This window comes from Streptomyces sp. NPDC057702 (genome assembly GCF_042799315.1).
Taxonomy (GTDB): Bacteria; Actinomycetota; Actinomycetes; order Streptomycetales; family Streptomycetaceae; genus Streptomyces.
Map to the genome: position 1 here is coordinate 1 of NZ_JBHVJC010000026.1, position 57,671 is coordinate 57,671.

A 57,671-nucleotide genomic window follows, 5' to 3' on the forward strand; every position below is an offset into this window, starting at 1 on the left:
TGGGCCGTCCTCTTCTCCGGCCTCCTCATCGCCATGATCCCCGTCCTGGCCGTCTACATCATCTTCCAACGCCAGGTCCAAGCCGGACTCACGGCGGGCACACTCAAATAGCCGCCCGCACCACGAGCACTGTTCCCCGAGGTGCCCCGATATCTTCCGGGGCCGTATCGCGTTCGCGAACGCGCGTGAGCCGCCGGGCGACAGCCCGACGGCTCACGGAAGACGTCCCGCCGATATTCCTAGTACTCCACCCAGTTGTGTTCCTGGGCCAGCTCGATGACGCGCTTGCGCGCCAACACCAACTGCGTTCCGGTGAGGGACGGAACGGCGTGCAACAGCGCCTCCGTCAACTCAAGCTGGAACTCGGCGGAGGTCAGCACGTCACAGGTGCCGTCCTCGGCCTCCGTCCGCACGCGCGGCCGCACGACGTCCCCGGACCCCGTGCCGGCCGGCGCGGAACGCTCGATCAGTCGCACGTCGGACGCCTTCAGCCCGCGCTGCCCGTCCTCGATGTCGAAAGCCACCCGCAATCCCGGGCGGAACAGAGACTTGTCGCTCCGCAGGTCGTTCGCGTGCATGAACACGTCCTCATCGCCGTCATCCGGCGTGATGAACCCATAGCCGCGGACTTCGTCAAACCGCAGAATTTTTCCCGTCGCCACCGCGAATACCCCACAACTCAGTTAATCGCTACCACAACCAGTGGCGTCATTCGCCAACGCCGCTCACAGCGTACAAGGAATCCCGTCCACGGGAAGGGCCGAGGGTCCTCGTCGTGGACCGTGCTCACCGATCCCGGCGTTGATCGTGGCGAACGCCCCCACAGGATCGGGGCGTGCTCGACGGTGCGCTCGGCGCGCCAGGCGGCAAACCGGGCGCGCTGCCCGTCGCCCGGGGCCCGGACGGCGTCCGCCTCCTCGGACGCTGACTCCCACAGACGAGCCGACGACACCCCGATCGGCCCCACCACCGCGACCAGGACGTCCCGGGCCGCTCCCACTCCCCGCCCCCGTCGCCAGCCACCCGCCGACCGGCCCCACCCCCGACGCGACGACCACCACGGCCCGACCCCGAGGGCGGGCCGACACCTCGGCGGCCGGGCACCCGGGGCGGGCGCCACGGTCGCCGCAGAGGGCCAGCGTCGGGTCGTCGCCGACGCGCCCACGGGCCTGGCGGACCAGGTGGCCGAGGCGACCTGGTCCGCGCGCGTCTCCGGGCTCACCGACGTGATGGCCCTGTGCGCGGCCGTCCGCGCACGCGGCGCGGTGATCGCCTTCGCCTTCGTCCGCCGCCGCGATCCGCACGAGAGCGCGCGGGAGAGCCGGCCGACCACCCCCACGGGCCGACTCGCCCCCTCCCGGCCGCCGGCACGACGACAACCCCGCCCCGGCCCCCGCCAGACCACCGTCCGACGCGGCGAGGACCCGGCACCGCGCACGCGGCGCCGGCGGGCCGGGACCGTGGGTGACCGAAGCACCGCTGGACCGGACACGGGCCCCCGTGTCACGTTCGAGGTCACGGACAACCAACGGGTGACGGGGGCCGAGCATGTTGGTGACGGAGTTCCGCACGGACGTCGTGCACGCCAGGGAGCGCTTCGCGCTGTGGGCGGAGTTCACAGCCCAGTCGCACATGCCCAACCGGCTGCGCAGCGACGAACAGGACGACTTCCGCGCCGCCGTGTGCGGCCTGGACCTGGGAGAGGTACGGGTGTCCGCGCTGGCCCACCCCCCTCTGGAGATCGTGCGGACCGCGAAGCTGGTCCGCCAGGCCGACCCCGAGGCGTACCAGCTCAACTACTTCCGCAGCGGGTCGGCGAACCTCTCCGTGGCCAGGGACGAGGCGTCGGCGCGCGCCGGCGATCTGGTGATGATGGACAGCAGCCGCCCCTACCGGGGCGACGTGCGCGGGGGGCCCGGCGAGTGGCCGCACATGACCGTGCAGTTCCCCCGTCGGATGCTGTCGCTGCCGGAGCGGACAGTGGCCTCCGTCCTCGCGACCCCCCTCGACGGGAGCCGAGGCATGGCCGGGGTGTTCACCCGCTGGCTGACCGACCTCCGGGCGCGCGCCGACGAGTTCACCCCGGCCGACGTTCCCACCCTGGCCGCGGTCACGCTGGACCTCCTGGCCTCGGTCATCGCCGGCCGCCTGGACGCCGAGCGGGAGCTGAGCCCCAGGGCCCGCCGGCGCGCCCTGCGGGCCCGGATCAACGCGTTCGTCGAACGACACCTGGCCGACCCCACCCTGACCCCCCAGGTGATCGCGGACGCCCACCACATCTCCCTGCGCCAGCTCCAGCAACTGCTGGCGGAGGACGGCACGTCGCCCGCGGCGTGGATACGTCGCCGTCGCCTGGAGCGCTGTCGCGAGGACCTGGCCCACCCCCGACTGGCCGCCCGCCCCGTCCAGGCCGTCGCCGCCCGCTGGGGCTTCACCAACCCGACGCACTTCAGCCGGCTCTTTCGGGCCACCTACGACATGGCGCCCCGGGAGTACCGGCAGTGGCGGCTCACCGCGTGCGCGAACCGGCAACAGCCGTGCGCGTAGGGACCAGTGCCGGCGACCCGGCCGACAGCACAGTGGACATCGCACGCCCGGGGCTCCCCAACGCCCACGGAGGACCGCGCCAGCCACGGAGCCGGCGGGCGCGGACCCGAAGCGGCACCGGCCGGGTCACTCCCGGCCGGCCGGGGCCACGGGCGCGCTTCGCACCATGTCCACCGCACACGTCGACGTGAAGAGGAACGATGCGCATGCGAGCCGCACTCGCTGGCGCCGCCTTGGGAGCCGCCCTGCTGACCGGTGGCACCACCGCCGTCGCGCAGGCCGCACCGGCCGCCACGCCCGCCGAATCGACCACGACCGTCACCCCGCGGGACACCCCCTTCAGCTGGGAACGCGTAGGCCGCTACCCCACGGAGGCGGCGTGCGTCGCCGACGGGAAGAACTCCGCCCACGCGAAGTGGGAGTGCACGCGAAACGGCAGCCGCTGGGAGCTCTGGGTGGAGACCAACTCGTGAACACCCGATAGCCGGAGCGCCGCCTGACCGGGCCGTCGCGAACGGGCCGTCGGGAACGAGGGGGGAGCGTTCCCAGACGGTCGACGGTGACACCGGCGGCACCGCCGGCTGAGCCCGCGGCGCGCCCGCTCCAGGGGTCCGGGAGTATCTCCCGGGCCCCTGGGGTGTTCCCACCCTCGGACCCCGAGCCGGCCCCGGGCCCCTCCCACCCGCCACAGCCCACCGACCGACCGACCGGCGCGCCGCGCCGACACCCGCCCGTCCACATCTGGCCACCACCCCGGCCCGTGGGCGGTGATCGGGACGCGTAAGACTCGTGGGGTCAAGCCGAGAACGAGTGACGAGGAGACCCACGATGCCCCCAGCGGCGCGAACCGAGGACGGCGTTCCCGCCGGGCCCCCACCGCCCGCCACGGGTGCGCGGCCCCGCCCCACCCACCACGGCAGTGTCACCTGCCCACGGCCGGTGTCGGACCCCACCCTGCGGCTGTTCCTCTTCCACCACGCGGGCGGCTCCCACCTCCTCTACCGAGGCTGGGCCGAGGAGTTCCCGGCCGACTGGGAGATCTGCCTGGTCAACGCCCCCGGACGGGGCAGCCTGCACGACGTGGGCCCGCTGCCCAGCAGCGCGGAACTGGTGGACTACCTCGTGGCCGACCTCGCGCCCCTGCTCGACGGGCCCTTCGCCCTCTTCGGGCACAGCATGGGTGGCCTCGTCGCGTACGAACTGACCCGCCGACTCGCCTCCGAGGGCCGACGCGTACCGCTGTGGCTGGGCGTGTCCGCCTGGGGAGCGCCCCGCGTTCCCGGCGCCGACGACGGCCGGCCGGAGGGAGCCGACGGGGCGCCGGGCGGCGGCGCGCGCCTCGCGCGGCACCTGATGCCGGACCCCGAACTGCGCGACTGGCTGCGCTCGGTCGGTGGCACCCCGGCGGAGCTGCTGGACAACGACGAGCTGTGGGCCCTGTTCGCGCCGACCTTCCGGAGCGACTTCGCGGTGGTGGACACCTGGCGCCCGACGCCCGGCGCCGTGCCACCGGAGGTGCCGCTCACCGTCTTCGGCGGCCGGTCGGACGCGGTCGTGCCACCCGCACGGCTCGCCGCCTGGGCCGACCACGCCCCGCGCTACGGGGGCCTGCACCTCCACGAGGGCGACCACTTCTACCTCCGCGACCACCAGACAGCGGTGGCGCGGCAGGTCACCGAGGCCCTCACCCCGCTCCTGCCCACCCGCACGGCAGGAGCGCGCTGACCACCCGCCCCCGCTCGGTACGCCTCAGGCCCCGACGCCCCACCCCACGCCAGCGACCCGACCCCCGCCCGACGCCCACGGTGTTGCGGCCGAGTGAACCCGGGTGAACGGCGATGAACACCCGATGCCGTCTCCACCCCCGCGACCCACCCACCCGACGCCCTCGCCGACCCCGCCCGCCGCTCCCACCACACCGGCCGGACCGCCCCGCCCGCACGCCGCGAAGCACCAGGTCAGCCTCGTGCGGTAACGGGCCGCGGGTGGGCCGGGGCAGGCGGTCGCGGGTCGCCGGGGCGGGTGTCGTGGCGCGGCGGCCGGGGGGCTCGGCCCCACCGGTGGGGTGTTGACGCGGCGCCCGGGCCGTTGTCACGCTCCCGCCCATGCCCGCCACCAGTCCGCAGCCGCCACGCCGCCCGTACGCCGTGTCGCGGGTCGCCCCCGACAGGTGTCCGTCCCGCCCGGCCACCCCTCGGCACTGACGGGCCTGGCACGGCCCGCCTCGTCACGCCACGGACCCGCGCCGGCCGGTCGCCGCCTGCCCCGTCCACGCGACGAGGCCGTCCCACCCGCCGGTCGGGCCTGTTCCGCCACCCCACACCGAAAGGGCACCGCCATGACCACCGCGCCGACCCCCGGGCTCACCGCGACCGGCCCGGTCGCGAACGAGGGCCCGCCGCGCGCCACCCGCCTCAACGGCCGTATCGGCGCCGTCATCGAGGGCGTACGGCTCGGCGGCGACCTGGACGCCGCCACGGTGGCCACCGTCCGGGCGCACATCCTGGCGCACAAGGTGGTCTTCTTCCGTGGCCAACACCACCTGGACGGGGCCGGGCACGAGGCGTTCGCCAGGTTGCTGGGCACGCCTGTCGCCCATCCCACCGTCCCCTCCGGCGACGGCCGCTACGCGCTGAGCATCGCCTCCGACCACGGCGGCCGGGCCAACCAGTGGCACACCGACGTCACCTTCGTCCCGGCCTACCCGGCCTTCTCCATCCTGCGCGCCGAGGTCATTCCGCCGTACGGGGGGAACACCCTGTGGTCCAACACCGCCGCCGCGTACGCCGAACTCGCCGCGCCGCTGCGCACCCTCGCCGACAGCCTGCGGGCCCTGCACTCCAACGAGTACGACTACGCCGCTGTCAGGCCCGACGCGAACGACGCCCAACTCGTCCAGTACCACGAGGTGTTCACGTCCACGACCTTCACCACCGAGCACCCGGTGGTGCGCGTGCACCCCGAGACGGGCGAACGCACCCTGCTGCTGGGCAACTTCGTCCAGCGGATCAAGGGGGTGTCCAGCAAGGACTCGCGCCTGCTCGTCGAGTTGCTCCAGCACCACGTCGAGCGCCCGGAGAACACCGTGCGGTGGCAGTGGCAGGCCGGTGACGTGGCCATCTGGGACAACCGCGCCACCCAGCACTACGGGGTGGACGACTCGGACGACCACCCGCGCGTGCTGCGGCGGATCACCGTCGACGGGGAGACCGCCGTCGGTGTGGACGGGCGGCCGAGCGTGCTGGTGAGCCCGGCGCGGGTGCCGAACCCGCCGTTCGGCATCGCCTCCGGGGCCAGCGCCGCCGTGGTCGGGTCGTCGGTCGCCGACTCGGCCGACTGAGCGCGGCCCGCTCGGGCCGGGTGCGCGGGCCGGGGGTCGACGCTGCCGGGCCAGGGTGGGACGGGCCACGGGCAGGGCCGGGCGCGGCGCGAGGCGCGGGCGGCCGGATGTCGGGGCGCCGGGGATCGGCCGGGGTGGCCGTGGGGGAGTGGGGCCGGAACGCGGGCGCTGCGCGCCGCCGCCCCCGTGCGGTCCCGTGGCCTGCGCCCGGGACCGGCCCGCGTCGCGGGCATCGTGCGGTGGCGCCGTTCAGGAGGCGGGGACCTCGGCCGCGCCGTCGGAGTGCGAGAGCGCGGCCGAGAGGCTGTCGTGGATCAGGAAGACCTCGGTCAGCCGGGTGGCGCGCAGCAGCTTGAGCGTGAACGAGTCGGCCACCACGATCCGCAGCAGCCGACCCCGGCGCCGCAGCCGGTTGGCGAGCTGGCACAGCACACCCAGACCGCTGCAGTCGATGAAGGTCACCCCCGTCAGGTCGACCACCACGTCGGGCTGCCGTTCCAGGTCCTGACCTGCGAGAAAGTCGCTGTTGGCGGCGGCGACGAGGATGTCTATCTCGCCGTGAAGCTCGATGATCAGGAACCTGTCAATGGTCCAACGCCTGATCGCGTAGGGGAGTTCGTACTGCTCGGACATGGGGCGCTCCCTCGCCAGTGAAGGCGGGTCGATGGTTACTCTGTGTTACTTTCCTCTGCCGTCCGGAACCCGGGGAGGTCTGTTCTCGTGTCGTTCACCCGCTGTATTCACGCCCGGGTTCGAGGCGGCTACCAGGGATGATGCCCAATTCGACGGTGATCTACCGTCGGAAGGGGAACTTCTTGTGCCGAATCCACATTCCGGCCGATGATTACTAGGAGTAGTGGGCTTCCGGGGTGAGTTTGGCGAAGTCTCACCCGCGTACGTACAGTTCGGGGGTTTGCTGGTAGCACGAGGCCGAGGGACGGTAGCGGCGATGACGGTGGCTGAGGAAAGCCCGGCCGAGGAGCAGGGGATCGACCCCGACCGACTCGCGGCCTGCCTGGGTGTGCTGGCGGAGCTCGACCGGCTGCCACTGGACCACCCCGACGCGATAGCCGTGCGACGGGCCACGGCCGGCATCTACCGGACGGTCAAGCAGCGTCGACGCCAGGAGCGGCGCGCGGCCAAGACCGCCCACGACAAGGCGGTCACCGAGGCCACCGCCACCGGCGCGGCCGACCGGATCGACGACGAGACGATGGGCATCCCGCTGGCCGCCACCGCGACCACCGAGATCGTGGGCGTGCTCCAGCGCCCCCGGTCCTGCTACATCTGCAAGACCCGGTACACCGAGGTGGACGCCTTCTATCACCAGATGTGCCAGCCGTGCGCCAAGGAGAACCGGGCCCGGCGCGACGCCCGTACCGACCTGAGCGGCCGGCGCGCGCTGCTCACCGGTGGCCGCGCCAAGATCGGCATGTACATCGCGCTGCGGCTGCTGCGGGACGGTGCGCACACCACCATCACCACGCGCTTCCCCCACGACGCCATCCGCCGCTTCAAGGCGATGCCCGACAGTCCGGAGTGGCTGCACCGGCTGAAGGTCGTCGGAATCGACCTGCGGGACCCGGCCCAGGTCGTCGCACTGGCCGACTCGGTCAGCGCCGAGGGCCCGCTGGACATCCTCATCAACAACGCCGCCCAGACCGTGCGGCGCACCCCGCGCGCCTACGCCGAGCTGATCACCGCCGAGGAGGCGCCGCTGCCGGCCGGTGAGCTGCCCGCCAAGGAGGTCTTCGGCCACTTCGGCAGCGGCAGCCACCACGAGCTGCCCGGTCAGGGCGAGCGCTCCGGCGACCTGACGCCGAACGCGATCACCGCCCTGGCGCTCACCGGCGGCTCGGCCTCGCTCGCCCGGATCGAGGCCGGCAACGCGATCGACGCCGGCGGCCTGGTGCCCGACCTGGACGCCAGCAACAGCTGGGTCCAGCGGGTGAACGAGGTGGACCCGCTCGAACTCCTCGAAGTCCAACTCTGCAACGTGACGGCGCCGTTCGTCCTGGTGAGCCGGTTGCGGCCGGCGATGGCCGCCGCCGCGGCCCGCCGCAAGTACGTGGTGAACGTCTCGGCGATGGAAGGGCAGTTCAGCCGCGGCTACAAGGGCGCCGGCCACCCGCACACCAACATGGCCAAGGCCGCCCTGAACATGCTCACCCGCACCAGCGCCCAGGAGATGCTGGAGACCGACGGCATCCTGATGTCGGCCGTCGACACCGGCTGGATCACCGACGAGCGGCCCCACCCCGACAAGGTCCGCCTCGCGGCCGAGGGCTTCCACGCCCCGCTCGACCTGGTGGACGGCGCGGCCCGGGTCTACGACCCCATCGTCCGTGGCGAACTCGGCGAGGACCTCTACGGCTGCTTCCTCAAGGACTACGCGCCCTCGTCCTGGTGACCCCGTCGGCGCGGCGGCCCGGCCGCCGCCTCACCCGGGAGCCACGGGCCGCCCGCCCGTGACCACCCGCCCCGGCCCCGAACACCTGGTGGCCCGCGCCGAGTCGGCGCGGGCCACGGGTCGTGCCAGCGGAAGAGCGGGACGTCAGCGCCCGCGGTGGTGTCAGGTGCCCGGCTTGCGACCGTAGACGAAGGTGTCGTCGCCGTTCCGGAGCAGGCTCCAGTACTTCTTGGCGTCGGCCGTGCGCATGTTGACGCAGCCGTGCGAGCCCGGCGCCGACCACACGTTGCCACCGATCGCGTGGAACGCCTGCCCGCCGTCGAAGAACTGGCTGTAGGGCATGCGCACGTGGTACAGCGTCGACCAGTGGTTGATGTTGCGGAAGTAGACCTTCTTGGAACCGGTGCGCGTCTCGTGTCCGTCGCGGCCGGTACGCACCGGCACCGGGCCGTACACGAGCTTCTTGCCGTCCTGTATCCAGCTCAGCTGTCGGCCGAGGTCCACACACGCGATACGGCCCCGGTTGGTCGGGCACTTCTTCGCCTTGTTGGGGTTCTTGCCCGCCGCCCGCTGCTTGCCGACCAGGTCCATCATGGAGCGGGTCACCGGCCCCGCGTAACCGATGTTGGGGGAGATGGCGTGTGCCGTCTGGAAGGAGCGGATGGCCCGACAGTCGGCGGCAGACTGCTTGCCGTCCACCGGGCGGCCGAGGAACCTCTCGGCCTGCTTCTGGTACGGGCCCGCCTTCGCCGTACAGGCGCTGGCCGCCTGCGCGCTGCCGCTGCCCAGCGCGACGCTCAACGGCACCGTCAGGCCGGCGATGCCCAGCAACACCCCCACCCGGCGGCCCACTGCCCGGCGCCTGCTCCCGCGCGGGCCCTGCTCGTTGCTCTCGTTCATTCTCATGCCTCATATGACTGTTCATATGACCTCTTGGTTGCCGGTGACGACGGCGAAATCTCGCGAGGTCCACCCCCGGTGTCCCGCCCGCCCGAACCCCTCCGCCCTCGCGGCCCGCACACCCACCACCGACCGCCCAACCCGCCGCCGGAAACGGTGTGTTCCCGCCCGGCGAAGCGGCCGGAGCGCCGAGGCGTACGCGATCTTCGACGGGCTCCCGAGCCGGTGCGGGCGACCCGGGGCGCGCCCCGCCCCCGCCGTGGGCCCCGCGCGCTGGCCCCGTCCGGCGCGGATCGCCGCCGGGCGCGGGGCGGCGCGTGAGAGCGTGGGGCGGGCGGGTGCCGGCGCGGGCCGGGACCGGCGAGCCGGACGACGACCCACGGGAGGTCACGCGATGGCGGCCAGCGCGGCAGAGCGACTCGACGCGGCGGTACGACGGCTGACGCCGCCGCCGGACGCCAACCGGCTGGTGCCGCTGGTCGCGGCGGGGACGGCGCCGCTGGGTGCCGTCGCCACCCTGGCCCTGGAGCAGTACCGCATCATCGACAGCGACCGGCGCGCCTTCCTCCACCTGGCCCAGCGCTCCGTCGACGAGCCGGCCATCAGCACCTTCTTCACCGCGATGGCGGACGGCGAGTACATCGCCATGACCCGGCTGCACGACCTGGCCGCCACCTGCCGGCTCGACGAGGCGACCGTACGCGGCTACCACCCCCGCTCCGGCTGCCAGGCGTATCCGGCGTACCTGGCGTGGCTGGCACTGAACGCCGAACCCGCCGACGTCGTCCTGGCCCTGGTCGCCAACTTCGCCGCCTGGGGCGCGTACTGCGCGGCGATGTCCGACGGGCTGCGCACCCACTACGGCTTCGACGCCCGGGCCTGTGGCTTCTTCGACTTCTTCGCCCAACCGGCGCCGGGCGACGCGGAGCGGGCGCTGGCGGCCGTGCGGGCCGGGCTCGACAGCGGCCGGCTCACCGAGGCCGCCGACCCGTACGGGGACCTCGTCCTGACCTACGAGCTGATGTTCTGGAACACGTTGGCCGACGTCGCGCCGGTCCGCCCGCCCCGCTGAGCGCCCGCACCCGGCCCCGCCCAGCCCCACCACCCGGCCCCACCACATGGCCCGCCGTAATCCGGACCGAGGGTGTCGGGTATGGGCGAGAGCATCGCGCCATGACGACGAGTTGGCACGACGTACGCCAGGCGGCCCCCGCGCTCGCGAGCCGGGTCGAGGCGAGCTTCGCGGCGCACCGACACCACGTCCTGGCGACCCTGCGCGCCGACGGGTCTCCTCGGGTGACCGGCCTTGAAGTGGCCTTTCTCGGCGGCGAGGTCTGGCTTGGCATGATCTGGCACTCCCGTAAGGCGCTGGACCTGCGGCGCGACGCGCGGCTGGCGGTACACGCCAACCCGGGGCCGGGAGCGGACCTGCTGGCGGGGGACGCGCGGTTCGGCGGGCGGGCGGTGGAGGTGACGGAGGGCCCCGCGCGAGCGGCGTACATCGCTGAGATCAAGCCACCGCAACCCTTCCACCTGTTTCGTATCGATGTGAGCGATGTGACCCACACACTGATCATCGACGGCGACCTCCGGCTGTGGACCTGGCGGCCGGGAGGGGGCCCACGGACCGTGTGGCCGCACGGGCGGGCGGCCTCGGGCGCGTCGGGCGGCTCCCGGGACACGGGCCAGGAGGCGGGGGAGGGGTGCTAACCGCCCTGGCCGTGCGTGGCTTGACCTGGGGCGTTGTCCGCGCGCTCGGGTGGGCGGGGCGAGGTGGGCCGGCCGGTTCGGCCCCGGCCGGCGCCGTGTCGCGCGGGGCGGGGGCGTGGGAGTAAATGGGAAGGGAAGGGGCAGCCGGTCGGTGACGGGCGGATTGTCCGTGCACGCGAACCACAGGAGTTTCCTCATGGCGTACGACATCACAGCGATGACGGTGCCGCCGATCTACCCGGAGCCCGTGCCACCCGGCACGCCCGACCCAGTCCCGCCGACGCCCACGCCACCCCCCGGTCCCGGTCCCGGCCCAGGTCCGGGGCCCGAGCCGGGCCCGGTGCCGCCTCTTCCGCCGGACCCGGTCCCCGCGCCGGGACCCACACCGGGGCCCGAGCCGACCCCACAGCCGGACCCGGTGTAGGGCAGGCGGGCCGGCCGGGCCGGCGCGCTGTCACGGTGCCGTCCGGGGCGCTCGCCCCGGGCGGCACCGCCATGCCCGGCGCCGGGCACCGAGCGATACCGGATATCCACCCGGAGCGGGCACACGCTGGATGAACCAAGGCGACAACGGGCTGAATTCATGGCTTTCCCAGGCCATGTGGCGGCCTAGGCTAAGGGCGGGGCATAGGGCGACGGCATGAGGGCGCGCGAGCGCGCGAAGCAGAACGGAGCATGACCTGCCATGCCCACATCGTCCGCGGATCTCTACCACGTGCCAGGCGAGCAGGCGGACTGGACGCCCGGCGTCGACCCCGTACCGCTGCACCGGCTCTCGGTGCCGGCCCCCAACATCCTGCCGTTCGCGATCGGCACCTTCGACAGCATCGGGCCGCTGTCCCGGGCCGCCTTCCCCCACCGGCACACCTTCTACGAGCTGCTCTACGTCACCTCCGGCACCGGCACGCACGTCATCGAGCAGGTCCCCTGGCGACTGCGCCCACCCCATCTGTGTGTGATCGCGCCCGGCCAGGTGCACTACTGGGCCGGGGTGCGCGACCTCCAGGGCTGGGTCGTCCTGTTCACCGACGACTTCCTGATCTCCCACCCGGAGGACCGGGCCGTGTTGCGGCGGCTGGCCGAGCGGCCCTGGCTGCACCCCGAGCCCGACACGGCGCCGGCGCTCGCGGCGCTGATATCCGACATGGGACGCGAGTTCCGGGAGCGTGAGGACGGCTTCATCACCGTGCTGCGTTCCTACCTGCATGTGCTGACCGTCCGCGCCCAGCGGCTGCCGGGCGCGCTGCCGCCCGAGGAGGAGGCCGTCGGCCGCTCCACGGCCGTGGCCCGACAGTTCGCACAGCTGCTGACCATGCACACACGCACCGGGGGCGCCGTGGAGCCACTCCGTACGGCCGGTGCCACCGCGGGACAGTCGGCCGTACGCGCCACCGTCGGCGCCTACGCCGTGCGCATCGGGGTCTCCGTGGGCTACCTCACCGAGGCCGTCAAGCGCACCACCGGGCGGACCCCGGGCCAGATGATCCGGGAGGCGGAGATCCGGGAGGCCAAACGACTTCTGGCGGCCACCGGACTGACGGTCAGTCAGGTAGCGCGCGAGGTGGGCTTCTCCGACCCGGCGTACTTCTGCCGCTTCTTCCGCCGCGAGACGGGCGTCAGCCCGGGGGACTTCCGCCGTCAGGCGGACCGCGATCCGGTGCCGCCGACGGCCGCCCGGCCTACCGGCGGGAATCACCACGTTCGCCGAATCGAGTCCATCGACCGGCCCTGAGCGCTCCGCATAAGTTCAGTCCCGCTCGTACGGCCAGCACGACTCACCCCCAAAAAATGACCGCGGGAGGAACACCGTGGAAGGCGAGAACACTCAAGACCCCCAGGCGCACGAGGTGTCGCGCAGAGGCATGACCCGCAAGACGCTGCTCAAGGCGGCGCTCGCGGCGGCCCCCCTGCCGATCGTGCTCGGTGGCGTCTCCTGGGCGAAGGACGACCGGACGCCCTCGGGGCAGCCGCTCGCGCCCACCCCGTACTGCGACGACAACGACGACCCGACGCCGCCGCAGATGGAGGGCCCGTACTTCAAGCCCAACTCGCCCCGTCGCACCTCGCTGATCGAGTCGGGGATCACGGGCACCAAGCTGACGCTGACCGGCTACGTCTTCGGCCTGTCGTGCCGGCCCATCGCCAACGCGCTGCTGGACTTCTGGCAGGCGGACGTGCGTGGGGCCTACGACAACCGTGGCTTCCGGCTGCGCGGTCACCAGTACACCGACGCCCAGGGCGCCTTCAAGCTGGAGACCATCGTCCCCGGCCTCTACCCGGGCCGCACCCGGCACATCCACGTCAAGGTGCAGGCCCCGAACCGGCCCATCCTCACCACCCAGCTCTACTTCCCGGGTGAGCCGGGCAACAACAGCGACCCGATCTTCCACCCGGCGCTGCTGATGGACGTCTCCAACGGTGGTGGCGGGAAGCTGGCGAAGTTCGACTTCCTGCTCAACGTGAACCAGCGCGCCGGTCGCTGACGCCCTGGTGAGCACCTGACCACCTGAGCCCACCGCTCGAACCGTCCGCTGCCCCTGCACCACTTCCCCACACGCCGCGCGGCGCGGCTGGTGCGCACGCGTCGCGCGGTCAGGGCACGGCATGGTGGAACGGGTACCGCCCCGCTCGCCTTCCTCGCAGGGCGAGCGGAGCGGCGCCGCGTCCGGCATCGTGGGACGGGCGAGCCTCCCCGCTCATCGCCCGCCCGCCCCCACGTCCCCGGAAGGTGGCACCGTGCCCGCTCCCCTGCCTCGCCCCCGCTCACCGCTGGCCAGGGACGCCGACCCGCTTGCGGGGCCCGGCCGGTGGGAGGCCGCCCGGTGATCCTCGCCCTCGTCCTCGACTGCGCCGACCCGTGTGCCCTGGCCCCGTTCTGGGAGCAGGCGCTCGGGTACCGCGTGGTGCGCCACAACCCGCCCTTCGTCGCCCTCGGCGATCCCGCCGGCGTCGGCCCCGAACTGCTGCTCCAGGGGGTGCCCGAACCCAAGCGCGCCAAGAACCGTATGCACCTCGACCTGCGCGTGCCCCACATGGAGCCCGAACTGGCCCGGCTGCGCGCGCTGGGCGCACGACAGGTGCGGGGCCCCTTCGTCGACAACGGCTGGCTGACGACCGTGTTGCGGGACCCGCAGGACAACGAGTTCTGCGTGCTGGTCGCGCCGTCGACGACCGACCCCACCACCGGGGCGGACCCCGGCGCCACCACGAGCCCGGACCCGGACACCGGGGTGTGACGGGGAACCGGCGGCCACCCAGGCTCCGACCCGGCGCCACCCGCGACGCCCCGCGGGCCGGTGCGGGCCGCGTCCCCGCCCGGACGCCCGGTCAGACCTGGTCGCCGCCGCCTCGCGGCGCGCGTCCCCGGCGGCGTATCCAGTACGCGGGCAGGAACCAACACCCGGTGAACCAGACCAGTACCGCCCCCACCAGCCAGCCCGCCGCCGCGTCCGAGACCACCACCCGCAGGATCAGCAGCAGCGCGGAGCCGATCGTGCACAGCAGCAGGCCCAGCCCGGTCAGCGTGCAGCGCGAGGCCCAGACGACCGTCTGCGGCTTGACGCCCCAGCCGGTGACGAACCGGTGGATGGAGACCGGGGCGATCAGCGCCCCGGTGGCGCCCGCCCCCAGCAACACGGTGACCACGTAGATCGTGCGGTTGGTGTCCGACAGGTCGGGGAAGCGCGGTGTGAAGGCGACCGTGAGCAGGAACGCCAGCAGGATCTGCACCCCGGTCTGCGCGACCCGTACCTCCTGGAGCAACTCGGCCCAGCGGCGGTCCGCGCGCTCCTCCCGGCTCTCGTCCCGCCCGTTACGGCCCGCCGGCGGGATGGGCGCGCTCCCGTGGGCCGTGGCTCCCCTCGGCCGGTCGGCCGACTCGCTCACGCCCATGACCAGTCCCGCACCTCGGGCAGGTCCTCCCCGTGCTCCCTGATGTACGCGTGGTGTTCGGTGCGCTTGTCCTTCATGCGCTGGCGCACCGCGATGGCCGTCAGCGCCAGGCCCGGCACCCGGTCGATGACGTCCATGACCAGCCGGTAGCGGTCCATGTCGTTGCGGACGACCATGTCGAACGGGGTGGTCGTGGTGCCCTCCTCCTTGTAGCCGCGCACGTGCAGGTTGGCGTGTCCGGTGCGCCGGTAGGTCATCCGGTGGATCAGCCACGGATAGCCGTGGTAGGCGAAGATGACCGGCGCGCCGGTGGTGAACACGGCGTCGAAACCGCTGTCCGGCAGGCCGTTCGGATGGTCCTCGGGCGGCAGCAGTCGCATCAGGTCCACGACGTTGACCACCCGCACCGCCAGCTGTGGCAGGTACGCCCGCAACAGGGACGCCGCGGCCATCACCTCCGTCGTCGGCACGTCACCGGCGGCGGCCAACACCACGTCCGGGGCGCGCCCGGTGTCGGTGCCCGCCCAGTCCCAGACGCTGACGCCCCGGTGGACGTGGTGGATCGCGTCCTCGACGGACAGCCAGTCGAAGGTGGGTTGCTTGCCCGCCGCGACGATGTTGATCCGGTCCCGGGTGTCCAGCGTCCGCGCGGCCACCGCGAGCAGCGTGTTGGTGTCCGGCGGCAGGTAGACCCGGATGGTGTGCGGGTCCTTGTTGACCATGTGGTCGATGAACCCCGGGTCCTGGTGCGAGAAACCGTTGTGGTCCTGGCGCCAGACGTGCGAGGTGAGCAGGTAGTTCAGTGAGGCGACCGGCATCCGCCAGGGCAGCTCGCGCGCGACCTTGAGCCACTTGGCGTGCTGGTTGGCCATCGAGGTGACGATGTGGATGAATGCCTCGTACGAGGAGAACAGCCCGTGTCGCCCGGTCAGCAGGTAACCCTCCAACCAACCCTGGCAGTTGTGCTCCGAGAGCATCTCCAGGACCCGTCCGTCGCGGGCCAGGTGTTCGTCGGTGGGCAGGATCTCGTCCTGCCACCCCTTGGCGCTGGCCTCGTACACGTCCTGGAGTCGGTTGGAGGCCGTCTCGTCCGGCCCGAAGAGCCGGAAGTCCCGCCGCTCGGCGGTGGCCCGCAGCACCTCGCGCAGCAACCCGCCCAGCGCGCGCGTCGGCTCGTGGAGCGTGGCGCCCGGCGTGCCCACCTCGACGGCGTGGTCGCGGATGTCGGGCAGCGGCAGCGAGCGCAGCAGCAGGCCGCCGTTGGCGTGCGGGTTGGAGCCAAGGCGTCGCGCGCCGCTGGGCACGTGGCCCAGCACCTCGGGGCGCGGGCGGCCCTTGGCGTCGAAAAGCTCCTCGGGGCGGTACGAGCGCAGCCACGCCTCCAACCGGGCCAGGTGTTCGGGGTGTTCGCGCACTTCGGACAACGGCACCTGGTGGGCGCGCCACGTGCCCTCGACCGGCTTCCCGTCCACCTCCCTGGGACCCGTCCAACCCTTGGGCGTACGCAGCACGATCATGGGCCAGCGGGGCCGGGCGGCCGTGGTCGTGTCACCGGCCCGGGCCCGTCTCTGGTAGGCGGCGATGCGGTCCAGACAGGTGTCGAGCGCGGCGGCCAACCGCTGGTGCACGGTGTGCGGGTCGCTTCCGCTGACGTGGATCGGGTCGTGCCCGTAGCCGCGCAGCAGGTCGTCCAGCTCCTCCCGGGGCAGCCGGGCCAGCACCGTCGGGTTGGCGATCTTGTAGCCGTTCAGGTGCAGGATGGGCAGCACCGCCCCGTCGTGCACGGGGTCGAGGAACTTGTTGCCGTGCCACCCGGTGGCCAGGGGTCCGGTCTCCGCCTCGCCGTCCCCGACGACGGCCGCCACCAGCAGGTCGGGGTTGTCGAAGGCGGCGCCGTAGGCGTGGCTGAGCGCGTAACCCAGCTCGCCACCCTCGTGGATCGAGCCGGGCGTCTCGGGCGCCACGTGGCTGGGCACCCCGCCGGGGAAGGAGAACTGGCGGAACAGGCGCGCCATCCCCGCCGCGTCGCGCGAGACGTCCCGGTAGACCTCCGAGTAGCTGCCGTCCAGCCAGCAGCAGGCCACGGTGGCCGGGCCGCCGTGGCCGGGCCCGGTGACGTGGATGGCGTTCAGGTCGCGGGCGCGGATGACGCGGTTGAGGTGGGCGTAGACCAGGTTGAGCCCCGGGCTCGTCCCCCAGTGACCGAGCAGTCTGGGTTTGATGTGCTCCGGGCTCAGCGGCTGGGTGAGCAGGGGGTTGTCCAGCAGGTAGATCTGCCCGACGGCCAGGTAGTTCGCGGCCCGCCAGTACCGGTCCACGGTGGCGAGGTCGTGATCGGACAGCGGTGGTGCGGGGGCTGTGGCCATGCCGCGGCCTTTCTTCTGTGGGGGGCGCCGACGCCTCACGTCTACCCACCCTCGCGCCGTCATGCCTGGCGCGCGAGCCCGGGCCCGTACGGGAGCGACGCCCGCCGGGGGCCACGGCGCGGGGGCGCGGACAGGGGGGCTGGGGAGCGCGTTTGCGGGGTACCCGGAGGGCCTGCATGGTCGAACGACGGGGTCGCGGCCCGCGCGCCACGCCCCGCGCCCGCCTGACGCGCGGCGCGGCCGACGGCGGCGGGCCGGCGCCCCCGGGCACCGCGAGCCAAGGAGGCACCCCCATGCCCATCGCCACCGTGAACCCGGCGACCGGCGAAACCCTCATGACCTTCGAAGCGCTGAGTCAGGAGGCGGTGCGCGAGCGGCTGGCGCTCGCGACGGCCGCCTTCGCCGACTACCGCACCACGAGCTTCGCGCACCGCGCCGAACTGCTCCACCGGGCCGCCGACCTGCTCGAAGCCGACCAGGAACCGGTCGCGCGGGTCGTCACCACCGAGATGGGCAAGACGCTGGCCGCCGCCCGCGCCGAGGCCGCCAAGTGCGTGAAGACGATGCGCTGGTACGCCCGCAACGCCGAGCACCTGCTCGCGGACGAGCAGCCGGCCCCCGACGACGTCGCCGACTCGGGCGCCGTCCGCGCCTTCGTGCGCTACCGCCCCGTCGGCCCGGTGCTCGCCGTCATGCCGTGGAACTTCCCCCTGTGGCAGGTCGTACGGTTCGCCGCGCCCGCCCTGATGGCCGGCAACGTGGGCCTGCTCAAACACGCCTCGAACGTGCCACAGACCGCGCTCTACCTGGAGGAGCTGTTCCGCAAGGCGGGCTTCCCGGTCGGTGTCTTCCAGACGCTGCTGGTCGGCTCGGGAGCCATCGAGGGCATCCTGCGCGATTCCCGGGTGGCCGCGGCGACCCTGACCGGCAGCGAGCCCGCCGGGCGGTCGGTGGCCGCGATCGCCGGCGACGAGGTCAAGAAGACCGTGTTGGAGCTGGGCGGCAGCGACCCGTACCTGGTGCTGCCCTCGGCCGACGTCCGGCGAGCGGCGCGCACGGCCGTCACCGCGCGGACCCAGAACGCGGGCCAGTCCTGCATCGCCGCCAAGCGCTTCATCGTGCACGAGCGGGTCTACGACGCCTTCACCGAGGAGTTCGTCGCGGGCATGCGAGCCCTGCGGGTGGGCGACCCGACGGACGAGGAGACCGACGTGGGGCCGCTGTCCAGTGAGTCGGCCCGCGAGACGTTGGAGGAGCTGGTCGACGACGCCCTGCGCCACGGGGCGAACGCCCTGTGCGGTGCCCGCCGCCCGCCGGACCAGCCGGCGGGCTGGTTCTACGAGCCGACCGTGCTCACCCGCCTGGGTCCCGAGGCGCGCATCCACCGCGAGGAGGCGTTCGGACCCGTCGCCTCGCTGTACCGGGTCGCTGACCTGGACGAGGCGATCGACCTGGCCAACGACACCTCCTTCGGGCTCAGCTCCAACGCGTGGACACGCGACGAGGCCGAGCAGGAGCGACTGATCCGCGACCTGGCGGCCGGTGGCGTCTTCTTCAACGGCATGACCGCCTCCCACCCGGCGCTCCCCTTCGGCGGCGCCAAGCGCTCCGGCTACGGGCGCGAGCTCGCCGGCCACGGCATCCGGGAGTTCTGCGAGGTCACCACGGTCTGGTACGGCCCCCCGAACGGGTGACCCGCAGCCGGCGGGAGGCCACTGGGGAGCGCCCCGGCGCGAGGCTCGCCGGGGCCGCGCGGTGAACCTCCCGCCGGGGCGGCCTCAGTCGGCCCCGGCCGCGCGCACCAGGACCCGCAGTGTGCGCAGGCCCTGGTCGGCGGCGTCCGGGACGCGCATCCCGGCGGCCACACCGGTACGCAGGTAGCGCAGCACCGGTGTGGTCAGCCGCTCGCCCGGCAGTGCGGCCGGAATGCCCGGCGGGTAGGGGGTGAGCATCTCCGCCGCGATCCGCCCGGCCGCCTCGTCCAGCGGCACGTCCTCGACCGTGCCGAAGTAGGCGTCCCGTGGCAGGCACACCTGCTCCAACCGCAGCTCCGCCGATGTGGGAACCGCCACCGCGGGCGCGTCCCGCAGCTCCGGCAGGTGCCGCACCAGGTCCCGCAGCGCCGCCAACAGCGGCTCCGTGGTCCGCTCGGAGTCGGCGTGGGTGAGCTGGGTGCTGATCCGCCGGTGGTCGACGAGGTGCGCGTCCACCCCGTGCCGCTCCCGCAGCCACCGCGCCGCCCGGTACCCGGTGGTGCCCGTCTCCGCGAGGTCGATCACCACGGGCAGCGGGTCCAGGTCCGCTGCGCGTCCAGGGCCGACGAAGTCGGCCCGGTCGCCCACGTGCAGCCCCGGCATCGCCTCGATCTCGGCCCGTACCCGGTGGGCCAGGTCGAGCGCGGCGCCGATGAGCCGGTGGCCGTGTTCGACCATCTGCCGGCGCCAGCCGTCCAGGCCGGCGTAGATGAGCACCGAGGGGCTGGTGGTGCCGAGCAGGTCGGCCCGGGAGGCGAGTGCGGCGGGGTCGATCAGGTCGCCACCCAGGTGGAAGACGGACCCCTGCTCCAGACCGCTGCCCATCTTGTGGATGCTGGTCACGCACACGTCGGCGCCGGCGTCCATGGCCCAGGTCGGCAGGTCGGGATGGAAGGGCAGGTGGGCGCCCCACGCCTCGTCCACGATCAGTGGCCGTCCGCGCCGGTGGCACACGTCCGCGAGAGCCGGCAGGTCAGCGCACGCACCGTAGGGGGTGGGGCTGGTCACCAGCGCGCCCCGGGCGTCCGGGTGCCGGGCGAACGCGGCCTCGTAGGCATCGGGCGCCGGCGGGTGGGCCAGCCGTCGCTCGGCGTCCCACTGCGGCTCCACCCACACCGGTCGTACCCCGGACAGGATCAGCCCCGCGACCACGGCCTTGTGCGCGTCCCGGCCCACCAGCAGCTTCTCCTGCGGGCCGGCCACCGCCAGCATGGCCGCCTTGACCGACAGGGAACTGCCGCAGGTGGAGAAGAACGTGAGCCGCGCGTGCACCGCCTCGGCCATCAGCTCCTCGGCCCGCGCCAGCACCCGGTGTGACTCCTGATGATCGTCGAGGCCGCCGATGGCCAGCACGTCCGAGGCGAAGGCGGCGTCCCCGAGCACCGCCCGCACCCGAGGGTCGGCGCCCCGTGCCTGTTTGTGTCCCGGGGGTGAGTACGACAGCTCGTCGCTGTTCCGGTAGCGGTCAAGGGCCCGCAGAATCGGCGCTTCGCTCTGGTCCATGGAGCGACGGGTTCCCCGTGAGCGCGAGACCTACCAGCGCCGTACGCCGACCGTGGCCGCCTCCCTACGCACCGTCCCGGGGCGGGGCGTCGAGCAGTGTCGCGCGGGCGATCTCGATGGCGTGATCTCTGCGCCCCAGGTGACATCAGAGACATGTGGGACCGGCCACTTCGATACGGTTCGCCCACACCCTCACCTCGTGGCGCCACTGGGAGATGCCCTGTCCGGAGCGCTCCACGGTAATTGGTCGCTGCATCAACTAACCCCGCAAAGTGTGCATTCACGACAGGCGCCATTCGGCCGATTTCCCGCATCAGCCGTTCGCTATCCGGGCACGAGCCATCCTCGTGGCGTCCTCTAGCGCATGTTGGTCTTGACCATTGGCGTCGCAGGTCACCCCAGGGGGCAGAAGTTACCCAGGGGCGCGGGCCGAGCACGCAAAGGTACGCCGGCGCGCGGTGGGGACCGGTCACAGAAGAGTAAGGACTGACGAATTCCGGATCGCTACCTGTCCGTACACCCGCGCGGTGCAACCGGCATGGCGCACTATGTGTGGGGCAGCCGAGGGGGTGCGATTCCCGCTCGGCTCGTGACGTGCTCACGACCGTGGCCCGCGGTGCTCTCAGGCGGCGTGTGTGTGGGGATGGGGAGCCCCGGACGCATCGCCTCCGCATTCGCTATCCATCACCTCGCGCCGCAGCGGCGTGCTCCGGCACGCCGTGGTGCGCGACTGCCCACGCGTCGGCGACCACACGGGCGTCGACCATCCCTGGGGGGATGACTTCATGGGTCATGTGACCCGGCTGGCCGTTGCCTGCGCGACGGCCGCCTTACTCGCTGTCGGCCTGCCGACATCCGGCGCCGGCGCCGCCCCGGCGCCGGCACCGAGAATCGATCTGCGCGTCCTGGTCGTCGACGACGGCGGGCCCGCCACCGCCGCGATCGCGGCCGAGCTCGACAGCGCGGGCACACCGCGCACCACCGTCTCGCTGAGTGACACCGGGCGGCCCCGCATCGACGCGGCCTTCCTCAGCGACACCGTGGATGGCCGACCCCGCGCCAAGTACCAGGCGGTCGTGCTGCCCAACGACAACCCCTTCGGCGCGGGTTCAGCGGAGATGTCCGCGATCGCCGCGTACGAGAAGCGGTTCGGCGTCCGCCAGGTCGACGCGTACACCTACGCACGCCCCGAGGTCGGGCTGAACTACGCGCAGAACCCCGGCTACATCGGGCCGTTGGACGGGCGCACCGCGAAGGTCACCACCGCTGGCGCGGCCGGACCGTTCGGCTACCTCGACGGCGACGTGCCCTTCGAGAACAACGACCCGGCCGTCACCGAGAGCTACGGCTTCCTGGCCGTGCCGCTCGCCCAGCAGCCGGGCGACGGGACGTTCACCAGCTACGTCGACGCCCCGTTGGAGGGCACCACCGCCAGGGGGACGCTGGTGGGCGAGTACGCCCACGACGGCCGCCGCGAACTGGTGGTCACCTTCGTCTACAACCAACACCAGCGGCAGTACCGCCTGTTGGCCCGGGGCATCGTGGAGTGGCTGACCCAGGGCATCCACCTGGGCGCCGACCGCAACTACCTCTCCGTGCACGTGGACGACGTCCTGGGCGCGGACGACCGGTGGGACAGCGAGCTCAACTGCACGCCCGGCGACGTGGACTGCGGCTCGGCCGGCAACGGCGCCGAGCCGGACCCCATCCGCATGACCGCCGAGGACGCGGACTACGCGCGCACCTGGTCCGCCGCGCACGGCTTCACCATCGACATGGCGTACAACGCCGGTGGCAGCGAGGCGCACCGGGAGGAGAACGGCGGCGAGGACCCGCTGGCCGACCAGTTCCTCGCCGACCAGCACTCCTTCCGCTGGGTCAACCACACCTACAACCACCTCTTCCTCGGTTGTGTGCAGGACGTCAGCGTCGTGCCGTGGAAGTGCGCCACCGACATCCTCGGACGGACGCGGTGGACCAGCGGCGCCACCATCGCCCAGCAGATCGAGGACAACCTGGACTGGGCCGGCCGCTACGGGCTGGCCGTGGACCGTGGCGAGCTGGTCACGGGCGAGCACTCCGGGCTGGCCACCCGCCCGCAGCAGCCGCAGGACAACCCGGAGCTCGCCCCCGAACTGCGCGAGAGCGAGATCTCCTGGCTGGCCAGCGACACCTCCCGCGAGTTCGGGCAGCGGGCCGTCGGCCCCTCCCTGACCGTGCCCCGCTACCCGATGAACATCTTCTACAACGCGGGCCGGGTCGCCGAGCAGGTGGACGAGTACAACTGGATCTACGCCCGCAAGGCCGACGGCGGCAGCGGCACCTGTGAGACCGCGCCCAACACCACCTGCCTGCCCGCGGCGCTCGACCCGGTGACGGGCTACGCCTCGTACATCGTGCCCCTGGAGTCCAACATCGGGCTCTCGCACGCCACGAGCAACGACCCGCGCCCGCACTTCATCCACCAGTCCAACCTGGCCGAGGACCGCATCGCCTACCCGGTGCTCGACCGCATCCTGCGCGAGTACGGCGCCCTGTACGCCGACAACACCCCGCTGGTCAACCCGCGCATGCGGGAGGCCGGAGCGGAGCTGCGACAGCGCGCGGCCTGGAAGAGCGCGCTGAGCTCCGGCAAGGTCACCGCCTACCGGATCGGCAACACCGTCACCATCAAGGCGCCCACCGGCACCGACGTGAGCGCCACGCTGCCCGCCGGCACCGAACAGCACACCGAGGAGGGCGGCGCCCCCTTCGGTTCGCCGTACGCCGGCCTGCGCTCGGGGTGGGCCTCGGCGGGCGAGGACGCCAGCGAGATCGTGCTGACGCTGACCGACGCCGGGACCCCGACCGACCCGCCGCAGCCCGACCCCACCGACCGGCTCGCGGCCCCGGCCAAGCGCCTCCCGGTGCCTGACGGAACCCGCCACCCGGTGCCGTACGGGCCCGGCGACACCAGGTTCTGAGCTCGGCCCGGCGCGGGTGAGCCACCCCGCGCCGGTCGGCGGTCCGCCACGGTGGGGACCGCGCGCGGTCCACGTCGCCACGTCGGCTGGCGGGCCTGGCACCACGGGCCCGCCAGCCGGCCGGACCCCGCCACGCGCACCACCGCCCCGACCGACGCGCCGCACGACACCCCGGCCCCACCCCACCGGCCAGCGACACCCGGCACCGCGTACACACCCCGGGCGCACGAGTCACCCAGCGCTCCGCGACACCCGGCCCGGCGACACACCCGGCCCGGCGACACACCCGGCTCGGCGACACACCCAGCTCGATGACACACCCGGGGCACGCGCCACCCCGCGCACCCGGCACCGAGGCACCACCGCGCACCACGGCACAGCCCGGATGCCGGGGAGAGTCACCCCGCACCACGGCCCCACCCGGCGCCAAGCCCCACCCCGCACACCGTGGCACCCGCACCCGGCACCACCCCGCACCAGGCAGCCTGACGCGGCGCCCCACACCCGCGCCGAGGCACACCCGCCCGCACCACCCCGCGTCACGCCACGCCCGCACCACGCGTGCCGGCCCGGTGCGTCGGGCCAGGCCGGTACACCGCCCCACCGGCACCCGCACCAGCACCACGCCCCACCCCGGGGTGAGCGAGACCGTCGCGGCCACCACCGCACGGCGGACCCCGGGGCCTGTGGCGCGCGAACCGGCCACCGGGCCCCGCCGCCACGGGACGCACCACCGACCGGCCCCACCCGGCCACCGCGCCACGGGCCGGCTACCGGCACGCCGCACGCCAGCACCACCGCACCCGGGCGGGCCCCACGCCCCACCCACACCGCCGCCCCCGCCGGCTCCGTGGCCGTCGTCGCGACATCCGGCCCGATACCGGGCTCGCACGGCGTCACGAGCGAAGACCCCGCACCGTCCCTCGGGAGTAAGAACGGCCATGCACGGACCACGCACCGCGCCCACCAGCGGCGAACCGCCGTCGGACGGCACCTCGGTGACCCTCCTCACCGAGGGCACCTATCCGCACAGCCACGGCGGAGTCAGCGTGTGGTGCGACCAGTTGATCAACGGCATGCCCGATGTGGACTTCCACATCATGGCGGTGACCGGCACCGGCCGCGAACCCCTGTCCTGGCAGCCACCCACCCACGTACGCGGCATCGAGAACCTGCCGCTGTGGGGCACCCCACCCACCTGCCCCCCACCCCGCGGCCGGGAACTGCGCCGCTTCCTCGGCGGATACGAGGACTTCCTCCACGCCCTGCTCGACCCCGCGCACGAGGACCACTTCTCCGGCGCCCTCTACCAACTGGCGGCCCTCGCGCCCAGCGGCACCCTCTCGGCCGCCCTGCGCACCGAGCGGGCCGCGCGCGTCCTGGCCCGGCTGTGGAACAGGCCCGCCCTGGCCACCGCCGCCGCCCGGCCCACCCTGCACGACGCGCTCAGCGCCACCGACCTGCTGGAGCACGCGCTGCGCCCGCTGGCCGGCCGGCCCGCCGCCACCACCTCCGTCACCCACGCCGTCAGCGGCGGGCTGGCCGCGCTGCCCGGCCTGGTCGCCCACCACGAACACGGCACGCCGTTCCTGCTCACCGAACACGGCGTCTACCTCCGCGAACGCTATCTCGGCTTTCGCGCCGAGCCCTACCGCTGGCCCGTCAAGGCCCTGATGCTCGGCTTCTTCCGCCTGCTGGCCAAGGAGAGCTACCGCACGGCGGCCCTGGTCACCCCCGGCAACCGGTACAACCGGCGCTGGGAGGAGCACGGCGGCACCCCGCCCGATCGCATACGCACCGTGTACAACGGCGTCGACCCCGCCGCCTTCCCGCCCGCCGGACCCGAACCGGAGACCCCCACCCTCAGTTGGGCCGGCCGGGTGGACCCGATCAAGGACCTGGAGACCCTCATCCGCGCCTTCGCCACCGTGCGCGAGAAGCTGCCCACGGCGCGGCTGCGACTCTTCGGCGGCACCCCGCGCGGCGCCGAGAAGTACCGCGAGGGCTGCGAGCGACTCGCCGCCGACCTGGGCATCGGCGAGGCCGTCACCTTCGAGGGCCGGGTCGAGGACATCAAGGACGCCTACGCGGCTGGCAACGTCGTCATGCTCTCCAGCGTCAGCGAGGGCTTCCCCTTCACCCTCATCGAGGCGATGTCCTGCGGGCGGGCCACCGTCTCCACCGACGTCGGCGGCGTCCGGGAGGCCGTCGGCGACGCCGGCCTGGTCGTCCCCCCACGTGACCCCGCCCGCATGGCCGAGGCCGCGCTACGCCTGCTCAACGAGCCCCAACTACGCGCCAGGATGGGCGAGGGCGCCCGCCTGCGCGTGATCGAACAGTTCACGCTGCGCCAGACCATCAGCACCTTCCGCGAGATCTACCAGAACCTGTCCGGGCACCGGCGGGACCAGCGACCCCAGCGCCCCACCGGCGCCCAGCGCCCCTCCTGGGCGCGCGCGGTCGCCGCCGGAGGTGCCGGATGAGCGGCCCGTTACGCCTGGTCCCCGGGCCCGACCCGACCCCCACCACCGGGCCCGACACCGACCCGGGCACACTCGCCGACCAGGGCACGGACACCCGCCGGCGTACCCCCCGCGCCACCCCGTCCTGGGCCGACGACCCGCTGGACGACCTGGCCGAACGGCTCGCCGACGTGTGCGCCGCGGCCGTCCACCCCGACGAGATCGCCGCCTTCCTCGAAGCCGACGGCCTGACGGGCGAGCAGATCACCGAACGCTACGGGCGCCGGGACGTCTTCGAGCTGGCCACCGAGCTCTACGGCCGCGTCCCGCGCGGCTTCCCCGAACCACCCGCGCGACCCGACCCCTGGCACGCGGCGCCGGGCCGGTTCCTGCTGCGCGGCGTGGTCTTCACCCTGCCCGGACTCGGCTACGTCCTGGCCGGGCCCTTCCTCGAAGGACCGGCCGAACTCTTCGGCCTCTCCGCCGGCACCGGCCCGCTGGCCGCCTCCGCGCTCGTCGGCTGGGCCTGGAACCAGGCCCTGGCCCACCGCGCCTACCGCTGGCTCGCGCTCGGCGGCAGCCCCGCCGCGGCCGCCTGCCTGCGGATCGGCGGCACCGTCGGCGCACTGCTGGCCTTCCTCGCCGCGCTGGCGCTGCCGGGACCCGGCGCGGCCACCGCCTTCGCCGCCGGCCAGTCCGTCTACCTCGCCGCCGCCACGGCCCTGCTGGTCCTGGGCAAGGAACGCGAACTGCTCTACAGCCTGCTGCCCACGGCCCTCGGTGCCACCGCCCTGCTCTGGATCGACCTGCCGGCCGCCGCCCGCGCCGCGCTGCCCGCCGCCACCGTGCTGGCCGCCCTGGGCTACGCCGCCCTGGCCGTCCAACAAGCCATCGCGGAACGGCCGAAGGCCACCGGCGAGACCGGCGGAGGCGGCGCGGCGGCGGGCGGACCACGCTGGTCCGAGTCAGTGCCCTACGGCCTGTTCGGGCTCGGTTGCGCGGTGCTCACCTCCGTCGCCGTCCTCGGTGACGTACTGCGTTACGGCGAGGGCGCCTCGCTCACCGGCCCCTCGGTCATCGCGCTCACCCTCAGCATGGGCATGGCCGAATGGTTGCTCTACCGCTGCCGCGGCCTGTCGCTCGCCGCGCTCGGCGAGTCCACCACGGCACGTGGCCTGCTGCTGCGCACCGGCTGGGTGCTGGCCCGCTGCATGGCCGGCTACCTCGCCGTCCTGGCCGTCCTGGTCTACGCCACCGCCGCCATCTGGCCCGACGGGCCACACCTGGGCGTCCAGCGACTGCTGGCCGTGGTCGCCCTGGGCGCCGTGATGTGGACCGGACTGCTCCTCCAGGCGTTCGGCACCGCCTGGGTACCCGCCCTGGGCACGCTGGCCGCCGCCGGAGTGGAGACCGTACCGCTCGCCCTGCACGTCTGGACCCCCACCTCCGTCCAGCTCGCCGCCTGTTGCTGCACCGCCGTCGCGCTGCTGGGCGCCGCCAACGCGCTGCTCGGCCGCATCACGGCACACCGCTGACCCACCCGTACACGCACCACCCACAACCGCACCACGCACACTCACGAGAATCGGAGTCCCCGCATGTCCCCGACCCCCGCGACCCCCGCCCACCCCGACGCCCAGCCGACGGGCGCCCCCGGCACGGCACCCGCCGCCCCCTCCACCACCGCCGGCGGGCCCCACCCCGGGCTCGTCGCCGTCACCGGGGCCGAAGGGTTCATCGGCTCCCACCTGGTCGAGACGCTGGTCGCGGCGGGACACCGGGTGCGGGCCATGGTGCAGTACAACTCCTTCTCCTCCTTCGGCTGGCTGGAGACGCTGCCGGCCGACGTGCTCGACCAGGTCGAGGTGGTGCTCGGCGACGTCCGCGACCCCGGCTCGGTCACCGGCCTGGTCTCCGGCACCGAGGCCGTCTACCACCTGGCCGCGCTCATCGCCATCCCGTACTCCTACCGCGCCCCGCACAGCTACGTGGAGACCAACGTCACCGGCACCCTGAACGTCCTGGAGGCCGTACGCCACCTGGAGATCCCGCGCCTGGTGCACACCTCGACCAGCGAGACCTACGGCACCGCGCAAACCGTGCCCATCACCGAGGACCACCCCATCAACACCCAGTCGCCCTACGCCGCGTCCAAGGCCGGCGGCGACCGACTGGCCGACAGCTACCACGCCAGCTTCGCCACCCCCGTGGTCACCCTGCGCCCCTTCAACACCTTCGGGCCCCGCCAGTCCATGCGCGCCGTGATCCCCACCGTCATCGGCCAGGTCGCCGCCGGCCAACGCGCCATCACCCTCGGCGACCTGCGCCCCACCCGCGACTTCAGCTACGTCAAGGACACCGCCGCCGCCTTCCACACCGTCGGCACCGCCCCCGCCGACCAGGTCGTGGGCCGCACCTTCAACGCGGGCACCGGCGGCGAGATCTCGGTCGGCGAACTCGTCAGCCTCATCGGCAAGCTGATGGACACCACCCTGGAGGTGCGGGAGGACGCCCAGCGCATCAGGCCCGCCGACTCCGAGGTGATGCGCCTGGTCTGCGACGCCTCCCGGCTGCGCGCCGCCACCGGCTGGGCCCCCGCCCACACCCTGGAGGACGGGCTCGGTCACACCATCGACTTCTTCCGCGACCCCGCCAACCTGGCCCGCTACAAGACCGACCTCTACAACGTCTGACCGCACCACCGGCCCCACCGGGCCCCCGCACCGGCCCGCCCGCACCCCACAACCCCTCGCGAGCCGGCGCACCACCCCGTCCGCACCCACCCGCGGACCCACCCGAAGAGGAGAACCGCCATGCACGCAGTCATCCTGGCCGGCGGCAAGGGCGTCCGGCTGCGCCCGTACACCACCGCGCTGCCCAAGCCGCTGGTGCCCATCGGCGACCGGCACGCCATCCTGGAGATCGTGATGCGCCAACTGGCCGCCGCCGGCTTCACGAGCTGCACCCTGGCCATCGGCCACCTCGGGCACATCATCCGCGCCTACGTCGGCAACGGCTCCCAGTGGGGCCTGCGCGTGGGCTACAGCACCGAGGACAGCCCACTGGGCACCATGGGGCCGCTGCTGACCATGCTCGACCGGTTACCCGAGCACTTCCTGGTGATGAACGGCGACATCCTCACCGACCTCGACTTCGGTGACGTACTGCGCTCCCACGAGTCCAGCGGCGCGCCGCTGACCATCGCCACCTACGCCCGCCAGGTCGACATCGACTTCGGCGTGCTGACCACCGAGTCGGACCGCGTCGTCGGCTTCACCGAGAAGCCCCGCATGGACTACCGCGTCTCCATGGGCGTCTACGGCGTCTCCCGCGACACCCTCAACCCGTACACGCCGGGCCTCCCGCTCGGCTTCGACGAACTCGTCCTGGACCTCCTCAAGGCACAGACCCCGCCCCACGCCTACGATTTCGACGGCTACTGGCTCGACATCGGACGGCCCGACGACTACGACCGTGCCAACGCGGAGTTCACCCAGCGCCGCGGCGTCCTCATCAAGGGAGCGTGACCCACCCCATGCGCATCCTCGTCCTGGGAGCCAGCGGCTTCCTCGGCGAGCACACCGCCCGACACCTGCGCGCCCTGCCCGGCGCGCAGGTGTTCACCGGCGGACGCTCGTCCACCGCCGACGCCCACATCGACCTCGCCACCATCGACGTGCCCCGCCTCGCCGACACCCTGGCCGCGCTGCGCCCGGACGCCGTCGTCAACTGCGCGGGCGCGGTCGGCGGCGGCTCCCTCGCCCTGGCCGCCACCAACGCCCGGGGCCCGGCCGCCCTGTGCGCGGCGCTCACCGAGGCCGCCCCCGACGCCCGCCTCGTCCACCTGGGCTCGGCCGCCGAGTACGGCACCTCCGGCGGCGATCTCGCGCTCACCGAGTCCAGCCCCACCTGCCCGTTCGGGGTGTACGGGGCCACCAAGCTGGCCGGCTCCCTCGCCGTCACCTCCGCCGGCCTGGACGCGGTGGTGCTGCGTGTCTTCAACCCGCTCGGCCCCGGCTCACCGGCCAGCAGCCTGCCCGGCCGGCTGGCCGCGCTGCTGCGCGAGGCCGAACCCGAGGGCGTGGTGCGGGTGGGCGCCCTCTCCGCGTACCGCGACTTCATCGACGCCCGCGACGTGGCCAGCGCCGTCGCCCGCGCCACCACCACGACCGCGCCCCTCCCACCGGTCCTCAACCTGGGCAGCGGCACCGCCCAACCGGTGCGGGCCGTGGCCACCGAACTCGCCCGACTCGCCGACTTCCGGGGCGAGATCGACGAGAGCGGCGCGGGCTCGGGCCGCTCGCCGGCCGCCTCCCGCGCCTGGGCCGACATCACCGCCACCACCGCCGCCCTGGACTGGCGACCCCGCTACTCCTTCGCCCAGTCGCTGGCCGACCTGTGGGCCGAGGCCACCGGCCAGCCCGTCGACGCGCTGCGGTGAACACCCCCGCCACGCCCCCGGGGCGCCTGCTGGTGCCGCTGTACGTCCACCCCACGGTGGACCCGGCGGCCTGGCAGGCGCTTCGCGGGCACGCCCGAGCGCTCTACGCCGTGGTGCTCAACGCGGCCGACGGCCCGGGCCGTCGGCGCGACCCGGCCTTCCAGAGCGCGGCCCGCGACCTGCGTGCGTCGGGGGTGCGGCTGCTGGGCTACGTCGACACCGCCTACGGGCGGCGGTCGCCGTACTCCGTACTCGCCGACATCCGCCGGCACCGCCGCTGGTACGACGTGGACGGCGTCTTCTACGACCAGGCGGCCTCCCGCGCCGCGCTGCTGCCCCGCTACCGGCGGCTGGTGCGCGCGGCCCGGCTGCTCGGCGCGCCCACCACCGTGCTCAACCCGGGCACCCACCCCGACCCCGGATACGCGGACATCGCCGACGTCCTGGTCACCTTCGAGGGCGACTGGGCCACCTACCAGCGGGCTCGCGTGCCCTCCTGGACCGCGCGTCACCCACCGCGACGCTTCTGCCACCTGGTGTACGCGGTCCCCGCTGACCAGCGGAAAAAGGTGGCAAATACATCGTATGATCGCGGCGCGGCACTGCACTGCGCGGTGCCGGGGGAGGGGAGCAACCCGTGGCGGTACCCCCCGTGAGGCACCGACAACGACATGGGAGACAACGGGTGAGGGCGCGTACCCCGCTTGCGGCACTGACGTGTGCGGCACTGCTGGCACTGGCCGGCTGTTCGAGCGACGACGGCGGTGACGACCGGGCGACGAAGACACCCCAGGCCAAGCCCACGAAGCGACCCGGGCACGAGCCGGGGAAGCAGGCGGCCGTGGCCTGGCAGCCGAAGCCCGGCACGACCTGGCAGTGGCAGCTCGACGGCCGCGTCGACACCGGCATCGACGTTCCCGTCTACGACATCGACGGCTTCGAGAACTCCGCGGCGACCGTGGACCGGCTGCACGACGACGGTCGCAAGGTGATCTGCTACATCAACGCCGGCGCCTGGGAGGACTGGCGGCCGGACGCGGACGCCTTCCCCAAGGCCGTGCGCGGTGCGAACAACGGCTGGGCGGGCGAGCGCTGGCTGGACGTCCGCGAACTGGACACGCTGTTGCCGCTGATGGCCAAGCGCATGGACATGTGCCGTGACAAGGGCTTCGACGCCGTCGAGCCGGACCTGATGGACGCCTACCGCAACCGCACCGGCTTCCCGCTGACCGCGGCCCACCAACTCGCCTACAACCGCGGGCTGGCCAAGCTGGCCCACGACCGTGGCCTGGCGGTGGGACTCAAGAACGACCTCGACCAGATCCCCGAACTCGTCGGGGACTTCGAGTTCGCCGTCAACGAGGAGTGCGCCGAGTTCGGCGAGTGCGACAAGCTGACGCCGTTCATCGAGGCGGACAAGGCGGTCTTCCACGTCGAGTACACACTCCCGACGAAGAAGTTCTGCGCCACCGCCAAGGACCTGGGCCTCAGTTCGATGCGCAAGCGCCTGGAGCTGGATCCCTGGCGCGACCCCTGCTGATCGCCGCCCGCCGGTCCGGCGTCGGCCAGCCCGACGCCGGCCGGCCCGGCACGCGCCGGGCCGGCGTACGACGGCCGGCCCGGCGTCCCCGGGAGCTTCCGGCGCCCCTGGCGGCGGCCCCTGAACGCCGCCCGCCCCACCCGTCTTAGCTACCCACCGCGAGGCGGTGACCCGCTCGCGCGAGGCGACTGGCGAGCGCCCCGGCCTGTGGCGCGCCTACAGCCGGACCAGGGTGATCTCCGTGGCCTTCACGCTCGTCCACACGGCGGCGCCCTCCGCGAGAGCCAGCTCCACGGCCGCCGCCGGGGTGATCTCGGCGACCAGGTCGGGCACCTGCTCCGAGCCGATCACCACGCGCAGCCGGCTGCCCACGGCCGTGATCTCCCGCACCCGCCCCGGCCACACGTTGCGCGGGCTCCCGGCCGGCCGCTCCCGGTGCACCGCCACCGCCTCCGGCCCGAAGACCGCCAGCGCCGCCCCGCCTCGGCCCGCGTCCCCGCCGTCATCTCCAGCGCCGTGCCCGGGGCCCGCCACCACGCCGGCCACGGGCAGCGGGTCGGCCACCACCAGCCGGCCGGGCCCCGGCAGCACCAGAGCGCCGTCCCCGGTGACGGCGCACCGCCAGGCGTTGTGTCCCAGCATGCGGGCCACCCACGGCGAGCGCGGATGCCGCGCCACCTCGGCCGGTGTCGCGTACTGCACGGCCCGCCCCCCCTCCAGCACCAGCACCCGGTCGGCGAGCGAGACGGCCTCCACCGGGTCGTGCGTGACGATCAGACAGACCCCGTCGAAGTCGGCCAGGTGCCGGCGTAGCGCGTGCCGCACCCGCGCGCGCGTGCTCTGGTCGAGCGCGGCGAGCGGCTCGTCCAGGAGCAGCAGCCGGGGCCGTACCGCCAGCGCCCGAGCCAGCGCGACGCGCTGCGCCTGCCCGCCGGAGAGCTGGGCGGGCCGGCGTCGCGCGAGGTGCTCGACCCCGAGCCGCTCCAGCCACGCGTACGCCCGCCGCCGCGCCTCGGCCGCGCCGACGCCCCGCGCCCGCAGCCCGTACGCCGTGTTGCGCAGTGCCGTCAGGTGCGGGAAGAGCGCACCGTCCTGCGGCACCCACGCCACACCCCGACGATGCGTCGGCAGCGCGCTCACCTCCTGGTCACCCAGCCACAGCGCGGCACGTGAGCGGTCGGTGAGCCCGAGCAGGGCGCGCAGCAGCGTGGTCTTGCCGGCGCCGTTGGGCCCGACCACGGCGATGGTGGTGCCCGGCGGCGCGTCGATGGCCAACTCGTCGAAGCCGGTCAGCTCGGCCCGCAGCGACCAGCCGGACGCCCGGTCCGGGGCCGGGCCACCAGCGCCCGGGGCCGCCGCCGGCCCGCCGGCCCCGGGCGGGCCGGACACCTGGGCGTCGTGCCTGGTCGGGCCCCCCGCGTCCGGGTCGTCGTCGACGTCCGGCCCGGCCGCGTCGTCCACCGGGTCGCCCGCCGCGTCGGGGCCGGCGTCCGGCGCGAGGTCGCGCCGGACGGGCGCGCGGGCGCCGCCGGTCCACCGGCCGCGCAGCGCCACCAGCACGGCCATGGCGATGGCCAGCAGCAACAGCGAGACCGAGGTGGCGGCCTCCGGGTCGGACTGCAACAGCAGATACACCTGGAGCGGCAGCGTCTGGGTGACGCCCGGCAGGTTGCCGGCGAAGGTGATCGTGGCCCCGAACTCGCCCAGCGCCCGCGCCCAGGTCAGCGCGGCGCCCGCGAGCAACCCCGGCGCCACCAGCGGCAGCGTCACGGTGCGCACCACCCGCCACGGGGAGGCACCCAGGGACGCCGCCGTCTCCTCGTACCGCCGATCCAACCCGGCCAGCGTCCCCTCCAGACTGATGACCAGGAACGGCATGGCCACGAACGTCGCCGCGACGACGGCGCCCGCGGTCGAGAACGGCAGCGTGAGACCGAACCCGTCCTCCAGCACCCCACCCAGCAGCCCCCGGCGACCGAAGCCCAGCAGCAGCGCCACGCCGCCCACCGTCGGCGGCAGCACCATCGGCAGCAGCACCAGCGAGCGCACCAGCGTCCGGCCGGGGACCACGCCACGGGCCAGCACCCAGGCCAGCGGCACCCCGAGCACCACGGACAGGCCCAGCGACCAGAACGAGACGGTCAACGACAGCCACAACGCCTCCCGCACCGGAGCGCTGCCCAGATGCGTACCGAGCTCTGACCAGGAGGTACGGGCCACCATGCCGGCCAGCGGCAGTGACAGGAAGGCCACCGCGAGCGCGGCGGGCAGGGCGAGCACCAGGGGCGTACGGGCGCGTGGGGCGCCCCGCCGTCCGCGCGCCGCGCCCGCCCGCCAGCTCTCGCGTCGGCCGCGCCCGGGTGTGCGCCCGGGGTCGCCGTCCTCGCCGCGTCTCATCCGTGCCCGATCCCTGCCGATACCGCTTCGACCGCCTGGTGTCACCGCTCGCCGCTCAGGGGCGCTGGAACCCGGCCGCACGCAGCATCTTCTGCGCCGTGGGCGAGGTCAGCCACCGCACGAAGGACGCCGCCTGCTCGGAGTGCCGGGAGGCGGTCAGCGGCGCCGCGGGGTAGGTGGCGACGGCGTTCTGCGCGTCGGGGATGGCGACCGTGTCCACCCGGTCGGGGGCGGTGGCCGCGTCGGTGACGTAGACCAGGCCCGCGTCGGCCTCGCCGAGCGTGACCTTGCTCAGCACGGCGCGCACGCTCGGCTCCTGCGAGACCGGCTTGACGTCAAGGTCCGCGGAGTCGAGTACGGCCTTGCTGTAGCGGCCCACCGGCACCTCGGGCGCGGCGAGCACCACCTTCAGATCCGGCTTCGTCAGGTCCCGCAACGTCTTGACGTGCTGCGGGTTGCCCTCGCCGACCGCGATGACCAGGCGGTTCCTGGCGATGACCGACAGTTCGCCGGTGTCGCCGCGCAGCCCGCGCATCGTCGGCAGGTCCGCCGTCACCAGCGCGTCGGCCGGCGCTCCCTGTCGCACCTGCGCGGCCAGATCCTGCGACCCGGCGAAGGAGAAGCGCACCCGTACCTTCGGGTGTTCCCTCTCGTACGCGGCGCCGACCTTGGCGAAGACGTCGGTGAGCGAGGCCGCGGCCAGCACGGTCAACTGGGTCCTGCCACCACCGTCGTCGCCGTCGGAGTCGCCACCGGAGCCGCACGCGGTCAGGGGCGACAGGGCGGCGAGGCACAGCGCGAGGGCGGCGACCCGCCGGCGCGGGAGGGCGAAGGGCATGGACGACTCCTTGAGGGGCCTGGGCGGGTGGCGGTGGTGGGCCGCCGCCCCGGGGGCGCCGGCCGCCGCGCGGGGACGGGTCAGAGGCGGTCGATGTGCACGCTGGTGGACTTCACCCGCGCGGTGGCGCGCACCCCCACCTCCAGGCCCAGTTCCTCCACGGCCTCGCGGGTGAGCAGCGAGACGAGCCGGTGCGGCCCCGCCTGGATCTCGACCTGGGCGGCGACGTCGCCGAGCTTGACCGCGGTGACGATGCCGGCGAAGGCGTTCCGCGCCGAGGTGTACGGCACCTCCTCGTCACCGTCGGCGGCCTGCGCCAACTCCACGGAGAACGCCGCGAGACGCCGCCCGTCGACCAGTCGCCGGCCCGCCTCGTCGCGATGCGTCTCGACCCGCCCCGCGTCGGCCCAGCGGCGCACGGTGTCAGCGCTGACGCCCAGCAACCGCGCGGCCTGGCCGATGGTGTAGGACTGCATGTGCGGCACAGTAAGCCAGCGTGAGCGGCACCTGCAAACCTCAGCCGGGATTACACCTCGCATCTGCCGCCGACGAGCTACCGCGCACCCGCGCGCTCGTGGCGCGCGATGTCACTGCGCACGCCACCCCGCTGCCCTCCGTGCGCCCGATACGCCTTCGCGCCCCCATACGCCGCGCGCCGGTCTCGCCCCGGCCCCACGACGCACCCCGGCGTGCGGACGCGAGCGCCGGAGGAATGGCGGCAAAACGCAAAGAAGAGGCGCTGCCCCGTGATGGGTCCGCGGTGGTGACGCACCGCGCCCCCCGGAGGCACGTCCGCCCCCGCCGTGTGTCGACACCGGCTGGCCGGATGGGGCCGGGTGTCGCGCGAAACGGCGGAGGCGGTGTGGGTGTGGGGCGGGGAGTGTCAGCGGGCGGCTGGGACGGTCGCCGGCGGCACCACGATCGCCGTGACCACGAAGCCGTCGTGGATCACCCAGCGGCCGTCGAACCCGGTGAGGGGGAACTCCTCGGGAATGTCCGCCGAGGGCAGCAGGCGGGCCCGGAAGGTGCCCTGGAGCGCGGGGCCCCCGGTGGCTGGCGCGGCCGGCGCGGGCTCCGCCTCGAAGGTCAACTCGGCGTCCGAGAAGTCGAGTTCACGGTGCGCCAGTGGATACCACGCCTTGAAGACGCTCTCCTTGGCGCTGAACAGTAGCCGGTCCCAGTGCACGGTGTCGGCCCCCCAGGCGCCGGCGGCGATCCGCTGGCCGCGCTCGCGCTCGGCCTCCAGCGACACGATGCCCAGCACGCCCTCCGGCAGCGGCGCGTGGGGCTCGGCGTCGATGCCGATCGAGCGCGCCGCCGTGCTGGGGGCCAGGGCCGCGGCACGGTACCCGTCGCAGTGGGTCATGCTGCCCACCACGCCCTGCGGCCAGCCGGGCTCGCCGCGCTTGCCGGGCAGGACGGGGGTGGGGGGGAGTCCGAGGCCGGCCATCGCCTCTCGGGCGCAGGCCCGCACCGTGGTGAACTCGCGGCGCCGCTTGAGCACGGCGCGGCCGAGCAGCGCGGCCTCCTCGGGGAAGAGGACGTCCGGCTCGGCGTCGGTGCGAACGGCCTGCGACCAGACGACCGAGGCGGGAACCAGCGCGGCGGGCACGACAGTCGCGGCCTCGTTTGTCAAATCCGTCACAGCGGCCTCGTCCGTGCCCTGTCCCATGGCCAACCCCCGTCGTGCGTACGCGCCTTGCAGGTCATTCTGTCCGTACCCTAGCGATCTGCCACGCTTACGTGCTGCCGGGGAGGGCAAGATCACAGCGTGCCCCACTCCTGTCCTGTGCAAACCTCCCCTAGTCTCCGTCGCATGACGGTCCTGCCCGACGGGCTCCCCCTGGCAGCCGAGTTCCCGGACGCATCCCGAGAGCAGTGGCGCCACCTTGTTGGCAACGTGCTGCGGAAGTCCGGCACGTCCGAGGCCACCGGCGCCGCGGCCGAGGAGGCGCTCAGAACCCCGCTCCAGGACGGCATCCTCGCCCGTCCCCTCTATACCGCCGACGACGCCCCCGACGCCCTGGCCGCCGGCTATCCCGGCTTCGCCCCCTTCGTGCGCGGCGGGCGGCCCGAGGGGTCGGCCGTCTCCGGCTGGGACGTACGCCAGCGGCACGCGCACCCCGACCCCGAGCGCACCCGCGAGGCGGTCCTGGCGGACCTGGAGAACGGGGTGAGCTCGCTGTGGCTGGCGGTGGGCGGTGCGGCGCTGCCCGTCGCCGCGCTGCCCCGGGCCCTGGAGGGCGTCTACCTCGACCTGGTGACCGTCGCGCTCGACGCGGGTGCCGACTTCGCCGCCGCCGGTGAGGCGCTGCTCGCGCTCTACGACCAACGCGAGGTGCCCCGGCCCGCCGCGCGCGCCGTCCTGGGGGCCGACCCGTACGGCGTGCTGGCCCGCACCGGCCGCGCCGAGGCCCTGGCCGGACACCTGGCCGCCGCCACCGAACTGGCCCGCCGCGCCAGCCGTGACCACCCGGGCGTGCGCGCCCTGAGCGTGGACGCGCTGCCCTACCACGAGGCCGGGGGCTCCACCGCCGAGGAACTCGGCGCCTCGTTGGCCGCCGGCGTCGGCTACCTGCGGGAGCTGACCGCCGCCGGACTGCCCGTCGACGCCGCGCTGGGGCAGCTGGAGTTCCGGTACGCGGCCACCGCCGACCAGTTCCTGACCATTGCCAAGCTGCGCGCCGCCCGCCGCCTGTGGGCCAGGGTCGCGCGGGTCTGCGGCGCGGCGGGTCAGGCGGCGGCGCAGCGGCAGCACGTGGTGACCTCGCCGGTGATGATGACCCGGCGCGACCCGTGGGTGAACATGCTGCGCACCACCGTCGCCACCCTGGGCGCGGGCGTCGGCGGCGCGGACGCGGTGACCGTGCTGCCCTTCGACAGCGAACTGGGCCTGCCCGACGGCTTCGCCCGCCGCGTCGCCCGCAACACCTCCGCCATCCTCCTCGAGGAGTCACACCTGGCCCGGGTCATCGACCCGGCGGGCGGCTCCTGGTACGTGGAGCGACTGACCGCCGAGGTCGCCGAGGCCGCCTGGGCCTTCTTCCAGGAGATCGAGGCCGCCGGCGGCATGGCCGACGGGCTCACCTCCGGCCTGGTGGGCGACCGGCTCGCCGCCACCTGGCAGCGCCGCTCTAAGGACCTGGCCCGACGCGAGGAGCCGATCACCGGCGTCAGCGAGTTCCCGCTGTTGGACGAGCGGCCCGTCGAGCGCGAGCCGTACCCCACCTCACCGGACTCCGGGCCCGCCGCCACCGGGCCCGTGGCGGGGCTGCCCCGGGTGCGTCGCGACCAGGCGTACGAGAGGCTGCGCGCGCGCGGTGAGGCGCACCTGGCCGCTCACGGGCAGCGGCCGAGGGTCTTCCTGGCGACGCTGGGCCCGGCCGCCGCGCACACCGCCCGCGCCACCTTCGCCGCCAACCTCTTCCAGGCCGGCGGTATCGAGGCGCTCCAGGGCCAGGGTGGCGCCGATCCGAGCGCGGCGGCCGAGGAGTTCGCCGACAGCGGCGCGACGATCGTGTGCCTGTGCGCGTCCGACCAGCTCTACGCGGAGCAGGCCGGGGACGCCGCCGCCCGACTGAAGGCCGCCGGCGCCACCCGGGTCTACCTGGCGGGCCGCCCCGGCGAGCGGCGGGAAGAGTACGAGCGGGCCGGAGTGGACGAGTTCGTCTTCGCGGGCTGCGACGCGGTCGAGGTGCTGACCTCGGCCCTGGACACCATGGGGATTGCGTGATGCGAGGCGAAGCGGAAGCGACGGGCGGAATCCCGAACTTCGCGGACATCGAGCTGGCCGAGGAGGGCGACGCCCCCGGCGCCGACCTCGACGACTGGCGCTCCGCGCTGCGCGAGAACACCGGCAAGGACGAGGACGCGCTGGTCTGGGAGACGCCCGAGGGCATCGGGGTCAAGCCGCTCTACGGCCCCCACGACCTGACCGGCGTCGACTTCCTGGGCACCTACCCGGGCATCGCCCCGTACCTGCGCGGCCCGTACCCGACGATGTACGTCAACCAGCCCTGGACGGTGCGCCAGTACGCGGGCTTCTCCACCGCCGAGGAGTCCAACGCCTTCTACCGGCGCAACCTCGCGGCCGGACAGAAGGGCCTGTCCGTCGCCTTCGACCTGCCCACCCACCGGGGCTACGACAGCGACCACCCGCGCGTGACCGGCGACGTCGGCATGGCGGGCGTGGCCATCGACTCGATCTACGACATGCGACAGCTCTTCGACGGCATCCCGCTGGACCGGATGAGCGTGTCGATGACGATGAACGGCGCGGTGCTGCCTGTGCTCGCGCTGTACATCGTCGCGGCGGAGGAACAGGGTGTGCCGCCCGAGAAGCTGGCCGGGACCATTCAGAACGACATTCTGAAGGAGTTCATGGTCCGCAACACCTACATCTACCCCCCGCAACCCTCCATGCGGATCATCTCCGACATCTTCGCCTACACCTCGCAGAAGATGCCCCGCTACAACTCCATCTCCATCTCCGGCTACCACATCCAGGAGGCCGGAGCCACCGCCGACCTGGAACTGGCCTACACCCTGGCCGACGGCGTGGAGTACCTGCGCGCCGGGCTGGACGCGGGCATGGACGTGGACGCCTTCGCGCCACGGCTGTCCTTCTTCTGGGCCATCGGCATGAACTTCTTCATGGAGATCGCCAAGCTGCGCGCGGCCCGCCTGCTGTGGGCCAAGCTGGTCCGGCAGTTCGACCCGAAGAACCCCAAGTCCCTCTCGCTGCGCACCCATTCCCAGACCTCGGGATGGTCGCTGACCGCGCAGGACGTGTTCAACAACGTCGCGCGCACCTGCGTGGAGGCCATGGCCGCCACCCAGGGCCACACCCAGTCGCTGCACACCAACGCGCTGGACGAGGCGCTGGCCCTGCCCACCGACTTCTCCGCCCGCATCGCCCGCAACACCCAGCTCCTGCTCCAGCAGGAGTCCGGCACCACCCGGGTCATCGACCCGTGGGGCGGCAGCGCGTACGTGGAGCGCCTGACCCTGGACCTCGCGCGCCGCGCCTGGCAGCACATCGAGGAGGTCGAGGCGGCGGGCGGCATGGCGCGGGCCATCGACGCGGGCATCCCCAAGCTGCGCGTCGAGGAGGCCGCCGCGCGCACCCAGGCACGTATCGACTCCGGCCGGCAGCCGGTGATCGGCGTCAACAAGTACCGGGTGGACAGCGACGAGCAGATCGACGTCCTCAAGGTCGACAACTCCGCCGTGCGCGCCCAGCAGATCGACAAGCTGCGCCGGCTGCGCGCCGAGCGGGACGAGCGGGTGTGCCAGGACGCGCTGCGCGCGCTGACCGGCGCCGCCCGGGACGGCGCCCAGCCCGGTGGCGGCCTGGCGGGCAACCTGCTGGCCCTGGCCGTGAACGCGGCCCGGGCCAAGGCCACCGTCGGCGAGATCTCCGACGCCCTGGAGCAGGTGTACGGGCGCCACTCCGGCCAGATCCGTACGATCTCCGGTGTGTACCGCGACGAGGCAGGACCGTCATCCGGGGTGGAGCGCACCCGCGCGCTGGTGCGTGACTTCGAGGAGGCCGAGGGCCGGCGCCCGCGCATCCTGGTCGCCAAGATGGGCCAGGACGGGCACGACCGGGGCCAGAAGGTGATCGCCACCGCCTTCGCCGACCTGGGCTTCGACGTCGACGTCGGCCCGCTGTTCCAGACACCCGCCGAGGTCGCCCGGCAGGCGGTGGAGGCCGACGTGCACATCGTCGGCGTCTCCTCGCTGGCCGCCGGCCACCTCACGCTGGTGCCCGCGCTGCGCGAGCAACTGGCCGAGGCCGGCCGGGAGGACATCACCATCGTGGTCGGCGGCGTCATCCCGCCGCAGGACGTCGAGACGCTGCGCGAGATGGGCGCGGCGGCCGTCTTCCCACCCGGCACGGTGATCCCCGACGCCGCCTTCGACCTGGTCACGTCGCTGGGCGCGGCACTCGGCCACGAGCTGTGAGCCCATGGCACCGACGATCGACCTAGACCAGTACGTACGCGGCGTCCGCGCGGGCTCGCGGGCCCACATCGCCCGCGCCATCACCCTCGTGGAGTCCACCCGCCCCGACCACCGCGCCCTCGCCCAGGAACTGCTGGTCGCCCTGCTGCCGTACGCGGGCGACTCGCGGCGGGTGGGCATCAGCGGCGTGCCCGGCGTGGGCAAGTCCACCTTCATCGACGCGCTGGGCACCCGACTCACCAGGCGCGGCCACCGGGTCGCGGTGCTCGCCGTCGACCCGTCCTCCAGCCGGACCGGCGGCTCCATCCTGGGCGACAAGACCCGGATGGAGCGGCTGGCCGTCGACCCGGCCGCCTTCGTGCGCCCCTCGCCGACCTCGGGCACCCTGGGCGGCGTGGCCCGCGCCACCCGCGAGACCATCATCCTGATGGAGGCCGCCGGCTACGACGTGGTCCTCGTGGAGACCGTGGGCGTGGGGCAGTCGGAGACGGCCGTGGCCGGCATGGTCGACACCTTCCTGCTGCTCACCCTGGCCCGCACCGGCGACCAGCTCCAGGGCATCAAGAAGGGTGTCGTGGAGCTGGCCGACCTGGTGGCGGTCAACAAGGCCGACGGCCCCCACGAACGCGACGCGCGCGCCGCCGCCCGCGAACTGGCCGGCGCGCTACGCCTGTTGCGCCCCCAGGCCGCCCCGTCCGCGAGCGCGCGCGCCGCCGCCGCGCCGCCGCACCCCGACGAGGTGTGGAACCCGCCGGTGCTCACCTGTAGCGCCCGCGAGGGCACGGGGCTGGACGAGCTGTGGGAGCGCGTCGAGGCACACCGCGAGATCCTGGACGCCACCGGCGCGCTCCAGGGCAAGCGGCGCGACCAACAGGTGGAGTGGACCTGGACGATGGTCCGGGAACAGCTGCTGACCCGGCTCCGCGAGCACCCCGCCGTGCGCCGGGTGGGCCCGGAGGTGGAGCGCCAGGTCCGGGAGGGCACGCTGACGGCCTCGCTCGCCGCCGAGCGCGTGCTGGCCGCGTTCGCCTCACCGCCCCCTCCGGAGCACGCCGACGCGGGTCCGGACGGAAGCGCGTCCCGTAGCTGCACGTGAGCGAGCCACCGTGGTGGGCACGGGAGCCGAGCCGGCCGGACGAGGCGTCGCCCGGCCGGCGCCGTGCTGTGCGGGGCACCTCGGCCGCGTACGCCGCCCCGTCGTCGACGGTCACCGGCGGCGTGGCGACGCCGGCGCCGGTGGGTGCTCCGCGGTGACCTGGACAGGGACGCCCGGCCTGGCGTCGATGAGCGACGGCGCGCGGGTGCGCTGGGTGGCACTGGGGGACACGGCCCGCCGACCGGCCGTGGTCATGCTCCACGGCGGCCCCGGGCTGCCGGACTACCTGGGCGACGTCGCCCACCTGGTCGCCGACCTCGCGCCCGTCTACCGGTACGACCAGCGCGGCACGGGAGGCTCCCCGTGGCAGGGCCGCCACCGAGTAGCTCGCCACGTCGCCGACCTGGCCGAACTGCTCGACGCCTGGGACGTGCCCGAGGCCGTGCTGGTGGGGCACTCCTACGGCGCCACGCTGGCCAGCCGGTTCTGTCTGGCGCACCCGGACCGGGTCGCGGCCGTGCTGCTGATGTGCGGGCCCTTCGTGGGCGACTGGCGCGCCACGGACCGCGCGGAGCGCGAGCGGCGCATGACCGCGCGCCAGCGCGAACGGCTCCACGCGCTGGGGGAGATGCCGCACCGTACGGAGGAGCAGGAGGTCGAACTGCTCACGCTGGCCTGGTTCACCGACCACGCCGACCCCGAGCGGGGCTGGCGCTGGGCGGCCCGGGGCGCCCGGGAGCGGCGCCCCGTCAACTGGGCCATGAACGGCGAACTGGGCCAGGAGGGGCGCGCGGACCCGCTCGACGCGCACCTGACCGCGTTGCGCGCGTGTCTGCCCGCCCGGGCCGAACTGCTCGGCGGGACCGCCGACCCCCGCCCGCTGTCGGCGCTCGCCTCGCTGGCCCGACAGCTCGCGATTCCGCTGACCCCGGTCGAGGGCGCGGGCCACGAACCGTGGCGGGAGCGGCCCGAGGTCGTCCGCGCCCACCTTCGACGCTTCGTCGGCGACGCGGTGGGCGCGTAGGACGCCAGCTCGGTACGCCGGCGCCTGCCCGCCCCCGGCGCCCCACCCGGCGGGGCCGCGTCCGGGGGGCTACGCGCCGGGCGGGGCGACCAGGTTCGCGGACTGTCCGGCGCGGCGCAGCGCGTCGGCGACGAAACCGTTCGTCCTCAGCTCCTCGACCAGGCCGCGCAGGAAGGCCACCGTGGCGGGCGCGCGGTCCCGGGTGGTGCCCACGGCCTGCCTGATCCGCATGAACGGTTCGGCCAGCAGCCGCAGGTCCGGGTGGTCGGCGACATAGGCGGCCAGCGGCTGCCGGATGCCGGCCGCGACCTCCAACCCCTCGGCGCGGAAGGCCGCGACACCCTCCTCGCCCCGCACCACGCTGGCGTGCCGCAGCGTGCGGGTGAGGAACAGGTCGTACGCGGAGCCGTGCTTGACGCCGATCCGCACCCCCGCCCGGTCCACGTCGGCCACGGTCGTGAACGCCGCCTCGCGCGGTACGGCGAACGCCCCCTCGATGACGACGTACGGGGCGGTGAAGGCGACCTCCGCCTCCCGGGCCGGCTCCACGGCCAGGAAGCACAGGTCCGCCCGTCCCGTGGCCATCGCCTCGTAGGACCTGCGTGCCGCGTCGAAACAGACCAGCTCCACCGGCAGGTCCAGCCTCGCACCGATCGCGCGCGCGAGGTCCACCGTGATGCCGGCCGGCGCCTCGGGGGTGCCCTGGGCCAGCACGGGATTGCCCAGGTTGATCGAGGCCCGCAGGGTGCCGTGCGGGGCCAGGTCCCGCGCGACGGCGGTCGGTGTAGGTGTCATGGATCGGAGTCTAGGCGTGGCCGACGGCGGCGCCGACGCCGGAACGCGGGCGCGGCCGAGCCCGTTGGAGCCTCGCCCGCGCCGGTGTCACCCGCGTCAGCCGTGTCGCCTGTGTCACCCGCGTCCCCGGGGCAGCGGGTGGTCGTGGCGGTCGGACCGGCGCCTCCTGGAGCGGGGCGGCCCGCAGGAGCTGGGCCGGCCGGTTCACGGGCGCGGCGCCAGGCCCAGTTCCGCCGGGCCCAGGTCGGCGAAGAAGCCCTCCACCTCGGCCGGACCCACCTCCGCGAGACGGGCCGGACTCCACTGCGGGCGACGGTCCTTGTCGACCACCTGCGCGCGGATGCCCTCCACGAGGTCGGGCAGCGACAGCGCCGCGCAGGAGACCCGGTACTCCTGATCCAACACCGGCTCCAGGGCGCCCAGGGCCCGGGCCCGGCGCAGCGCGCTGAGAGTCACCTTCAGCGCGGTGGGCGACTTGGTCGCGATGCGCTCCGCCGCCTCCTTCGCCTCCCGGACGCCGCACCCGCGCAGGCGGGCGAGGATCTCCTCGACGGAGTCCGTGGCGTAGCACGCGTCGATCCACGCGCGGTGCTCGTCCCACTCGCTGGCCGGCGCCGGCGCGGCGAAGCGGGCCACCGCCTCCGCCGGCGACACCGTCTCCAACGCGTCCCGGAACGCGCCCAGTTCGCCGGAGGGCACGAAGTGGTCGGCGAACCCGCACGCGATGGCGCCGCCCGCCGCCATCCGGTCCGTGGTCAGCGCCAGGTGTGTGCCCAACTCGCCGGGCGCGGCGGCCAGCAGGTGCGTACCGCCCACGTCCGGTACGAAGCCGATGCCGACCTCGGGCATGGCGACCGTCGAGCGTTCGGTGACGACCCGCACCGCACCGTGCGCGGAGACGCCGACACCGCCGCCCATCACGATGCCGTCCATGAGCGCCACATACGGCTTGGGATACCGGGCGATACGGGCGTTGAGCAGGTACTCGTCGCGCCAGAAGGCGCGGGAGGCGGTGCCGCCGGCGCGGGCGTCCTCGTAGATGGCCCGGATGTCGCCGCCCGCGCACAGGCCGCGCTCGCCGGCGCCCTCGATGACGACCGTGCGTACCCGCTCGTCGTGCTCCCACGCCGTCAGCGCGGCGGCCAGGTCGCGCACCATGGCGTGGCTGAGGGAGTTGAGGGCCCGGGGCCGATTGAGGGTGAGGGTGGCGGACCTGCCGCGCACGCGGGTGAGGACGGCTTCGGCGGCGGGGGAGTGGGTCATCGTCTCGCTCCGGTCGGGTCGCTCGCGACGGCGCGTCGCGTGGTCTCGATGGCTGGTCCTGGCACGCTGCTGGGCCGATCCTCTCAACCGGCCCCCGCCCACCGGACACAGCCCCCGAGTCGGGTCCCGGACACCAGACTCCGTGGCGGGCCCGGACACCACCGTTCGGACACCACCGTTCGGACACCACCGCCGGGGCCGCGCCCGGACGCGACCGCCGAGGTTCTCGCGCGGACCGCTCCCAGCCAGTTGACCTCGCCGGTTGACCGCCGTGCCCCGGCTCGGCTCGCACGCCCCGGCCGGACTTCCCCTGCCTACCCGCCCGCCTCCGCTGGCCCCGGCCACGCCCGCCAGGCCCGGCAGCCGCGTGGCCGACTAACCTGGGCGGCGCCCGCGCGGACCCGCGCCCCGCCCGCGCGCGAGGGCCCCAGAAAGGACGGCTGACGTCGATGTCCGAGCCCGGCTGGACCGCTCCGCCCGCCCCGTCGGCCCCCGCGCTGCGCGCGGTCGCCGAGATCGGCCCCTTCTTCGCCGTACGCACCGACCGACCCGGCCCGGCCGGCCTGCGCGCCGAGGGCTATGTGCCCCTGGTCGAGCTGTACGCCACGGGCCCGGCCGGCGAGCCGTCACCGGGCGCCGGCGCGATGCCGTGCGGGACGGCGGACCAGGGCGACGGCGCGGCGCGGGGCGGGGACGCGGTGTCGGGCGACGGCGCGACGTGGGGCCGGGACTCGACGCCGGGCGGCGCTCGCGCGGCGCGCGTGGGGTACGCCGGCCAGGCGTCGGCCGCCGACCGGTGGCACGCCGCCCCGCCCGCGCTGCGACACCGGTACGCCACGGTGGCCCGGCGACTGGGCACCGACGAGGTGCGGGTGGCGGCCTCGCTCAGCTTCCAGGGGCTGGCCGGTCGGCTGTGGTCGCTGGCGGTCGGCTGCGCCGTACTCACCGGCCACGTGCCGGACCTCGGGCCGGACCGCCTGTGGTGGCACCCCGAGCACAGCGCACCACGTGAACTCTGGCTGCCCACCGACGCGCGAACGCCCGCCGCTGTCGGGACACCGACCGCCGCCGGGCTGGGTTTCGTCGCCCCGCCACCCGCCTCGGACCTGGCCGAGCGGGTGCGCGCCGTCGTCGTCGACCAGCACCTGACCCCGCTGCACCGGGTCGCCACGGCGGCCTCCGGCGTCTCGGGCGCCCTGCTGTGGGGCAATGCCGGCTCGGCGCTGGCCGGGGCGCTCGGGGTGCTGCGCGACTGGCTGCGTGTGGCGGCGAGAGAGGGCAGAGCCGACGGGGACCGCTGGGACGAGGTGACGGCGCGCGAGCGGACGCTGTCACGTGAACTGTTCGCGACCGAGCCGCTGCGCTCGACCGGACACGGGAGCCCGCACTCCCGCCCACCGTTCCGCCGCACCACCTGCTGCCTCTACTACCGGGTGCCCGGCGGCGGCCTGTGCGGCGACTGCGTCCTGCCCCGGGTGCCCGCCCGCTGACCCACGGCCGCGCGGCGCGGCAGGCGCCCGCGCCGCGCGGTGGTCGGGGCGGGCAGCCCGGTCGCGGCGTGATCGCAGCAGGTCAGTAGAGTTCGACCGCTGCCGTCCCCGACCGCCGAGGTACCTCCCGTGAACCCCGATCCGCCCGCCCCACGCCCCACCGACACCGGGCCCGTGTCGGTCGTGGGCATCGGCGCCGACGGGTGGCGCGGGCTCACGGCCACCGCGCGCGAGGAACTGCGCGAGGCCGAGACCCTGATCGGTGGCCCCCGCCAACTCGACCTGCTTCCCGTGGAGTGCGCGGGCGAGCGCGTGCCCTGGCCCTCACCACTGCGGCCCGCCGTCGCCGGGCTCATCGCCGCGCACGCCGGGCGGCGCACCGCCGTGCTCGCCAGCGGCGACCCCTTCTGCTACGGCATCGGCCGCGCACTGAGCGAGGAGCTGGGGGCGGAGCGGCTCCGGGTACTGCCCCACCCGTCGTCGGTGGCGTACGCCTGCGCCCGCCTCGGCTGGCCGCAGGAGGACGCGGACGTCGTCAGCCTCGTCGGGCGACCGCTGGCCACCCTGCGCCGCTGGCTCTTCGACCGGCGACGGCTGCTCGTCCTGAGCGCCGGCGCGCACACCCCGGCCGAGGTCGCCGCGCTGCTGCGCGAGCGGGGCTTTGGCCCCAGCTCCCTGCGCGTGCTCGAACAACTCGGCGGCGAGCGCGAACGACAGCTCACCGGCACCGCGACCCACTGGCCGCACCCGCCGGGCGACGCGCTCAACGTCATCGCGATCGAGTGCCGGGCCACCCCCGAGGCGCCCCGGCTGGCCACCGTGCCCGGACTCCCCGACACGGCGTACGAGCACGACGGGCAGCTCACCAAGCGCCGCGTGCGGGCCGCGACGCTCGCCGCGCTCGCCCCCGCCCCCGGCGAACTGCTGTGGGACATCGGCGGCGGCTCGGGCTCCATCGCCATCGAGTGGCTGCGCGCGCACCGCGCCTGCCGGGCGCTGACCGTCGAGCGTGACCCGGTGCGCGCCGCCCGCATCGAGCGCAACGCCGCCGCGCTCGGCGTACCCGCGCTGCGCGTCATCGCCGGCAGGGCTCCCGACGCGCTGGCCGGGCTGCCCACGCCCGACGCCGTGTTCATCGGCGGCGGGCTGACCACCCCCGGCCTGCTGGAGACCTGCTGGGCCGCGCTGCCCGACGGGGGCCGGCTGGTCGCCAACACGGTGACGCTGGAGTCGGAGGCGCTCCTGGCCGACTGGTACCGGCGGCACGGCGGGGAGCTGGTCCGCCTGACGGTCGCGCGCGCCGTGCCCGTCGGCGGCTTCACCGGCTGGCGGCAGGCGATGCCCGTCACCCAGTGGGCGGTGGCCAAGAACGGCGCCGACGCCCCGGCCGCCGACCGCGCGGCCGAACCGGACCGAGGAGAAGAACGATGACGGTGTACTTCATCGGCGCCGGCCCCGGCGCCGCCGACCTGATCACCCTGCGCGGCGCGCGCCTCCTCGCGCGCTGCCAGGTGTGCCTGTACGCGGGCAGCCTGGTGCCGCGCGAACTGCTGGCCGAGTGCCCGCCGGGGGCTCGGCAGGTGGACACCGCCCAGCTCGACCTCGACCAGATCACCGCCGAACTCGTCGCCGCCCACACGGCGGGACACGACGTGGCCCGGCTGCACTCCGGAGACCCGTCGGTCTTCAGCGCCGTCGCCGAGCAGATGCGCCGGCTGGACGCGGCGGGCGTGCCCTACGCGATGGTGCCGGGCGTGCCCGCGTTCGCGGCGGCGGCGGCCGCGCTGGGCCGCGAGCTGACGGTGCCCACCGTCGGACAGACCGTCATCCTCACCCGGGTCTCCCAGCGGGCCACGCCCATGCCCGAGGGCGAGGACCTCGCCACCCTCGGCCGTAGCGGGGCCCTGGTCGTCCTGCACCTGGCCGCCCGACACGTCGAGCGGGTGGTGGCCGAACTGCTCCCGCACTACGGCGCCGACTGCCCGGCGGCCGTGGTGGCCATGGCCAGCCGGCCCGACGAACTCGTACTGCGCGGCACCCTGGAGACCATCGCCGAGCGGACCACGGCCGCGGGTGTCACGCGTACGGCCGTCATCATGGTCGGCCGCACCCTGGGCGCTGAGCAGTTCAGCGACAGCTACCTGTACTCCGTGGGCCGCGAACGCCCGGCCTGACACCAGGCGTCCGGGAGCGGGCCCCACCGTGAGCCGACTCCCACCGTGGACGGGCCCGCGACAGCCCCGTGGCTCCGTACGGCACCGGGCGACGGGTCGTGACGGGGTCGGATCGTCCGACGGGCGCGAGCGGCCCGGTCGGGCGGCCCGCCCCGCGAGGGGGCGCCTCAAGCCGGTGGCGTGTTCCGCCGCCGGACCGACGGTCAGCCGTCGCGCGGGCCGCGCGAGGCGGCGCGGCCCACGATGGTGCCGGCGCGGTCGACGCAGATCACGTCCACCGCCACCGGCGCGCCGCGCAGCACCCCAAGGGCCTGCTCCCGCGCGGCCTCGGCCACCAGGTCACCCAGCGGCACCCCGCGCGCCGCGCACAACTGCACCGTCTCCAACCCCGTGTTGGCCGCCGCGACGGCCGCCGTCAACTCCTCGTCGGCGCCGCCGGCGCGGGCGAGTTCGGCCAGGAAGCCCTTGTCCACCTGTGAGCGCGAGGAGTGCAGGTCCAGGTGGCCCACCGCGAGTTTGGAGAGCTTGGCGAAGCCGCCGGCGATGGTCAGGCGGTCCACCGGATGGCGACGCAGGTACTTCAGGACCGCGCCCGCGAAGTCGCCCATGTCCAGCAACGCGTCCTCGGGCAGCGCGTGTTCGGCGACGGCGACCCGTTCGGAGGTGGAACCCGTGCACCCGGCCACGTGCCGGCGCCCGGCCGCCCGCGCCACGTCCACCCCGCGCCGGATGCTGTCGATCCACGCGGAGCACGAGTACGGCACGACGATTCCCGTCGTGCCCAGGATGGACAGGCCACCGAGGATGCCCAGGCGCGGGTTCCACGTGCTGCGGGCGATCTCCTCGCCGTCGTCCACCGAGACCTCGATCTCGACGTCACCGCTCCCGCCGAGCCGTCGCGCCACCGCCGCCACGTGCTCGCGCATCATCCGCCGGGGCACCGGGTTGATCGCGGGCTCACCGACCGACAGCGGCAGGCCGGGCCGGGTGACGGTGCCCACACCGGGCCCGGCCCGGAAGACGACGCCCGAGCCGGGCGGCAGCACCCGTACCCGCGCGCGGACCAGCGCGCCGTGCGTCACGTCCGGATCGTCCCCCGCGTCCTTGACGACGGCGGCCATCGCCCAGGTGGGCCCCGACTCCTCGGCGGCCAGCGCGAACGCCGGCCGCTGCCCCTTGGGCAGGGTGATGGTCACCGGGTCCGGGAAGTCGCCGCCCAGCAGCGCCGTGTACGCCGCCGTCGTCGCGGCCGTGGCACACGCGCCCGTGGTCCAACCGGGCCGCAACCCGGTGTGCTGGAGCTGCGCCTGCCGGCCCCCCACGACCTCGCCACCGCCCGCCGAGCCGGCTCCCGTCGGCCCGGACCTCTCCGGCCCCGCTCCCGGCCGCCCGTGCTGATCCGTCACGCCCCACCCCGTTCGTACGCGCCACGGCTCGCCGTCCCGACGCGCCCCACCCTGCCGCACGGCCCGACTGGCCGCACGTGCCGTCGCCGGTCGCCGGCCCGATCGGGGGCCCGATCGGTGCGGCGGCACACGCCGCGGCGTACCGTACCGGAGGCGCCACCGCGCACCGTCGGGCCCGGCTCGTCCTCGACCGGCAGTGCGCGCCCGACGCGGTGCGCCCACCCGGCCCGCCCGAGGCCGGCGCGCCCCGTACCGGGCCGGCCGGCGCCCCGTCCGTCCCCTCGTAGCAGCACCAGGAGCATCACGATGACCTCGGCACCGCACGTGCTGATCCTCGGCGGAACCACCGAGGCCCGTCTGCTCGCGGCGGCGCTGACCGAGGGTGAGGGCGTGGGGGCCGGGCCGGGCGTGGCGCGTGTCACCAGCTCCCTCGCCGGCCGGGTCGCCCACCCCCGGTTGCCGGTGGGGGACGTGCGCGTCGGTGGGTTCGGCGGACCCGCCGGGCTGGCCCGCTGGCTGCGCGAGCAGCGGGTGGACGCGCTCATCGACGCCACTCATCCCTTCGCCGAGACGATCAGTTTCAACGCCGCCGAGGCGGCGGCCACCGCCCATGTTCCCCTGCTCGCCCTGCGCCGGCCCGGCTGGGTCCCCGGCGCCGGCGACCGCTGGCACACCGTGGCCTCGCTGGAGCGGGCCGCCGAGGCGCTGCCCGGCCTCGGCGAGCGGGTCTTCCTGACCACCGGGCGGATGGGGCTCGCCGCCTTCGCCCACCTGAGCGCACACTGGTTCCTGGTCCGCTCCGTGGACGCGCCCACCCCGCCGACCCCCTCGCGCATGTCGGTCCTGCTCGACCGGGGGCCCTTCGACCTCGCGGGCGAGAGGGACCTGCTCCGACGGCACCGGATCGAGGTCCTGGTGACCAAGGACAGCGGCGGCCGGGCCACCGCGGCCAAGCTCACGGCCGCGCGGACGGCCGGCCTGCCGGTGGTCGTGGTGCGCCGCCCACCCGTGCCCGACGGGGTGCCGGTGGCCACGGACGTGGACGAGGCCGCGCGGTGGGCGCGGGCGCGGCTCGGCTGAGCACGACGCACGGACCCCGCCCCCGCGACCCGCCCCCGGCGCCTACGACGCGCCGCCCGCCGCCCGGCCCCCGCTCACCCGGTCGGGTAGCGCCGGGGCGTCCACACCACCTCGGTGCCGTCGCCCCGTCGCACGGCCCGCGTCTGGGACGAACCCACCAGGAGGATGGTGCGCATGTCCACCTGCTCGGGGTCCAGGTCGGCCAGCCGGACGACGCGTACCCGCTCCTCCGGGCCACCCACGTCACGCCCGAGGACCACCGGCGTGTCCGGGGCCCGGTGCTCCAACAGCACCTCCCGTGCCTTGCCCACCTGCCAGAGGCGACTGCGCGAGCCGGGGTTGTACAGGGCGAGCACCAGATCCGCCGCCGCCGCCGACCGCAGCCGCTCCGCGATGACCTCCCACGGCTTGAGCCGGTCGGACAGCGAGATCACCGCGTAGTCGTGGCCGAGCGGCGCGCCCGCCCGCGCGGCGGCGGCGTGCGCGGCCGTCATCCCGGGCAGCACCCGCACCGCGACCTCCCGGTACGGGTCGCCGCACGCGGCCTCCAGGACGGCCGTGGCCATCGCGAACACGCCCGGGTCACCCGAGGAGACCACCGCCACGCGCGCCCCCCGCCGCGCCAGGTCGAGCGCGAACTCCGCCCGCACCGCCTCCACCTTGTTGTCCGAGGCGTGCCGCCGCTGGCCCGGCCGCACCGGCACCCGGTCCAGATAGGTGGTGTAGCCGACCAGGTCGTCGGCCGCCGCCAGGGCACCGCGCGCCTCCGGCGTGAGCCACATCGGCCCGGCCGGGCCGAGCCCGACGACCACCACCTCCCCGCCCGCCATCGGCTTCTCGACCGTCGCGGGCCGCTCCGCGCCCGCCGCGTCGACGGCCTCCGCGCCCGCCGGCACCCGCCCGGCCTCGGCGCCGGCCGCCTCCGGCCGCAGGGCGCCGATCCGACTCGGCACCAGGGCCATCGAGAAGTAGGGCACCGAGTCCGGGTCCACGTCCGCCAGCGCCTCGGTGCGCTCGGCGCCCATCGTGGCCCGCTCCACGTACCGCGCCTCCGCCAGCCGCCCCGAGCGCTCCAACGCCCGACGCACGGTGGGGAAGGTACGTCCCAGCTTGAGCACGGCCGCGGAGTCGGTGGCGGCCAGCCGCGCCGCGAGCTCCTCCTCGGGCAGCGTGCCCGGCAGGATCGTCAACACCTCCTCGGCCTCCACCAGCGGACTGCCGGTACGGGCCGCGGCGGCGCTCACCGAGGTCACACCCGGGACGACCTCCGTCGGATAGCGGTCGGCGAGCCGCTTGTGCATGTGCATGTACGAGCCGTAGAACAGCGGATCGCCCTCGGCCAGCACCGCCACCGTGCGGCCCGCGTCCAGGTGCGCGGCCAGCCGGGCCGCGGCCTCGGCGTAGAAGTCCTCCATGGCGCCCCGGTAGCCGCCGGGGTGGTCGGTCGACTCGGTGGTCACCGGGTAGACCAGGCGCTCCTCGATGTGGTCCGGGCGCAGATGGCGCTCGGCGATGGTGCGCGCGATGCTGCGGCCGTGCTGGGCGCTGTGGTAGGCGACCACGTCAGCGCCGGCGATCACCTCGACGGCCCGTACCGTCATCAAGGACGGGTCACCGGGGCCCAGCCCGACCCCGTAGAGCCTGCCCGTGCCGGGCGACGCCTCGCCGGTCGCCCGCTCCTGTTGCTCGCTCACTCTTCCTCGCTCGCTATCGCGTTGATCGCGGCGGCGGCCATGGCGCTGCCGCCCCGCCGTCCGCGCACCACCAGGTGGTCGAGCGCCGCCGGATGCCCGGCCAGCGCCTCCTTGGACTCGGCGGCGCCGATGAAACCCACCGGCACCCCGATGACCGCCGCCGGGCGCGGCGCGCCCTCCTCGATCATCTCCAGCAGCCGGAACAGCGCCGTGGGGGCGTTGCCGACGGCCACCACGGCCCCCTCCAGCCGCTCCCGCCAGAGCTCCAGGGCGGCGGCGCTGCGCGTGGTGCCCAACCGGCGGGCCAGCTCGGGCACCGACGGGTCGGCCAGGGTGCACAGCACCTCGTTGTCGGCCGGCAGACGCTTGCGGGTGACGCCGCTGGCGACCATGTTCGCGTCGCACAGGATGGGCGCGCCGGCGCGCAGCGCCGCCCGCGCGGAGGCCACCACGCGCGGCGAGTACGCGAGGTCCTGGACGAGGTCGACCATGCCGCAGGCGTGGATCATCCGCACCGCGACCTGGCTGACGTCGGGCGGCAGGGCGTCCAGTGCGGCCTCGGCGCGGATCGTGGCAAAGGAGGCGCGGTAGATGGCCGCGCCGTCCTTCTCGTAGTCGAACACTGTGTCCTCGATGTCCCTTGATGTCCCTTGGTCTGTCCTCGGTCAAGCCGGGGCCGGCGCACGGTGGTACGCCCCGGCCTCGCACGCCCCTCGGGGCCGCCGGCCCCGGGCCGGCGCCGCGCTAGGGCACGTACCGCGCCGCCGCCACCGCACCCGCCAACCCGGCGGGCCGCAGGGGGCCGACGCGCGCCGGCGGGCCCGACGTCTCGGGCCGCCCCGGGGCGGCCGACGTCGAGTCCCGCGCCTCCGCCGAACCCGGCGGGGGCCCGGCGACGTGGGGTGCGGGGCCCGACTGGCGGACCGCCGTACGCTCCGTACCCTCGATCGAGACCCGGTAGCCGTCGACGCCCGCCAGCACGTCCACCCAGCGCCCCCGTGGCCGTCCGCACCGGCGCTCGCAGCCCGACCAGTACACCGGCAGCCGGGTACCTCGCCGGTCGCCCGGCGCCGGGCCGGGCTCGGCGGAGGCGTCGGGCGGCCGTGTCGGGCCGTGGTGGCCGTCGTGCGTCGCGCCGCCGCCCGCCCCTCCGGAGTCCGCCCGCTCGGCCGTGGTCCCTCGCTCGGCTGCGGCCAGCGCTTCGGCGGCGTCCGCCCGTACGTCGGCCAGCGACTTGGCGCACCCGGGCCGCCCCGTGCAGGCGCCGGCCCCGTACCAGGGGGACTCGGCGTCGGTGACGAAGCCGGCCCTGGCGAGCGTGTCCAGCCAGCGCGGAGCGTCGGCCAGGGGGAGACCCGGGAGCACCGCGCCGCGCCAGGGTGTCATCCGGACGACACCACTGCCCGCGCGGGCCGCCGCGACCAACAGGCGCCACTGCGCGAGGGTCGTACGGCCCAGCGGCGCGAACACGCTGAGGGCGGCGTGTTCGCCGCCCGGGGCCGGCACCAGGCCGGGCGGCGGAGCCACCTCGCGCGCGGGCGTGACCCACGCGGCCCGGTCGGTGTGCGCGGGCGTGTGGGCCGGCGGCTCGACGTCGAGGCCGGCGTCCGCCAGCGCGGCCCGCGACCGCCGCTCGGTGAGCGCGTGGCGCGGGGGCAGCTCCCACGTGCGCCACGCGCGCGTGCCGCTCTCCCGCGCCGCCGCCAGGAAGGCGAGCGCGAGCCCCAGGGCGGCGCGCGGCGCCGCGTCGGCCCCTACCCCCAGCTCGATCCCGTCCGAGGGCGTCCCGGACGGGTGCCCCGTCGGCTGCTCGGTGGCCACCCGCAGCAGCGCTCGGTCGGCCGGCGCTGCGATCAATGTCACATCCGCTCCGAGCGAGGCCACGTCGCCCCGGCCGTCGTCCACGGCGAACAGGAACCGCCCCGAAAGCCCGGCCGCCTCCGGCGTCCCGCACAGCAGGCCGTCCAGCTCCCGCGCCCAGTCCGTGACGTCGGCCCGCCCCGCGCCGTCCAGTCCCGACAACGGGGACAGGGCGATGTTGCGCACCCGCTCGTGGGTGTCGGAGGGCAACAGGCCGGCCGAGCGCAGCCGGTCGGCCAGCTCGGCGCCACACCCGGAGCCCAGGCCGCGCAGTTGTACGTTGCCCCGCGAGGTGAGGTCGAGCGCGCCGTCTCCCAACGCCTCGGCCGCCAGCGCCAGTTCCTCCGCCTGGTCCGCCGTCAGCAGCCCGCCCGGGAGCCGGACGCGGGCCAGGAAGCCGTCGTCGGCCCGGTGCAGCCGCAGCGCGCCGGGACAGGCGTCACCGCCCGTGCGGCTGCGCGGTTCCTCCCCAGTTGGGGCGGTTGTCGGGGTGAGAGGCATGGCGGCGAGCATACCGACGATCCCCCCGCCCGTACCGTCCCGCACCAGGTCAGCCGCTCGCCCCCGCTCCCACCCGCACGCCCCCGCCCCGTCCCACCACGAGCCGGACCAGGACCACGTGACCCGCCCCACCCCGCGTCCGCCGGCGGCCCAGCCCACGCGTCGAGGATGGACCGCCCCCCAGGGCCCGGCCAGCACACGTCCGGCCGGCATCACGAGATCCAGCCGACGCCACGGAGCCCGCCCAGCACGACCACGAGACCCCCGATACGCGGGCCCACTCGCCCCACGAAGCCCACCCCACCCCGTGCCGCGAGCCGCGCCGGCACCCCGTGGCCCCCGTCCCCTGGAGCGGGGCCCGGCTCCGCGCTACGTAGACCTGGCCCGCGCGGGCCCTCCCGCCGGCGGCGCAACCCACCCAAGGCCCACTCAGGGGGCCCGGTACCGGCGCGGCACACCCACGTTCCCGGCGTCGCCCCTCAGGGGCCCGCCCGCCCGGCCCGGCGAGGGCGCTCTCTTCCCCGACACCCCCGACCACCCCGCCCGCCCGCGCCCCGAACTCCGTGCGAGGCCCGCGCGATGCCCCGACCCGCCCGACCCGATCCCCCTCGTACGCGACGTCCACGCCCTCCCGCGCCAGCCCGCGCGGCCCCGCGCCGGGCCCGACGGTCCGCTCACACCGGCCGGACGCCCCGGCCGAGGGGCCCACCCGCGCCCCCGGGGACCCGCGCCCGAACTCCGCGCACCAGCGCCGGCGCGGCCCGAACCACCCCCGGCCCAGCGGGGCCATCCCGCCCGCGAAGCCCGGCCGACGGAAGCGCCCAGCCGCAGAGCCCAGCACCCCCCGCACCCCGCCGCGTCCCCCTCCGCCGGCGCGCGCCCGCCCCCTCGCGCCGATCCCCGCGTACCGCCGGCCGGGGCGCGACCACGCCCCATAGCAGGCTCGCCCCCGTGGCGCGACCCCGCGTGGTTCCCGGCCACGTGACCGGGAAGGGAGCCAGCGACGTCATGCCTGGTCGGTCGTTACTATGCTCCCCGGCGGGCCTCCCGGCCCGCCCACGCCAGCGACGGCGCCAGGGGAGGAAGCCGGTGTGATCCCGGCGCGGTCCCGCCACTGTGAGCCCGGCAGCGATGCCGGGCGAGCCAGGAACTCCTGCCGTCCTCCCACCCGCCCGGGGCGCGGACCCCGAGGAAGGCTGCTGCCGCATGCTCCTCCTGCTGTCGACGTCCGACACCGACCTGCTCAGCGCTCGTGCGGCCGAGGGCCCGGTGCCCTACCGGCTCGCCAACCCCGCCCGGCTCAGCCTGGATGACCTGCCCGCCCTCCTGGAGGGTGTCTCCCTCGTCGTGGTGCGCCTGCTCGGCGGCCTGCGCGCCTGGCAGGAGGGGCTCGACGTGCTCCTGGCCGGCGAGATCCCGGTCGTCGTGCTCACCGGCGAACAGGCTCCGGACGCCCAGCTGATGGCGGCGTCCACCGTGCCCGTCGGCATCGCCGCCGAGGCCCACGCCTACCTCGCGCACGGCGGCCCCGCCAACCTCGGCCAGCTCGCCCGGTTCCTGTCCGACACGGTGCTGCTGACCGGCCACGGCTTCGAACCGCCGCACGCCGCGCCGACCTGGGGCCCCCTGGAGCGCACCGCCCGTGCCGAGGCCAGCGGCCCGTGCGTCGCGGTGCTCTACTACCGGGCCCACCACATGAGCGGCAACACCGCCTTCGTGGACGCCCTGTGCACCGCCATCGAGGACGCGGGCGGGCGGCCCCTGCCGTTGTTCGTCGCCTCGCTGCGCGCCCCCGAACCGGAGCTGGTCGAGGCGCTCGGCGCGGCCGACGCGGTGGTGACCACCGTGCTCGCCGCCGGTGGCACCAAGCCGGCCGAAGCCTCCGCCGGCGGCGACGACGAGTCCTGGGACGCCGGCGCCCTGGCCGCGCTCGACGTGCCCATCCTGCAGGCGCTCACCCTCACCGGCACCCGCGCCGCCTGGGAGGAGAACGACGAGGGCCTGTCCCCGCTGGACTCCGCGACCCAGGTGGCCGTCCCCGAGTTCGACGGTCGCCTGATCACCGTGCCGTTCTCCTTCAAGGAGGTGGACGAGGACGGCCTGCCGGTCTACGCCGCCGACCCCGAGCGCGCCGCCCGCGTCGCCGGCATCGCCGTCCGGCACGCCCGGCTGCGCCACGTACCGGCCGCCGACAAGCGCCTGGCCCTCGTGCTCTCCGCCTACCCCACCAAGCACTCCCGGATCGGCAACGCCGTCGGC

Annotated in this window: 44 protein-coding genes, 1 pseudogene and 1 riboswitch (1 of these 46 running past the window's edge); of the genes and pseudogenes, 29 read left to right on the forward strand and 16 right to left on the reverse strand. The window is 74.8% G+C overall.

The genetic code is table 11. The annotated features are described in order from the left end of the window. Positions 1-111: pseudogene (locus ACFVFR_RS20570) on the forward strand (carbohydrate ABC transporter permease); the annotation flags it as partial. Positions 112-239: 128 nt separating this feature from the next. Here ACFVFR_RS20570 and ACFVFR_RS20575 read toward each other — a convergent pair. After that, the gene (locus tag ACFVFR_RS20575) at positions 240-662 is read right to left on the reverse strand and encodes a cold-shock protein (RefSeq protein ID WP_383703673.1); all 423 of its coding nucleotides are present in this window, start codon (positions 660-662) and stop codon (positions 240-242) included. A gap of 886 nt (positions 663-1,548) precedes the next feature. Here ACFVFR_RS20575 and ACFVFR_RS20580 point away from each other — a divergent pair. From ACFVFR_RS20580 to ACFVFR_RS20595, 4 genes are all read left to right on the forward strand, one after another. After that, entirely contained in the window at positions 1,549-2,547 is a 999-nt protein-coding gene (locus ACFVFR_RS20580) for a helix-turn-helix domain-containing protein (RefSeq protein WP_383703675.1), read from the forward strand. A 206-nt stretch (positions 2,548-2,753) separates the two neighbouring features. Beyond that, entirely contained in the window at positions 2,754-3,020 is a 267-nt protein-coding gene (locus ACFVFR_RS20585) for a hypothetical protein (RefSeq protein WP_383703677.1), read from the forward strand. Between the two features lie 466 nt (positions 3,021-3,486). After that, positions 3,487-4,272, forward strand: a complete 786-nt coding sequence (locus ACFVFR_RS20590) for a thioesterase II family protein (protein WP_383703679.1) — start codon at positions 3,487-3,489, stop codon at positions 4,270-4,272. A 613-nt stretch (positions 4,273-4,885) separates the two neighbouring features. Then, complete coding sequence (locus ACFVFR_RS20595) at positions 4,886-5,887, forward strand: TauD/TfdA dioxygenase family protein (protein WP_383703681.1); 1,002 nt, start codon at positions 4,886-4,888, stop codon at positions 5,885-5,887. Positions 5,888-6,136: 249 nt separating this feature from the next. Here ACFVFR_RS20595 and ACFVFR_RS20600 read toward each other — a convergent pair whose 3' ends face one another. After that, the gene (locus ACFVFR_RS20600) at positions 6,137-6,520 is read right to left on the reverse strand and encodes an STAS domain-containing protein (protein WP_383703683.1); all 384 of its coding nucleotides are present in this window, start codon (positions 6,518-6,520) and stop codon (positions 6,137-6,139) included. A gap of 316 nt (positions 6,521-6,836) precedes the next feature. Here ACFVFR_RS20600 and ACFVFR_RS20605 point away from each other — a divergent pair, with 316 nt between their 5' ends. Then, entirely contained in the window at positions 6,837-8,297 is a 1,461-nt protein-coding gene (locus tag ACFVFR_RS20605; RefSeq protein ID WP_383703685.1) for an SDR family NAD(P)-dependent oxidoreductase, read from the forward strand. A gap of 162 nt (positions 8,298-8,459) precedes the next feature. On the opposite strand, the gene ACFVFR_RS20610 is transcribed toward ACFVFR_RS20605, so the two are convergent. Next, positions 8,460-9,197 carry a L,D-transpeptidase gene (locus ACFVFR_RS20610; RefSeq protein WP_383703687.1) on the reverse strand — a complete coding sequence of 246 codons (738 nt, stop codon included), beginning with the start codon at positions 9,195-9,197 and terminating at the stop codon, positions 8,460-8,462. Between the two features lie 394 nt (positions 9,198-9,591). Between ACFVFR_RS20610 and ACFVFR_RS20615 the strand changes: the two genes are divergently transcribed. The 5 genes from ACFVFR_RS20615 (at position 9,592) to ACFVFR_RS20635 (ending at position 14,143) form a co-directional block, all read left to right on the forward strand. Next, positions 9,592-10,269 carry a transcriptional regulator gene (locus ACFVFR_RS20615; protein WP_383703689.1) on the forward strand — a complete coding sequence of 226 codons (678 nt, stop codon included), beginning with the start codon at positions 9,592-9,594 and terminating at the stop codon, positions 10,267-10,269. A 101-nt stretch (positions 10,270-10,370) separates the two neighbouring features. After that, entirely contained in the window at positions 10,371-10,907 is a 537-nt protein-coding gene (locus ACFVFR_RS20620) for a pyridoxamine 5'-phosphate oxidase family protein (RefSeq protein WP_383703691.1), read from the forward strand. 685 nt (positions 10,908-11,592) lie between these two features. Then, a complete protein-coding gene (locus ACFVFR_RS20625; protein ID WP_383703693.1) occupies positions 11,593-12,639 on the forward strand; it encodes a helix-turn-helix domain-containing protein in 1,047 nt (348 codons plus the stop codon). Positions 12,640-12,769: 130 nt separating this feature from the next. Continuing rightward, positions 12,770-13,390, forward strand: a complete 621-nt coding sequence (locus tag ACFVFR_RS20630) for a dioxygenase (RefSeq protein ID WP_383703695.1) — start codon at positions 12,770-12,772, stop codon at positions 13,388-13,390. Positions 13,391-13,729: 339 nt separating this feature from the next. Beyond that, positions 13,730-14,143, forward strand: coding sequence for a VOC family protein (locus tag ACFVFR_RS20635; RefSeq protein WP_383703698.1), 414 nt, complete (start codon positions 13,730-13,732; stop codon positions 14,141-14,143). Between the two features lie 91 nt (positions 14,144-14,234). On the opposite strand, the gene ACFVFR_RS20640 is transcribed toward ACFVFR_RS20635, so the two are convergent. Further along, positions 14,235-14,798, reverse strand: a complete 564-nt coding sequence (locus ACFVFR_RS20640) for a DUF6328 family protein (protein WP_383703700.1) — start codon at positions 14,796-14,798, stop codon at positions 14,235-14,237. After that, positions 14,789-17,164, reverse strand: coding sequence for a phosphoketolase (locus ACFVFR_RS20645; RefSeq protein WP_383703702.1), 2,376 nt, complete (start codon positions 17,162-17,164; stop codon positions 14,789-14,791). The genes ACFVFR_RS20640 and ACFVFR_RS20645 overlap by 10 nt, the downstream gene beginning before the upstream one ends. A 293-nt stretch (positions 17,165-17,457) precedes the next feature. Here ACFVFR_RS20645 and ACFVFR_RS20650 point away from each other — a divergent pair, with 293 nt between their 5' ends. Then, entirely contained in the window at positions 17,458-18,858 is a 1,401-nt protein-coding gene (locus ACFVFR_RS20650) for an NADP-dependent succinic semialdehyde dehydrogenase (RefSeq protein WP_383703704.1), read from the forward strand. An 84-nt stretch (positions 18,859-18,942) separates the two neighbouring features. Here the strand turns inward: ACFVFR_RS20650 and ACFVFR_RS20655 are convergent, their stop codons facing one another. Next, positions 18,943-20,421: an aminotransferase class I/II-fold pyridoxal phosphate-dependent enzyme gene (locus tag ACFVFR_RS20655; RefSeq protein ID WP_383703706.1), complete on the reverse strand. Its 1,479-nt coding sequence runs from the start codon at positions 20,419-20,421 to the stop codon at positions 18,943-18,945. Between the two features lie 785 nt (positions 20,422-21,206). Here ACFVFR_RS20655 and ACFVFR_RS20660 point away from each other — a divergent pair. The 8 genes from ACFVFR_RS20660 (at position 21,207) to ACFVFR_RS20695 (ending at position 31,827) form a co-directional block, all read left to right on the forward strand. Further along, positions 21,207-23,384: a hypothetical protein gene (locus ACFVFR_RS20660; RefSeq protein ID WP_383703708.1), complete on the forward strand. Its 2,178-nt coding sequence runs from the start codon at positions 21,207-21,209 to the stop codon at positions 23,382-23,384. Positions 23,385-24,325: 941 nt separating this feature from the next. Next, positions 24,326-25,867: a GT4 family glycosyltransferase PelF gene (gene pelF, locus ACFVFR_RS20665; protein ID WP_383703710.1), complete on the forward strand. Its 1,542-nt coding sequence runs from the start codon at positions 24,326-24,328 to the stop codon at positions 25,865-25,867. Then, positions 25,864-27,381: a hypothetical protein gene (locus tag ACFVFR_RS20670; RefSeq protein WP_383703712.1), complete on the forward strand. Its 1,518-nt coding sequence runs from the start codon at positions 25,864-25,866 to the stop codon at positions 27,379-27,381. The genes pelF and ACFVFR_RS20670 overlap by 4 nt, the downstream gene beginning before the upstream one ends. 63 nt (positions 27,382-27,444) lie before the next feature. After that, positions 27,445-28,539, forward strand: a complete 1,095-nt coding sequence (locus ACFVFR_RS20675) for an SDR family NAD(P)-dependent oxidoreductase (protein WP_383703714.1) — start codon at positions 27,445-27,447, stop codon at positions 28,537-28,539. A gap of 120 nt (positions 28,540-28,659) precedes the next feature. Continuing rightward, on the forward strand, positions 28,660-29,373 hold the full coding sequence (locus tag ACFVFR_RS20680; RefSeq protein ID WP_383703716.1) for an NDP-sugar synthase: 714 nt from the start codon (positions 28,660-28,662) through the stop codon (positions 29,371-29,373). After that, the gene (locus tag ACFVFR_RS20685; RefSeq protein ID WP_383703718.1) at positions 29,370-30,287 is read left to right on the forward strand and encodes an NAD-dependent epimerase/dehydratase family protein; all 918 of its coding nucleotides are present in this window, start codon (positions 29,370-29,372) and stop codon (positions 30,285-30,287) included. The genes ACFVFR_RS20680 and ACFVFR_RS20685 overlap by 4 nt, the downstream gene beginning before the upstream one ends. Next, complete coding sequence (locus tag ACFVFR_RS20690) at positions 30,284-30,943, forward strand: spherulation-specific family 4 protein (protein WP_383703721.1); 660 nt, start codon at positions 30,284-30,286, stop codon at positions 30,941-30,943. Before ACFVFR_RS20685 ends, ACFVFR_RS20690 begins: the two co-directional genes overlap by 4 nt. A gap of 29 nt (positions 30,944-30,972) precedes the next feature. After that, positions 30,973-31,827, forward strand: a complete 855-nt coding sequence (locus ACFVFR_RS20695) for an endo alpha-1,4 polygalactosaminidase (protein WP_383703724.1) — start codon at positions 30,973-30,975, stop codon at positions 31,825-31,827. Positions 31,828-32,043: 216 nt separating this feature from the next. Here ACFVFR_RS20695 and ACFVFR_RS20700 read toward each other — a convergent pair whose 3' ends face one another. The 4 genes from ACFVFR_RS20700 to ACFVFR_RS20715 form a co-directional block, all read right to left on the reverse strand. Next, a complete protein-coding gene (locus tag ACFVFR_RS20700) occupies positions 32,044-34,224 on the reverse strand; it encodes an ABC transporter permease (RefSeq protein WP_383703728.1) in 2,181 nt (726 codons plus the stop codon). A 55-nt stretch (positions 34,225-34,279) separates the two neighbouring features. Continuing rightward, positions 34,280-35,062 carry a molybdate ABC transporter substrate-binding protein gene (modA, locus tag ACFVFR_RS20705; RefSeq protein WP_383703731.1) on the reverse strand — a complete coding sequence of 261 codons (783 nt, stop codon included), beginning with the start codon at positions 35,060-35,062 and terminating at the stop codon, positions 34,280-34,282. A gap of 80 nt (positions 35,063-35,142) precedes the next feature. Further along, positions 35,143-35,538, reverse strand: a complete 396-nt coding sequence (locus ACFVFR_RS20710) for a molybdopterin-binding protein (RefSeq protein WP_383703734.1) — start codon at positions 35,536-35,538, stop codon at positions 35,143-35,145. Positions 35,539-35,945: 407 nt separating this feature from the next. Continuing rightward, positions 35,946-36,707 carry a 4'-phosphopantetheinyl transferase gene (locus ACFVFR_RS20715; protein ID WP_383703737.1) on the reverse strand — a complete coding sequence of 254 codons (762 nt, stop codon included), beginning with the start codon at positions 36,705-36,707 and terminating at the stop codon, positions 35,946-35,948. Positions 36,708-36,878: 171 nt separating this feature from the next. Between ACFVFR_RS20715 and ACFVFR_RS20720 the strand changes: the two genes are divergently transcribed. From ACFVFR_RS20720 to ACFVFR_RS20735, 4 genes are all read left to right on the forward strand, one after another. Then, entirely contained in the window at positions 36,879-38,795 is a 1,917-nt protein-coding gene (locus ACFVFR_RS20720; RefSeq protein ID WP_383703740.1) for a methylmalonyl-CoA mutase family protein, read from the forward strand. After that, the gene (scpA, locus tag ACFVFR_RS20725; protein ID WP_383703743.1) at positions 38,795-41,029 is read left to right on the forward strand and encodes a methylmalonyl-CoA mutase; all 2,235 of its coding nucleotides are present in this window, start codon (positions 38,795-38,797) and stop codon (positions 41,027-41,029) included. The genes ACFVFR_RS20720 and scpA overlap by 1 nt, the downstream gene beginning before the upstream one ends. Before the next feature lie 4 nt (positions 41,030-41,033). Continuing rightward, on the forward strand, positions 41,034-42,125 hold the full coding sequence (gene meaB / locus ACFVFR_RS20730; RefSeq protein ID WP_383703746.1) for a methylmalonyl Co-A mutase-associated GTPase MeaB: 1,092 nt from the start codon (positions 41,034-41,036) through the stop codon (positions 42,123-42,125). A gap of 154 nt (positions 42,126-42,279) precedes the next feature. After that, the gene (locus ACFVFR_RS20735) at positions 42,280-43,149 is read left to right on the forward strand and encodes an alpha/beta fold hydrolase (protein ID WP_383703749.1); all 870 of its coding nucleotides are present in this window, start codon (positions 42,280-42,282) and stop codon (positions 43,147-43,149) included. 69 nt (positions 43,150-43,218) lie between these two features. On the opposite strand, the gene ACFVFR_RS20740 is transcribed toward ACFVFR_RS20735, so the two are convergent. Together ACFVFR_RS20740 and ACFVFR_RS20745 are read right to left on the reverse strand one after the other, a co-directional pair. After that, entirely contained in the window at positions 43,219-43,944 is a 726-nt protein-coding gene (locus ACFVFR_RS20740; protein WP_383703752.1) for a transporter substrate-binding domain-containing protein, read from the reverse strand. A gap of 204 nt (positions 43,945-44,148) precedes the next feature. Continuing rightward, entirely contained in the window at positions 44,149-45,207 is a 1,059-nt protein-coding gene (locus tag ACFVFR_RS20745) for an enoyl-CoA hydratase/isomerase family protein (RefSeq protein WP_383703755.1), read from the reverse strand. 449 nt (positions 45,208-45,656) lie between these two features. Between ACFVFR_RS20745 and ACFVFR_RS20750 the strand changes: the two genes are divergently transcribed. From ACFVFR_RS20750 to cobM, 3 genes are all read left to right on the forward strand, one after another. After that, positions 45,657-46,697: a (2Fe-2S)-binding protein gene (locus ACFVFR_RS20750; protein ID WP_383703757.1), complete on the forward strand. Its 1,041-nt coding sequence runs from the start codon at positions 45,657-45,659 to the stop codon at positions 46,695-46,697. Positions 46,698-46,826: 129 nt separating this feature from the next. Beyond that, a complete protein-coding gene (gene cbiE, locus ACFVFR_RS20755) occupies positions 46,827-48,128 on the forward strand; it encodes a precorrin-6y C5,15-methyltransferase (decarboxylating) subunit CbiE (RefSeq protein ID WP_383703759.1) in 1,302 nt (433 codons plus the stop codon). Continuing rightward, the gene (gene cobM, locus ACFVFR_RS20760; protein ID WP_383703761.1) at positions 48,125-48,871 is read left to right on the forward strand and encodes a precorrin-4 C(11)-methyltransferase; all 747 of its coding nucleotides are present in this window, start codon (positions 48,125-48,127) and stop codon (positions 48,869-48,871) included. The genes cbiE and cobM overlap by 4 nt, the downstream gene beginning before the upstream one ends. Positions 48,872-49,074: 203 nt before the next feature. Here the strand turns inward: cobM and ACFVFR_RS20765 are convergent, their stop codons facing one another. Next, entirely contained in the window at positions 49,075-50,193 is a 1,119-nt protein-coding gene (locus tag ACFVFR_RS20765) for a cobalt-precorrin-5B (C(1))-methyltransferase (protein WP_383703897.1), read from the reverse strand. Positions 50,194-50,583: 390 nt separating this feature from the next. Here ACFVFR_RS20765 and ACFVFR_RS20770 point away from each other — a divergent pair, with 390 nt between their 5' ends. Continuing rightward, positions 50,584-51,357, forward strand: a complete 774-nt coding sequence (locus ACFVFR_RS20770) for a cobalt-precorrin-6A reductase (protein ID WP_383703763.1) — start codon at positions 50,584-50,586, stop codon at positions 51,355-51,357. A gap of 74 nt (positions 51,358-51,431) precedes the next feature. Here the strand turns inward: ACFVFR_RS20770 and ACFVFR_RS20775 are convergent, their stop codons facing one another. The 3 genes from ACFVFR_RS20775 to ACFVFR_RS20785 form a co-directional block, all read right to left on the reverse strand. Beyond that, complete coding sequence (locus ACFVFR_RS20775; RefSeq protein WP_383703765.1) at positions 51,432-53,051, reverse strand: precorrin-2 C(20)-methyltransferase; 1,620 nt, start codon at positions 53,049-53,051, stop codon at positions 51,432-51,434. Further along, positions 53,048-53,674, reverse strand: coding sequence for a precorrin-8X methylmutase (locus tag ACFVFR_RS20780; RefSeq protein ID WP_383703767.1), 627 nt, complete (start codon positions 53,672-53,674; stop codon positions 53,048-53,050). The genes ACFVFR_RS20775 and ACFVFR_RS20780 overlap by 4 nt, the downstream gene beginning before the upstream one ends. Positions 53,675-53,795: 121 nt before the next feature. Further along, positions 53,796-55,412, reverse strand: coding sequence for a nitrite reductase (locus ACFVFR_RS20785; protein WP_383703769.1), 1,617 nt, complete (start codon positions 55,410-55,412; stop codon positions 53,796-53,798). A 1,079-nt stretch (positions 55,413-56,491) separates the two neighbouring features. After that, a riboswitch (cobalamin riboswitch) is annotated at positions 56,492-56,565 on the forward strand. Positions 56,566-56,618: 53 nt separating this feature from the next. Between ACFVFR_RS20785 and cobN the strand changes: the two genes are divergently transcribed. Next, positions 56,619-57,671 carry the 5' end (the start) of a cobaltochelatase subunit CobN gene (gene cobN, locus ACFVFR_RS20790; protein ID WP_383703771.1) on the forward strand. Its footprint extends 2,595 nt past the window's final position, so the window shows 1,053 of its 3,648 coding nt (coding positions 1-1,053); it begins with the start codon at positions 56,619-56,621; its stop codon lies beyond the right edge, outside the window.

What these genes read in the sequence shown, in the direction of transcription:
- ACFVFR_RS20710 (WP_383703734.1), bottom strand. Translation starts at nt 35,538, where the DNA reads ATGCAGTCCTACACCATCGGCCAGGCCGCGCGGTTGCTGGGCGTCAGC.
- ACFVFR_RS20645 (WP_383703702.1), bottom strand. Translation starts at nt 17,164, where the DNA reads ATGGCCACAGCCCCCGCACCACCGCTGTCCGATCACGACCTCGCCACC.
- ACFVFR_RS20600 (WP_383703683.1), bottom strand. Translation starts at nt 6,520, where the DNA reads ATGTCCGAGCAGTACGAACTCCCCTACGCGATCAGGCGTTGGACCATT.
- ACFVFR_RS20610 (WP_383703687.1), bottom strand. Translation starts at nt 9,197, where the DNA reads ATGAACGAGAGCAACGAGCAGGGCCCGCGCGGGAGCAGGCGCCGGGCA.
- ACFVFR_RS20770 (WP_383703763.1), top strand. Translation starts at nt 50,584, where the DNA reads ATGACCTCGGCACCGCACGTGCTGATCCTCGGCGGAACCACCGAGGCC.
- ACFVFR_RS20620 (WP_383703691.1), top strand. Translation starts at nt 10,371, where the DNA reads ATGACGACGAGTTGGCACGACGTACGCCAGGCGGCCCCCGCGCTCGCG.
- ACFVFR_RS20745 (WP_383703755.1), bottom strand. Translation starts at nt 45,207, where the DNA reads ATGACCCACTCCCCCGCCGCCGAAGCCGTCCTCACCCGCGTGCGCGGC.
- cobM (WP_383703761.1), top strand. Translation starts at nt 48,125, where the DNA reads ATGACGGTGTACTTCATCGGCGCCGGCCCCGGCGCCGCCGACCTGATC.
- ACFVFR_RS20700 (WP_383703728.1), bottom strand. Translation starts at nt 34,224, where the DNA reads ATGAGACGCGGCGAGGACGGCGACCCCGGGCGCACACCCGGGCGCGGC.
- ACFVFR_RS20660 (WP_383703708.1), top strand. Translation starts at nt 21,207, where the DNA reads ATGGGTCATGTGACCCGGCTGGCCGTTGCCTGCGCGACGGCCGCCTTA.
- meaB (WP_383703746.1), top strand. Translation starts at nt 41,034, where the DNA reads ATGGCACCGACGATCGACCTAGACCAGTACGTACGCGGCGTCCGCGCG.
- ACFVFR_RS20720 (WP_383703740.1), top strand. Translation starts at nt 36,879, where the DNA reads ATGACGGTCCTGCCCGACGGGCTCCCCCTGGCAGCCGAGTTCCCGGAC.
- ACFVFR_RS20595 (WP_383703681.1), top strand. Translation starts at nt 4,886, where the DNA reads ATGACCACCGCGCCGACCCCCGGGCTCACCGCGACCGGCCCGGTCGCG.
- ACFVFR_RS20585 (WP_383703677.1), top strand. Translation starts at nt 2,754, where the DNA reads ATGCGAGCCGCACTCGCTGGCGCCGCCTTGGGAGCCGCCCTGCTGACC.
- ACFVFR_RS20640 (WP_383703700.1), bottom strand. Translation starts at nt 14,798, where the DNA reads ATGGGCGTGAGCGAGTCGGCCGACCGGCCGAGGGGAGCCACGGCCCAC.
- pelF (WP_383703710.1), top strand. Translation starts at nt 24,326, where the DNA reads ATGCACGGACCACGCACCGCGCCCACCAGCGGCGAACCGCCGTCGGAC.
- ACFVFR_RS20580 (WP_383703675.1), top strand. Translation starts at nt 1,549, where the DNA reads ATGTTGGTGACGGAGTTCCGCACGGACGTCGTGCACGCCAGGGAGCGC.
- ACFVFR_RS20650 (WP_383703704.1), top strand. Translation starts at nt 17,458, where the DNA reads ATGCCCATCGCCACCGTGAACCCGGCGACCGGCGAAACCCTCATGACC.
- ACFVFR_RS20785 (WP_383703769.1), bottom strand. Translation starts at nt 55,412, where the DNA reads ATGCCTCTCACCCCGACAACCGCCCCAACTGGGGAGGAACCGCGCAGC.
- ACFVFR_RS20615 (WP_383703689.1), top strand. Translation starts at nt 9,592, where the DNA reads ATGGCGGCCAGCGCGGCAGAGCGACTCGACGCGGCGGTACGACGGCTG.
- ACFVFR_RS20655 (WP_383703706.1), bottom strand. Translation starts at nt 20,421, where the DNA reads ATGGACCAGAGCGAAGCGCCGATTCTGCGGGCCCTTGACCGCTACCGG.
- ACFVFR_RS20630 (WP_383703695.1), top strand. Translation starts at nt 12,770, where the DNA reads ATGACCCGCAAGACGCTGCTCAAGGCGGCGCTCGCGGCGGCCCCCCTG.
- ACFVFR_RS20750 (WP_383703757.1), top strand. Translation starts at nt 45,657, where the DNA reads ATGTCCGAGCCCGGCTGGACCGCTCCGCCCGCCCCGTCGGCCCCCGCG.
- ACFVFR_RS20740 (WP_383703752.1), bottom strand. Translation starts at nt 43,944, where the DNA reads ATGACACCTACACCGACCGCCGTCGCGCGGGACCTGGCCCCGCACGGC.
- scpA (WP_383703743.1), top strand. Translation starts at nt 38,795, where the DNA reads ATGCGAGGCGAAGCGGAAGCGACGGGCGGAATCCCGAACTTCGCGGAC.
- ACFVFR_RS20670 (WP_383703712.1), top strand. Translation starts at nt 25,864, where the DNA reads ATGAGCGGCCCGTTACGCCTGGTCCCCGGGCCCGACCCGACCCCCACC.
- ACFVFR_RS20605 (WP_383703685.1), top strand. Translation starts at nt 6,837, where the DNA reads ATGACGGTGGCTGAGGAAAGCCCGGCCGAGGAGCAGGGGATCGACCCC.
- modA (WP_383703731.1), bottom strand. Translation starts at nt 35,062, where the DNA reads ATGCCCTTCGCCCTCCCGCGCCGGCGGGTCGCCGCCCTCGCGCTGTGC.
- ACFVFR_RS20675 (WP_383703714.1), top strand. Translation starts at nt 27,445, where the DNA reads ATGTCCCCGACCCCCGCGACCCCCGCCCACCCCGACGCCCAGCCGACG.
- ACFVFR_RS20625 (WP_383703693.1), top strand. Translation starts at nt 11,593, where the DNA reads ATGCCCACATCGTCCGCGGATCTCTACCACGTGCCAGGCGAGCAGGCG.
- ACFVFR_RS20680 (WP_383703716.1), top strand. Translation starts at nt 28,660, where the DNA reads ATGCACGCAGTCATCCTGGCCGGCGGCAAGGGCGTCCGGCTGCGCCCG.